Source organism: Leptospira alexanderi serovar Manhao 3 str. L 60 (genome assembly GCF_000243815.2).
In the GTDB taxonomy this organism is placed as follows: Bacteria; Spirochaetota; Leptospiria; order Leptospirales; family Leptospiraceae; genus Leptospira; species Leptospira alexanderi.
The window spans coordinates 92672-150342 of sequence record NZ_AHMT02000052.1; the positions used below are offsets into that span (position 1 = coordinate 92672).

Sequence of the window (57671 nt, forward strand, 5' to 3'; positions counted from 1 at the left end):
ATTCAACCGTTGCAGCATGTTAAATTATTATCGATTCCGGATGTTATCAATCATTTGGACGGTAGGTTTGAAGTTTTAGGTTCTTCCCCAAAATTTATTGAGGATTGGAGATGGTATAAGGATATAAATTCTAAAACAAAAGGTTATAACCAAGTTGCATTGAATTCATATTACAGGAAAAATTTAAATTTTTTGGACTATCGTTTTAGATTCATTGAACATTCTAAAGAATTTGGCATAAAGTTGGAAGAACTATGCGATGAAACCTGGACTATCATGTGTAGTATTGAAAAGAGTGAAAGTAACGAAGGATGGAACAGGTTATTTGAAAACCTTTCCAGTATTCATGATCTGATTTTACAGCTTGCACCTGAAACTGCAAAAGCGCTTAAAGAAATTACGATCTGGTTGAAAGATGGCGATCTCAATAATTCCCTACCTAATTTTTCTAATTGGTGGGGAAGAGGGCAACAATATTTAAGTTTTATCAATAATCAGTAAGCTTCTGAATAAATTTTATATTTTTATAATGTTTAATCCTAACGCGTGCTTAGTTTGAAATTTATAAAATAAATTGACTTTAAATTTGCAGAGTATTTCGTGAATGCTTGTTAAATTGATCCGAATTTTTAGACGAATATATTATGTTTCTGTGATGTTTTTGAATTTTATTTGGGCTCTTCCATTTTTGTTAATTTTGCGCATTATACGCCCCTTAATATTAATCAGGTTTTGTAGTATTTTAACTTCTCGAATCGGCCATTTTACAATTGATTCAAGTTATCATTTAGCTACCTTACCGAAGTCGTCCAGATTTCCGAAAGTATATCATTGGTTTTGGTTTAGTCCGAACGATTCTGATAGTTCTAATACTTACTGGAGTAGCTTAGTTCGAAAGCGTTTGTATGTTCGCAGTTGGGTAAGGTATTTAGATTATTTGAATTATAAAATTCCCGGCGGTCAACTTCACATTATCCCACCGCTGTTTGCTTCCAGAGATAAAGATGGATTGTTTCAAAAGGATGTTGAACGATTTTCTATTGCCCCTCGGGAAATTAATTCAGCAAAATCATGGTTACGAGAAAAGGGTTGGGTGGATGGAGAGCCGTTTATTTGTCTTTTAGTGAGAGATTCGAAATATCTTTTATCCAATCCGGTTAATGCAGCATTTGGCGCATCGAGAGGAAATTGGGCATACCATAGCTATAGAGACTCGGATATAGATGCTTATGTCAAAGGAATTAAGTATTTTTTGTCTCAGGATTACTGGGTAATTCGAATGGGAAAGTCTTGTGTAAAACCTGTTTCGATCAAACATTCAAAACTGATCGATTATCCATTTATTGAAGATCAGGAAGATCTTATGGATATTTGGCTCACTCTCAATGCGAAGCTTTTTATAAGTACTGGAACAGGTATTGATATATTGCCTAGCATATATAAGTCTCCTGCTTCACTTTATGTCAATGCGTTGCCTTTGCTAAATTTGACATCTTGGCATAAGATGATCTGGGTGCCTAAATACTTGGTTTGGAAATCTACAGGTAAATATTTGACTTTTAAGGAACATTTGGCCCATAACTATATGGAAACTCAATTTTACGAAGATGCAGGAATACAAATTGTAGATTTGGCTCCTGAAGACATTTTAGACGTTTTTCAGGAGCAAGAACGGAGACTTTCTGGATCATGGATAGAGACTGAAGATGATCTAAAAAGACAGAAAAGTTTTTGGGAGATTTTTAAGGCGTGGCCTGAATTTTCTAAATATCACAATTGGATCCATCCTGAAGCCAGGGTCGGTGCTCATTTTTTGCGAAAAATGGGAGATTCTTTTTTCGAGTAATACGAATGAATGAAAATATACTAATAAAAACCTATTCTTAGATTTTAGATTATTCAGGAAATTATATGGAAAAATTGAATAACGTTTTGGCAATTTGCTTTTATGGTAGAAGTGGCTCTGTTTTTTTTCAGAGTTTATTTGATGGCCATCCTGAATGTGTAACTATACCTGGTTCGTATATTTCTGGTTACCAGGATTGGTTTGATGATCTGACGAGTTTGGGAACGTCTGCAGTTATTGAAAATTTTTGTAAAACTTTTAGAGTATTATTTGATCCGTATTATATTTCGGATGTCCCTTTACCATGTTGCGGAAAACAACCTGGATTGGACTGTAATTTTCATAAAATGGGTGAAAGGCAGGATGAAATTATTGCAATTGATGAGAGAGAATTTAAAGATCATTTATATTCTTTTACTAAAGAAGACTTATTACAATCTTCTGTTAGCTTTTTTAAAGCCCTTCATTTTGCCTATGCTTCTTGTAAAAAAATGGACCTAACTAAAATTAAATTGATAGTTTTCGCGTTGCATTCTCCTATTTTACGTAGAGCGCAATTTTTATTGGAAATGAATACAAAAATTATACATATGATTAGGGAGCCCTTGCAGTCTGCGTTATCTCTTTATAAGCAAAATAATTCAACTCAAGGTATATCTGAAATTTTAAATATTTTATCTTTATATAGTCCTATGGAAAATTTTGAAAATGTTACATACGCAGTAAAGCTTGAGGATCTGCACACAAGTCCTGAGAAAGTGATGAAAAATGTAGCACAATTTTTGAATATATCTTGGAATAATATTCTATTAGAAAGTTCTTTTGGAGGCAAGAAATGGTGGAATCTTTCAGGTACGGATAATATAAGTGGATTTAATAATATCATTATTGGTAAAAAATATGAGAATTACGTAACTGAACGAGATAAGGATAAGTTTGCTTTTATATTCAAAAAGTTGTATGAGCTTTGGGGGTATGATCGTAAAAAACACTTATTTTTAAACATATTTTCCGATTATAAATTTGAATCTAATTTACCTTTTGGGTTAAAAGTAAAGAATAAGTTTTTGTTGATTAAATTTATATTAGTACATAGTAATTTTGTTAGATTTTTTTTTGGCAAAAAGAAACTGAAAGTATTGCGATTATTGCCTTTGGAAAACTTTAATGAGTAAAAATCTAAATGAACATAGACTTTTTGCGACAATGTACGGGTTTGTATCGGACTATGCTTACCAGATTTTTTCATTAGGTTTTTACGTATTAATTGAAGGTCTTTTTTCTTTTGTTTCTGTATTTTCAATTATGCCGATGGCTGATTATTTAATAGACCAAAAGCTGATTTCTCCGAGTAAATTTACAATTTATATTTTGGATTGTTTTAACTCTTGGGGCATATCAATTAATTTTTTATCATTTGCATTGTTTTTTATGTTTGCGAATCTTTTTAAGAATTTGAGTGATGTTTTGGTTGGCTATTATGTTCTCAAGACGAAATATTCGATTTTACGTAAGATCATTCACGGCTTGCTGAATACGTTTCTTAAGGCTAGGTGGGAATTTTTTGGTTCGACTAATCATGGGAAAATTGTTAATACTTTAAGTAAGGAGCTGTCCACTGTTGGAGATTCGATAGGTCATATTGCAACTTTTTTATCTCAATTATTGCAATTATGTATATATATTAGTATTCCTTTTTTCATGAATTTTAAGATAACTTTAATTTCTGTTTCCATTTTTATCTTATTCGGTCTTCCTATTATGTTTTTTAATAGGGTCGTGAAAAAAAATTCTCAAGGTCATCTTGAAGCCTCTAATGCTCTTACAAGTAATATTATGGAAATTATTGCTTCTGCAAAGATTATATTAGGCTATGGAAGGCGAGAGAAATCTATTAATCATTTAATTCACTCTTATGATGTAGCTGCGGGTTGGGGGTTGAAAGTAAATTTCATTAATAATTTACTAGGTAAATTATTTTTACCTATAGGGATATTTTCCATGATTATTGCATTATCTTTTTCTATGCATGAAGGAATTATTTTTTCAGAATTAACGGCAATACTATGGAGTTTGATGCGCGCGCTTCCAATGTTGGGTTCTGTTCTACAAATTGGGACAACTTTTAGTGCTTTCTTGCCAAGTTATATTCAAATGAATTCATTAAAAATGAAAGCAGAGTCTCTTGCTGAAATTGAAGGACTGAAGATTTTTCATGAATTAAAACAAGGAATAAAAATCGATAACCTTTCATTTTCGTATCCCTTGCGTCAAGATACTCTTGAGAATATTAATATCTTTATTGAAAAAGGTAAAATGACGGCAATTGTTGGAGAATCTGGCTCAGGAAAATCAACTTTGACGGATCTTGTTTTAGGTCTGCAACTGCCTCAAAGCGGAGCGATTCAGATTGATGGAATTCCACTTTCAGAATGGAAGCAGAATTCTTTTCGGGAAAAAATAGGTTACGTTCCACAAGATCCTTATCTTTTTCATATTTCTATTCGTGATAATCTACTCTGGTCAAATCCTCAGGCCACCGATGGTGAACTTTGGGCTTCTCTTCAGCTTGCTAACGCGGATGGTTTTGTAAAACTTCTTCCACAAGGGATTGATACTATAGTGGGGGATCGTGGAATGCGGTTATCAGGTGGACAAAGACAAAGGATCGCTTTAGCTCGAGCCTTGTTGCGGAAGCCAGAGCTTCTTATCTTGGATGAGGCGACAAGTTCTTTAGATGTGGAGTCTGAGCAACTCATTCAAAAATCTATCAATAATCTTTCTGCTGACAGTACTATTTTAATTATTGCTCATCGTTTATTTACTATAATTAATGCAGATAGTGTTTATTTACTGAAGTCTGGTAAAGTTGTAGAACATGGTAGTTTTCAACAGCTTGCGAATAAAAGCAATGGATTGTTTGCCGAAATGATTTTTAAACAAAGAGATATGAATCAAAATGGTTATAACGATAAATAGTCTAAAGTTAACTAACTGAGCTTTATGGAAAAAATTGCTATTCGACCAAAAGTAATTTGGATTACAGGGCTGTCAGGCGCCGGTAAATCTACTATTTCTAGAGAGTTAGTTCGGCGTATGCGTGCAGATAATGAAACCGTTATAATTTTGGATGGTGATGAGTTACGTGAAGTTTTTAACGCAAATAAAATAAATGTTAATAGTCATAAACGAGAAAATAGATTAGCTCTAGCATTCCAATACTCTCATTTATGCCGCATTTTAGTAAACCAAGGTATAACTGTAGTGATTGCCACTATCTCTTTATTAAAAGAAATTCATTTATGGAATCGCTTAAATTTGCAGGGTTATTTTGAAGTGTATATTAAAGTTCCGTTAGAAGAATTGCGTCGTCGTGATCCTAAGGGAATTTATCGCCAGTTTGATTCTGGTGAAATTACTGATGTAGCTGGTTTAGATTTATCGATTGATGAGCCAAATCATCCTGATTTTGTAATCGAGTTTGAACCAACGAAAACTATTGAAAACATTGTTACCAATTTGATGAAATCAATTAAAGAAAAGGAATATCAAAATGAAAACTGAATGGGATTATACGAAGTTGGCAGATGCATATTTGAAACGGCCAGATTATTCAGATGCAGCCGTTGATTCTATGTTAAAAATCTTTGGTCTAACTTCGGGTAAAGTCTGTGATGTTGGCGCAGGAGTCGCACATTTGACGATCATGCTTGCGGAACGAGGATTCGAAGTATCAGCTGTAGAGCCAAATGATGCTATGCGTGCTAATGGCATGAAGAGGACTCTAAATATGAAAAATGTAAATTGGTTTGAAGGAACTGGCGAACAAACTAATCAAAGTGATAAAACTTTTGATTTTGTTACTTTTGGAAGTTCATTTAATGTTTGTGATCGTTTATTAGCTTTGAAAGAAACTGCTCGAATTTTAAAACCTAAGGGATGGTTCGCATGCATGTGGAACCATCGTCGTTTTGACGATCCGATTCAAAGTCAGATTGAAGCAATTATTAAATCTTATGTTTCTCATTATGACTACGGTACTCGTCGTGAGGATCAAACTTCTATAATTCTTGATAGTGGTTTTTTTGATTCGGCAATACATTTAGATTCAATGATCGTACACGAACAAACGATTCAAGAGTGTATAGAGGCGTGGAGATCTCATGCGACCTTAGAGAGGCAGGCAGGTGCATCTTTTGCACAAATAATTTATTCTATTGAAGATTATTTAAAAAATTTAAAACAATCTAAAATACAAATACCCTATTCTACTAATATTTGGCTAGCGCAACTAAAGTAGTTTTTCTCAAGATGAGTCTTTTAACTTATTCTACAAAAGCCAGAACTCTTCTGATTTTGAAAGATATATTGAAGTCTGCTCGAATAGCTCCTCTGGTTAAATTAACCATTCAAGAATGGAAAAAAGATTCAGTTGGTTGTTTGGACTTTATATTTAAAGAATTAAAAGCTGGGCCTTGGATTGTAAGGTCTAGCTGTCATAGAGAGGATACTGTTTTAGGTTCAAATGCTGGTGCTTTTTTGTCTTTATTGAACGTAACCAAGGATGATTTACAATTTGCGATTGAAAGAGTAATATCATCTTATGGAAATTCTTTTGAAAATGATGAAATTTTGATTCAGCCTATGTTAAAAAATGTAATTCGGTCAGGAGTTGCTTTTTCACATGATCCAAATACAAATTCTCCATATAGAGTCATAACTTGGATAGAAGGTTCAGATACTTCAATAGTAACAAATGGTAGTGGAGGAAAAACTTGGCAAGGCGCTGCCTCAGCTACTATATCTCCACCAAAAGAATTGAAAGGTGTTATTGATTTATTAAATGAATTACTAAATTTATTTGGTTCATTGCCTGTTGATTGTGAATTTGCCATTACTCTTGATGAAGGAGAAGAAAACTTATGGCTATTGCAGGCGCGTCCTTTATTAATGCAAGGGCAAGTTGAGACTTCGGATGCCCAGTATAAACGCATTTTATTGATCGAAGATAAAGTAAAAAGAGGTATGCGTTCACATCCCTTTCTTATGGGTAAACATACTGTTTATGGAGTTATGCCTGACTGGAATCCTGCAGAAATTATAGGGATTCGTCCCAAGCCTCTTGCCTTGTCCCTGTATAGAGAACTCGTAACCGACTCTATATGGGCGTATCAAAGGAATAATTATGGCTATAGAAATCTAAGAAGTTTTCCTTTAATGCCCCACTTTTTTGGTTTACCATATATTGATGTAAGACTGTCGTTTAATTCTTTTATCCCAGCTGATTTAGAAGATGGGTTGGCAGGACGTTTAGTAGATCATTATATTGATAAATTGTTAGCTGAGCCTGCACTTCACGATAAAGTAGAGTTTGAAATAGTATTTTCTTGCTATACTCTCGATTTGCAACAACGTTTAAGAAGGCTTAAAGACGCTGGATTTTCAACAGAAGAGTGTAGAGTAATAGCGGATAGTTTGAGGCGTTTAACCAATCGTATTGTTCATCCAAAAAATGGCTTATGGAAATCTGATTCGGCCAAGTTAGATACACTTAATTCACGCCGAGAGCTCCTCTTTGCTTCAAATTCTGATTCATTGGAACGCATCTATTGGTTGATCGAAGATTCGAAAAGGTATGGAACATTACCTTTTGCAGGATTGGCCAGGGCTGGTTTTGTTGCTGTTCAGATGTTAAGATCTTTAGTGGCGGTTGGAATTTTCTCGGACGATGATTATGATGCATTTATGGCCAGTATATCTACTGTTAGTGGGCAATTGACACGGGATAGGGCAACGCTTGATAAAACAACTTTTCTATCTCGTTACGGACATTTAAGACCAGGAACTTACGATATTCTTTCACCTCGTTACGATGAAGCATCTGAATTGTTTTTTGATTGGAGCATAAGACCGTCCTTACCAGAATCAAATAAGCCTTTTTCTATGACCTTACCTCAAATGAGAGAAATTGTTAGAGCTTTGGCACAGCATGGGTTAGAGCCAGACGCAGTAGGGCTTTTTGATTTTTTACAAGCTGGTATTGAATTAAGAGAACTTGCTAAGTTTCATTTTACTAAAAATTTATCTGATGCTCTTTCCTTAATTGGTTCTTATGGAGAAAAACTTGGAATCTCTAGAGAGGATTTAGCGTATTGTGATATTTCTGTTTTTAAAGAATTATATGTATCAGCTATTGATTCTTTTGATTTATTGAATCGTTCTATTGAAATAGGGAAAATGCGTTATCAAGATACTTTGCATACTGCTTTACCACCATTAATTGCAAAAGTGGAAGATGTATGGTCTTTTGATTGGCCTGAAACTTTCCCTAATTTTATAACTCAGAAACAAGTGACGGCTCCAGTGATAACCGATCAAAATAAATCTAAATTGGCAGGATCTATCATATGTGTTCCTAACGCGGATCCTGGCTTTGATTGGCTTTTTGCCTATCCCATCGCGGGTTTAATTACTGCTTGGGGAGGAGCTAATTCTCATTTAGCAATTCGAGCTGGAGAGTTAGGTTTACCGGCCGTGATTGGTGCCGGTGAGGTTTTATATCGACGTTGGTCTAAGGCATCTGTACTTCATATAGATTGTGCCGGACATCGGGTAGAGGTTTTATCGTAACTTTATGGCATTGGAGGATCGATTTGTTGTTGTTGTATCTCAGCGTGTTGATTCATATAAAGAACGAGAAGAGCGTAGAGATGCATTAGATCAAAGATTGTGTTATTGGTTGCTAGAAGCTGGATTTATTCCTTATCCTATACCAAATGCTTTAAATAGTTCTGGAAAAAGCGATGCATTATTAAATTGGCTTACTTATTTAAATCCACGTGCGATTTTACTTTCAGGCGGAAATGATATAGGATTGGCAGAGGATCGTGATAATACAGAAAGATTTTTGTTAAATTATGCCAGAAAACAATCTTTACCTGTTTTAGGAATTTGTAGAGGGATGCAAATGATGGCTGTTTGTGAAGGAGTGGTTTTAAAATTATTATCTGGGCATACTAAAACTACTCATAAATTAATAAATTATGATAAATTTAGTGTATGGCCTAATGAAGTAAATAGCTATCACAATTGGGGGATATTTGATCTTCCAAAAAATTTCAAGTTAATGGCAAAGACAGAGGATAATACTATTGAAGCAATTAGACACGTTCAGCTTCCTTGGGAAGGTTGGATGTGGCATCCAGAGCGCGAAAAGAATTTTAGTCTGATTGATATCGAACGTGTTCGAAGATTGTTTAAAGGTTGATTATCATGAAGGCGATTATTTTGGCGGCTGGGCGTGGTAGTCGAATGAAAAATTTAACTGAGGATCTTCCCAAGTGTCTTTTGAAAATAAAAGGAGATACTTTGCTGAACTGGCAATTAAAAGCTCTTAAGAATACAGGAATTAAAGATATTGCGATTGTTACAGGTTATAAAAGAGAACTTTTGAAGCAGCAAGGATTGCTAGAATTCTATAATTCAAAATGGGCAGAAACGAATATGGTTTCTTCACTGGAATGTGCGAGAGATTGGTTGGAGAATGATGTGTGTATTGTCAGTTATTCTGATATTATTTATGATAATAAAGCAGTAGAATTTTTGATAAATAGTAAGGCAAATATAGCGATAACTTTTGATAAAAATTGGTTAACTTTATGGGAAAAGCGGTTTGAGGACCCATTGACAGATGCAGAAACATTCCGATTGAATCATGATGGTTCAACATTAACTGAGATTGGAAATAAGCCAACGTCGATAGCAGAGATACAGGGTCAGTATATGGGCTTATTAAGATTTACTCCTATAGGTTGGTCTGAAATAGTTCGTATTAGGTCTGAATTGTCCAATGAACAACGTAATAGGATGCATATGACAGGAACATTACAAAAAGTTATAGAAGCAGATAGGATATCTATCGAAGCTATCCCTTATTCGGACTCATGGGGAGAATATGATTCTCCTAAAGATTTAGAATAATATATTGAAAATATTTCGAATTTAAAAGATATATTAAAGTTTTACCTTTTTATGATTAAGAGCTTGAAAGCGTAGCCGTCTACTTACGTCCACTTTTATGTGACTACTCCAGATGATTTTTAAGTAAATTTTGGGACAAGATCTAAATGAATAGTACAACAATTCTACTTACTCTTAAAGGAAGGCCTTTGCATACGCTTCGCTGGATGTGGCATCATAATCGAATTCGATTGCCTTTTCCTATAGTAATAGCAGACGGGGGAAACAATCAGGAAATCGAACGTTTACTTTCTAATCCTAAAAATTTTCCGAATTTAAATTATAGATATTTTCGCTATCAAGATAATTTATTAGAAGATTACTGGTTTAAGTTGGCAGATATAATTACGAAAATAGATACACCATATGTTATGTTTTCAGATAATGATGATTTTGTTCTTCCCGATGCGGTTTGTAATGCGGAAGAATTCCTCAAGACTCACTCTGATTATATCAGTGTCGCCTCTATTAGTTTGAATTTTGCTCTAAAAGATAAAAGCCAAGACTTCGATCGCTTGTTAGTTATAGGAGATATGTATAATTTTTCTTTCCAACACGGAATAAATTATGATTCTACCAATGTGATACCACGAATTAAACAATTTCTGGATCAGCCGTATTATTTTTTCTATTCGGTGACTCGGACCGAAGCATGGATCGATATTTTTAAAGAAGTGAAAGAAATTAATTTTAAAAATTTTGATGTTTGGGAAAGGTTTATGTATCTTTCTCTTATTATTAAAGGTAGAACTATGTTTTCATGGCAACCGTCTTACCTACGTCAATTGGAAAGTTCCGAGACGCATTCATCTGTTTTACCTTGGATTCATAGACTTTTTTTTTCCGATTGGATGAATGATTTTCAATCCATGGTTTCTGCGATAATACGCCGTGCTGAAAAAGTTTCGATTGTTCCTATCTCTCTTGAGTTGGATAAAATACTTCGACAGCTTTATGTAGACTCGATGCCAAATATCATTCAAAATCATTTAACAATGACAAACGTTGATAATCCATCTTGGCTGAGAATAATGATTAAGAAAGCTAAGAATGTTGCTTTGATTCGTCGTTTTTTCGGAGCATATAAGCGAAAAAAACTTTTAAATGCTTTAGTTTCGAAAGGTTTAAATGATTTACAGTTGGAAAAAGTCAAAAATGAATTAGACGAAGTTCGTAAGACTTTAATGGATCCGGATTTACGCGCTAAACTTTTGTTATTTAAGTTGAATTCGATATAAGAAAGCTTTGGCAAATTATTCACAAACTTCATAACTAAAATGCCTCGCGAGTGCGCTTGAACTCAATGTTTCTTTCTACGAATCGAAACATAATGTTCCAATTCCTTTGGAATTTCCACTACAATCGTTTTCGCATTTGTTATGCCGAACTCACGTTGTTTAAAAATTAGATATAATTTCAGAGCAGTATGCCTTGAGGTCTCGAAAGCATAGAATGAATGCAATCTATTTAAAGAATGGATCACGTTTGAAAAACTAAAGCGCAACTCTATGGATCGCGTTGTGTGGGTTCTTATATGTTTTTAGAAAAGTTAGATTTTGGTTTTAATATCAGATTAAAAAGTTGGTTTAAAGTTACATTATGAATTGCTTTACGAAAACAAAACGCTTTTATCGATCCTATCGAATACAATCAATTCTAAAGTCGCTAAAAATAAAGAGTTTATAAAATGAAACAAACAAATTGCAGAGTTTGCAATGAACCGTTGCAAAAGATATTGGATTTGGGTCGTCAACCGTTAGGAAATGGATTTTTGACGGAAGATAAATTTAAGTATGAATATTTTTTTCAGATGGAAGTAGGTTTCTCTGAAACGAGTAAGATGCTACAGTTAATAGAGCAGCCTGAGCCGGAGAAAATGTTTCATGAAGAATATGCTTTCTTCTCCAGTACCTCTAAATATATGGAAAAACATTTTAAAGAATTCGCAGATTTGATCCTCGGATCGAAGTTTCTTTCTAAGGAAAATCCGTTTGTAGTCGAGCTTGGTTGTAATGATGGCATCATGCTTAAGAACTTTGCACAGAGACGTATCAATCACTTAGGGATTGAACCTTCTCGAAACGTGGCCGCGATTGCAAATCAAAATGGTGTAAAAACCATATCAGAATTCTTTGATGTAGATGTTGCAAAAAAAATTGTAGATCAACACGGTCAGGCGGATGCGTTCCTTGCCGCAAACGTAATGTGCCACATTCCGGATATCAAGAGTGTGGTAAAGGGAATCGCAACTCTTTTAAAACCTACCGGAATCGTAATGTTCGAAGATCCGTATTTGGGAAATGTCGTCGAAAAAATTTCCTACGATCAAATTTACGATGAGCACGTATTTTTATTTTCGGCACTTTCTATTCAATATTTATTTAATCTTTATGGTTTGGAACTAATCGATTTGCTGCCTCAAAAAACACATGGAGGTTCTATGCGTTACGTCTTGGCGCATAAAGATGCTTATCCGGTGAGTGAGGCCGTTCATGCGATTATTGAAAAGGAAAAAAACAAGGACTTGATAAACTGGAAACATTTATTAAGTTTAGAGAGGATGTTGAAAAATCCAAATCGGATCTAGTTTCGCTTCTGAAGGAAATTAAGTCACAAGGCAAACGAGTTGTAGGCTATGCTGCGACTTCAAAAAGTACAACTATATTCAATTATTGCGGTATTGGACCGGATCTGATCGATTTTATCTCTGATACGACACCGATCAAGCAGGGTAAATTTTCTCCTGGAGTTCATATTCCGGTAAAAGCATACTCGGAGTTTAAATCAGTTTATCCAGACTATGCCTTTCTTTTGGCTTGGAATCATTCAGAGGAAATTATGGCCAATGAGCAAGAGTTTATGAAATCTGGTGGTAAGTGGATTACACACGTTCCTTTTGTAAGAGTTATCAAATGATTCTTTGCGCAAATCCATTAGCACAGAATGATTCTTATAAGGATGAAATTCAAAAAGCGATTTCATCCGTTCTCGCGAGCAATCGTTATATTTTAGGTCCGGAAGTTGAAACTTTAGAGGAAGAATTCGCTTCCTTTATCGGCGTAAAACATTCCATTGGGGTTGCGAATGGAACGGATGCAATTGAGATTGCGCTTCGATCCTTAGGAATTGGACCCGGCGATGAAGTTATTACGGTTTCCCATACTGCTGTTGCGACCGTCGCAGCAATTGAAGCCGTGGGAGCAAAGCCCGTATTAGTAGACGTAGATCCTCAGTTTTTTACGTTAAATCCTTCGCAGTTGGACGAAGTATTTACGATCCATACAAAGGCAGTGATTGCGGTTCATCTTTATGGTCAATCTGCTGATTTGGATAGAATCCAATCATTCTGTCAAAAAAAAGGGATTTATTTAATTGAGGATGTTTCCCAAGCTCACGGTTCTACTTGGAAGGGAAAGAAACTGGGAAGTATTGGTCAGATTGGTTGTTTTAGTTGTTACCCTACGAAAAATTTGGGGGCGATTGGAGATGCTGGTTTGATTACTACAAATGATTCTCATCTTGCATCTAAGATGAGAATGCTCAGAGAATACGGATGGAAGGAACGGTATATTAGCGAGTTTGCGGGTCGAAATTCAAGATTAGACGAATTGCAAGCCGCTATTTTGAGAGTGAAACTTCGTAATCTAAATTCAGACAATGGAAAACGTAGGACCATAGCGACTGAATACGATCAAGGCTTGCAAGGGAAAGCCGTTAAGGTTCCTGCAAAAAATCCTAACTCGGAGCACGTATATCATCTTTATGTTATTCAGGTTGATAGAAGAGAAGAGTTGATCCTTCGTCTTAAATCGGAAAAAATTTTTCCAGGTGTACATTACCCGATTCCGATTCATTTACAACCGGCGTATTTGGGAAAAATTAAAACTGCTTCTTCGATGAAAGTGACGGAGGATTTATCAAGAACCGTACTTTCACTTCCTATGTATCCTGAATTACCTTCGGATGATGTGCAGAAGGTTATTTCTTTCGTTTCTTCAAAATAAATTTAAAATTTTTTTCATGAAAAAAAAGATAAATCAGCCTCCGAATCAACTTTTAGTTTGGACGGCGTTTTTTCAACTTGGGAAGAGGCGATTCGTTCCGCTGCTGGAGTCGACGGAGAAAAAGGTTTTTCAAATGAAAGATGGTTTGAGCGAATTTTAGATCAGTTAAATTCGTTTCGATTGGAGATCAAAGAGTTTGGGATTGCCGTTCCGCCTAGACCTACAAATTTACCAATGGTAATTTCCTTGACTAATTCAAGAACAATTGTCGATTTGGGTGGTTCCTCCGGTTGGATCTATGACTATTTGAATTCAATTACGTTCTTGAATAAGATTAAAAAGTATTCTCTATTTTAGAAGTTTCGGATGTTGTATCTAGATCCAAAAGATTCAATCACTCCAATAAGGTTCGATATTATACCGATTTTAAAGAGATTTTCCAGTGTGATCTTCTTTATACAAACAGCGTGATTCAATATTTTCCTACGAACAAATATCTATTAGAAGTTATCGATCAAGTAAAGCCTAAATTTGTTTTACTAGACGACTTATATGCTGGAGATAACGATGAATTTTTTTCAAATCAGATTAGCTATGAAAGAAAAATTCCTCATCGGTTCTTAAATTTCAAAAAATTCAGGGAAGAGGTGAGTAAAGAAGGTTATCGTTTGATTTTAAAACAACCCTTCAATACTCCGATTTTAGGTAAATACCAGCCAAAGCCGATGGATCATTTTCCGAAAAAGTATAGATTGAGATATTCTTTATCTGTAGTTTTTAAAAAAGTAACCTAATGGATCTTGGTTTATAGTTTGTTCCAAACTTTTAAAATCTAGGAACTCTTACAATCTTAAAAGTTACGAGAAACTTATACAAAAGGTTATAAATCATCTCATAAGGACAAAATTTATAGGAATTCTTACATTTTTTAGGATTTGTACGATTTTTTTAATAACATTTTTTTAAGGTTTTGAGGCAAGTTCTTAATATAACTGTAATTTATGAAATTTGAAAAAACACCAATAGAAGGTCTTCTTATTCTTTATCCAAAAGTTTATGAAGACGAAAGGGGATTTTTTTTAGAAACATACGAAAGTGAACGATATAAAGAAATAGGAATTAAAGAAGGATTTGTGCAGGACAATCATTCTCATTCAGTTAAGAATGTAATCCGAGGAATGCATTTTACAAAAAAAAGACCTCAATCTCAAATTCTAACGGTAATGAAAGGGGCCATTTTTGACGTCGTTGTGGATATTCGAAAAAACTCTTCAACTTTTGGGAAATGGTTTGGGATAGAATTGAGCGACGATAAAATTCGGCAAGTTTATATGTCGTCTGGGTTGGCGCATGGGTTTTGTACATTGTCGGACTCTGTCGATCTACATTATAAAGTCAGCGAGAAATACGATCCTAACGATGATGCTGGTTTGAATTACGCCGATCCAATTGTCGGAATCTCTTGGCCGATTCAAAATCCGATTATTTCTAAAAAAGATCAGAATCTTCCTTATTTAAAAGATCTGACCTAAATTGTTTCTGGAACAGGATTTTCAGTTTTATTAGATATTCATTATGATGGGGAAAATCAAATAATTTTCGTTCTCGACGCTATTGAGGAACATAGATTAGGAAATAGCCTTATAACCTTAAGGAATTTATTTTCTTGAATATTTGTTTCAAATACAAATAGTCTATTTGCCGAATTTGTGCCGGGTTTACTAAATCTTAGTTAATAGAGTATGGTGAATTTTGGCACGAATCCGCCTTTTCGATGCAGAATTACCGGCTGCTATATAGTTCTTAGTAATATTTTTTAAAAATACAAATAAATGTACTAATAGGGGACTAGCATAAATAGTCGTCCCTGAAAAAGGGTTAAAAATACGAATAACGTGAATAAAACGCTATCCAAAGGGAAAGAATAAAAAACAAAATCACCGGAAAGAAGCAGAAGCGCATCCAAAACCCGGTGAAAATGAAACCAGAAACAACCTCGCAACGCCAGAATCAAAGTGAACTTTTTCGAAATAGATTAGACCAGATACTCGATCATAAACATCCGTTGTATCAATTAGCGAAGAAGATAGACTGGGGAAAATTTGAGAAAGAATTTGGGAAGCACTACACAGAGAAAACGGGTCGACCTGGATTGCCGATTCGCTTGTTAGTCGGCCTGCATTACTTGAAATACGCGTATAACGTATCGGATGAAGGTGTAGTAGAAAAATATTTAGAGAATCCCTATTGGCAATATTTCTGCGGGAATGAATATTTCGAACACGATTTTCCTTGTGATCCGACGAGTTTAGTAAAATGGAGAAAACGAATCGGCAGTGAAGGCGTAGAGAAATTCTTAGAAGAGACAATCTTGTTAGGACAACGAGAAGGTCAGATAACGCATCAAGAATTTACGAGAGTGAATGTAGATACGACGGTTCAGGAGAAAGCGATCACTTTTCCAACGGATGCGAAGCTGTATCATAAAGCCAGACACACGTTAGTTGAATAAGCCGTAAAAGAAGGCATCAAACTAAGACAAAGTTATAAACGAAAGAGTAAATTAGCACTCATTAAACAATGACGTTATTCACATGCAAAACAAAGTAAACGGGCCAAGAAAGAAACGAAACGTTTAAAAACGTATTTAGCTCGAGTAAAACGCGACATAGAGCGAAAAGTAGAAAATCCTAATAAACGACTTCAATCTCTTTTAGAAATTTCCGAGAAGATTCTAACGCAAGAAAAAAATAAGTAAAGGTAAAATCTACAGCGTTCATGCTCCGGAAGTGGAATGTATCTCTAAAGGTAAAATTCATAAGAAGTATGAATTCGGTTGTAAGACAAGTTTAGTTACTACCAGTAAATCCAATTGGATTGTTGGCGTTCAAGCCTTGCACGGTAATCCGTATGACGGTCATACTTTGAAGAATGCCATCAACCAGATGGAAAAGATAACCGGCTTTCGACCTAAGGAGTGTTATGTGGATCAAGGTTACAAAGGAAACGATCATCATCCGGTCGATGTGGAAGTTCACCTTTCCAATAAAAGCAGAAAGAAAATGTCTCGTTGGCAAAGGAAATGGATGAACAGAAGAGCCGCCATTGAACCGATCATTTCTCATTTGAAACAGGGTCACAAGATGGATCGGAACTTTCTGAAAGGTCAAGAAGGAGATCGTATCAATGCCATCCTATCCGCTGCCGGTTGTAATTTCAGAAAGCTATTCCGAGCTTTCTTTTTGTTTCTGGATCAAATTGCTCTTTTTCGCGTGCGCCTTTTTCAAATTTCTCTTTGGTGCAACCATTTTAATTAGGAGATCACTTTTTCAGGGACGACTAATTATGGAAATTTCAAGTCTTTGGAAAACTTTAATTGAATCAAAGTTTCAAAAAATAGATGATCATTTTCTAAATTCCTTTAGATTGCCTGGAAATTCAAATAATCGTTTGGCAGCTTGGGATCCATTTGATCCCACAATAAGGTTTTTTAAATTTCTTTTGTTGAACGAGTACGGCCGTAAGCCGGATTCATTTTTTATAAAATATAATAAATTAGGTAACGTAAATTTAGGCAATCCGGTTTTCATTACTGTTGATAGGAAAGAATCTAAGATCGTGTCGAAAATTAATATCGATCATTTTTTTTCTGTGGAAGAATATGAGTTTCTAGAAGCGAATTTACCTTTAGAATCATGTCAAAATATTCTTGAAATAGGAGCAGGTTTTGGAAGGACTTGTCAAGGTTTGATTAAATTATTTGATGCTATCAAGTCTTACACAATTGTTGATTTGCCAGAAATGCTTTCTTTAAGTTCTTCCTATCTGAAAAAAGTTCTATCTAATGATGAATTTGAAAAGGTAAAGTTTATTTCTCCTGAAAATATTCACTTAGTAGAAAATAAAGATTTAGTAATCAATATAGATTCCTTTCAGGAAATTGCCTAGAAAAACTATCGAATATTATATGGAAAATGTAGTTTCTAATGCGAAGTATTTTTATTCTAAAAATCCGATTGGTAAATATACGCCAGAAAGTATTGGTATTAAATTGGGGAATCCTAATCAAATTCGGGAAATTTTGACACTTGGTTTATCGACCCAAATAATCGATATTTTTAATGAAAAAGAACTCAGACTTGCTCGAAGGCAACATATAGAAGCCTATAAACCATCTAAATCTTTTGTTCTTGTTAGTGAATGTCCCATGGAAATATTTCCCTATTATCATAATGTTCTCTATAAGAATAATGATAAGAATGTGCAATGAGCATTTTAATAACTGGATCCTCTGGATTGATTGGCTCAGCTTTGGCCGCAAAATTAGAATTTTTGGGGAAAAGAATTTACTGTCATTCTCGTAGCGTTACTGCGGAACCACAAAAAAATACAATTCAGTTCGATCTTACCGATCCAAACTTGGAAAAGCTGGATTTACCTGAGTTCGATGTCGTTTATCATTTGGCCGGCCAGACTAGCGTTCCGCGAGCGAAATCGGATCCTATATCTGACTTACAAATCAATGTATTTGGGCTTTTGAATCTAATTCTATGTTTAAAAAAACAAAAAAAGAAACCGATCGTGATTCTTGCAGGAACTACGACAGAAACCGGATTACATCAATCAATGCTGATTGATGAAGATGTTAGGGACGAGCCGCTCACTTTTTACGATATCAGTAAACTTTCCGCAGAACACTATCTAAAGCAATGTATCCGTGAAGGTTGGATTTTAGGCTGTTCATTACGTTTGGCTAATGTTTACGGCGGAAGTAGACCGGGTCAGGAAAAAGATAGGGGAATTTTGGATAAAGTTTTTCATCGTGCGTTAAAAGGTGAAACGATCCAAATTTATGGGGATGGGGCGTTTTTGAGAGACTATATCCACCTTGACGACGTTGTTTCTGCTTTTATAAGCGCTTCCGATCATATCGAAAATACGAATGGAAAACATTTTATTATAGGTAGTGGAAAATCTTATTCTATTAGAGAGGCCTTTGAGATTGCGGCGAATATCGCTTTCGAAATCAGCGGACTCAAAGCAAAAATTGAATATGTAGATCCGCCAATCAATGTTTCGCCGATTGACAGTCGAAGCGTTATCTATGATACAAGTTCCTTTAGATCGGCTACTGGATGGGAGCCTAATTTTTTATTGGAGTCTGGGCTTCGTCGTTCTTACACTCTTAAAAATGGAACAAATATATGATAGAGCCTAGTTTCATTCGATTCCCTTCTTTTATAGAAGAAAATGGTTTGTTAAGTGTTTACGAATCTGGTAAACAAGTCCCTTTTTTAATCCGAAGAGTATTTACAGTTACTGCAAACGTAGATGATATTCGAGGAGAACATTCCCATCGTAAATGTTCTCAGTTACTAATATGTACAAATGGGAAGATCAAAATTACTTGTGATAACGGAAGTTCCGTTACCGAATATTTACTTGAAAATATGAATGACGGTCTTTTGATTCCACCTGGAATTTGGGCGACACAGCAATATTTAGATGTTAATTCTGTCTTACTTGTCCTATGCGATAGAGGATATGAGGTTGAAGATTATATACGTAATTATGATGAATTTTTAGAATGGGTAAAGAATCAAAAATGAAGATAGTTATTACGGGAGCCTTAGGGCATATTGGTTCTTTGGTTGTTAGGGTCCTTCCGGTATCGTTTCCGGACGCGGAAATCGTAATGATTGATAATTTGATGACTCAGAGATATTGTTCTCTTTTTAATCTTCCGCAAAATGTTAATTACCGGTTCGTGGAAGGGGATGTTACTAAACTGAATTTAGAGGAAACTTTTGTAAACACGGATGTGGTCATTCATCTCGCCGCTATCACAGATGCGGCTGGAAGTTTTGACAAAGCTGACGTTGTAGAAAATAATAATTTTAATTCCACGAAAAAAGTGGCGGAAGCTTGTTTGAACACGGGGGCAAAATTGATCACATTTTCTTCGACAAGCGTTTATGGAACTCAAAACGAGTTGGTCGATGAGAACTGCTCCGAATCGGAATTGAAGCCTCAGAGCCCTTATGCCACTACTAAATTGAAAGAAGAAAAATTGGTTCGCTCTTTGTTTTTAGAGAAAAATTTAAAAGTGGTCACTTTCCGATTTGGAACTATTGTAGGAGTTTCTCCCGGTATTCGATTTCATACAGCGGTAAATAAATTTTGTTGGCAGGCAGCTTTTGGAAAACCAATTACCGTTTGGAGAACTGCGTATGATCAAATGCGACCTTATTTAGAAATCAATGATGCTTGTAATACGATTGTCGAGTTTATTAAAAAAGATATTTTCGATGGAGAGATTTATAATATTTTGACTGTTAATGCCACGGTGAGGCATATTGTTGAATTGATTCAAAAGTACGTGCCTTCTTTAAAAATTGAATTTGTAGAAAATAAAATTATGAATCAATTGAGTTATGAAGTAAGTAATCGAAAAGCGCTTGATAGGATCAATATTTCTTTAGCCGAAAATTTAGAACAGAGTATTAAATTGGAGCTGGACCTACTCAATGCCATTTGAAATGGCGGGATTTTATGTTCGATTGCGGTTTCAACTAAAAAGGTATAGATTTATAAAGATCTTTTAATATTCTAAACATTAAAAGGTTCTTTGCCATCTGAGCATTATTTGGAAATTTTTTAGTATGAAAATGGCATACCTTTTGAGGTTTGTTTTGTGATAATATTTTTGCAGATAAATGCCGCTCTGATTGTGCGGTCTAAATTCCATTCGGAATTATTGATTAATATAAGAGGTAGATGATGACGAAAATTAATATTGGGTGCGGCGGTCGGCCATTAGTAGATTATATAAATATCGATCAAGATTCTCTTAATGATATTCGATTAAGATATCCCAATAAGGTTTTTGAGGATAGTATAGTAATTGAAAATCATAATATATTTAATCTTCCTTATTCCGATAATTCTATTGACGAGGTTAGAGCCGATGGATTGTTAGAGCATCTATCTTTTAAAGATGAACCTAGATTGCTATATGAGATTAAAAGAATATTAAAAAAAGATGGTATTTTTGAATTTAGCGTTCCTGATTTTGAGGAAGTGTGTAGGATTTGGTTGAGTCTGGAGGACGATTGGAAGGATTTTTTCAGCGATTCAGAAGAAGATATAAAAAATAGTCACTGGTTTGGGACATATACCTACGAATATAAAAATCGTTGGGGATATATTATTGCGACCATTTACGGTAGCCAAAACGGTGAGGGACAATATCATAGAAATTGTTATTCTAAGAAAAAAATTCAAAAAATGATGGCATTTTTAGGATTTAATATTATTAAACTGGAATCTTTTCTTTGGAAATCCGATCGCGATCCGATGATACGATGTGTTGTCGAGAAGGCGTGAATTACTAAATTTTTAAAGTTTACACGTTTAAAGTTGTTATAGTAGAACTCATACAAAAGCCGAACGGTTATTTCGCATCTATGTTTGAAATGCAGACAGGAACCGGTCTTAGAAAGTGATTGATCAAAAGATACTCGGTTTGATTCCGGCACGGGGGGGATCTAAAGGGATTCCTAGAAAGAATATAAAATTCATTGCGGGAAAACCTTTGATTGTTTGGACAATTGAAGCCGCTTTGAAGTCGAAATATTTGGCTTCAATTGTCGTTTCCACTGACGATTCTGAAATTGCAGAGGTAGCAAAACAGACAGGCGCTTCTGTTCCATTTCTTAGGCCGTCCGAATTGGCGACGGATTATTCTTCCGGAATCGATCCGGTTCTACACGCGTTGGACAATCTACCCGAGTTCGATTATATAATGCTTTTACAACCTACGTCGCCGCTTCGGACAAGTATGGACATAGACGATTGTATCGAATTTGCCATGAAAAGAAAGACGAACAGCGTCGTTTCTGTTTGTGAAACGCAGGAAAATCCGTTCTGGATGTTTTGTTTAGATGACTCATTAAGAATGACTAAGCTATTGAACGTAGAAGATGTAAAACGTAGACAAGATAGTCCTAAAATATTTTCACTGAATGGATCAATTTACTTGTCAGAAGTAAATTATTTTCGTGAAAAGAAAAAATTCATCACCGAAGATACTCTTGCTTATTTAATGAGTAAGGAGAGTTCAATCGATATTGACGATATGATGGATTGGAAATTGGCAGAGATTTTACTGATGGACAAAACATAGATATGATTTTAGTAACTGGTGCCGATGGTTTTATCGGTTCACATCTTGTAGAAGCTCTAGTTAAAAACGGGAAGAAAGTAAGAGCTTTCGTTCTTTATAATTCCTTCAATTCTTGGGGATGGTTGGATCAATGTTCGGAGGATATCAAGGGCAAATTTGAAGTTTTTTCAGGGGATATCAGAATGGGGCGTATAAAAGTTTCCTCAAAGATGAACAGTAATGCTTTAATACTATATAAATATTAGAGTTGTTGAAAAATTCCATGATTCAGATTAACAAAACTGCTTCAAACGTCCATTTCAATGAAGTAGAAACGGATAGAGAATCAATTTTTCAACAACTCTATTTTTAATGTACAAAGTAATTTTAAAATTAATGAAACTTTTAACAATCCTATCCATTTAAGGATATAACATAATTCTGTTGAACGTTTAGATGTATAAAGATCGGAGATAAAGTCATAAATAACAAATAATGAAAGAAGAAAAAATGAATTATTCTATTTTTGCGGATAGAGCTGGAGTTAATTTTGATGGAAAGAGTCGCTCCGTAATTTGTGTACAAGGTTTGGGATTTGTGGGAGCTGCGATGGCCGTTGCAATTTCGCAAGCAAGGTCAGAAAGTGGAGGTTTAGCCTTTAATGTTTTGGGAGTAGACTTACCGAATCAACAAGGTCAAAAAATTATAGATAGCTTGAATCGAGGCGAATTTCCAATATCAACAACTGATAGCGAGTTGTTGGCCGCTACTGCTTCAGCCAACAAAAATGGTAATTTGGTAGCTACTTCTGATATTTCGGCATATACGATTGCAGATGTAGTTATAATTGATGTTAATCTTGATTTAAGTCAACCTGATGCTGAAGGTGATCCAACAGTCAATTTTGAAAGTTTTTTAAAAGCAATTGATATAGTAGGAAATAGTATTCGTCCCAATTGTTTGGTTCTTCTTGAAACAACCGTCCCACCTGGTACTTGTAAAAATATAGTTGCCCCTCGTTTATCGGAGTGTTTTAAAAGGAGAGGTTTGCCAGTAGATGCTTTTTTGCTCGCTCACTCCTATGAAAGGGTAATGCCGGGAGATCAATATCTAAAATCTATCATAAACTTTTGGAGAGTTTATTCTGGATATACGAAAGAAGCTGCTAATGAATGTGAGAAATTTCTAAAACAGATTATTAATACTGCAGATTATGCTTTGACTCGTTTAGATAATACAACTGCTTCTGAGACCGCAAAAGTGTTAGAAAACAGCTATCGAGCGATGAACATAGCATTTATTGAAGAGTGGGGTCGTTTTGCGGAGGGTGTAGGAGTCGATCTTTTTCAAGTGTTAAATGCAATACGTGTTAGGCCTACTCATAATAATATTCGCCAACCTGGATTTGGTGTAGGTGGTTATTGTTTAACTAAAGATCCATTATTTGCTCGTTCGGCTGCTAAACATATATTTAATAGACCTGATATTGATTTTCCATTTTCGAAGGAGGCAGTTCGAATCAATAATATCATGCCTTTGGTAAGTGTTCGAAAATTAGAATCTATGTTAAAGGGTGAGATTAAAAATAAGAAAGTAATTTTGTTTGGAGTCAGCTATCGACCTGATGTAAGCGATACCCGTTATTCTCCTTCCGAAATATTTGCTAAAGATTTAGTAAGTAAGAAAGCTCAATTAGTTTATCATGATCCTCTCGTCGATTTTTGGGAAGAGATGCAAGTAGCGCCTAATAAAATGTTACCTAATACAGATGGAGTAGATGCAATTGTATTTGCGGTGGGGCATAAAGAATATAAAAATATTGATTTTACTTCTTGGTTGGGTAAGAATCGACCGGTAATACTCGATGCAAATAACGTATTGGCAAATGCTCAAATCGATGAATTGAAAAAATTAGGCCATACTATTGGTGCAATAGGAAGAGGGGATTTATAAAATGCAGAAAGTATTGATTACTGGCGGTGCAGGTTTTATTGGGGGCCACTTAGCAAATGTTTTGGCCGAAAAAAAATTTGAACTCGTATTGCTTGATAATTTTACTCGAGGTGTTGATGATGATTTTTTGAAAAAGTTGGTGAAATCAGATAACGTTAGAATATTAAATAGAAATTTACTTCTCGCAGAAGGTTTTAACGACTTAAGTTTTGATTTCGATTATATTTTTCACTTTGCAGCGATTATTGGAGTGAAACATGTTTTAGAAAAACCTTATTCTGTTTTAAATGACAATGTTGTTTTACTCAATAATACGATCAATTTTGCTAGAAAACAAAAATTTCTCAAACGATTCTTTTTTACCTCTAGTTCGGAAATAATGGCAGGATCTTTATTACACTTAGATATGCCTCTTCCTACCCCGGAGGATTTTCCTATTGCATTGACGGATTTAAAGAGCCCTAGAACTTCTTATATGCTATCTAAAATATATGGGGAAGCATTATGCATTCATTCGGGTTTACCTTACACTTTAGTTCGTCCTCATAATATATATGGTCCAAGAATGGGATTGGCTCATGTAATTCCTGAGTTATCTAAAAAAGTTTATGAATCGGTTGACGGAAGCAATATACAAGTTGCCTCGTTGAATCATAGCCGTGCTATGTGTTATGTCGATGATGCGGTTGAAATATTGATAAAATTGATGAATTCTGAAAATTCTGTTAATGGCGTTTTTAATCTAGGCAATCAAGAAACAGAAATTAAAATAAGTGAACTTGCAGAAATTATAATAAATCTATTTGGTAAAAAGTTATACATTACACCTGGAAATGAAATTGTAGATTCGCCTTCTAGACGTTGTCCTGACATGTCTAAAACTATTGCAATGACAGGATACACTCCCAAGGTTGGACTTATAGAAGGAATAGAAAAAACAGTTCACTGGTATGTGCAAAATGTCTTTAATCATGATGGAATTTCAGCCTCATGATTCCTCTTGCAATACCCGATCTTTCCGGTAATGAATCGAACTATTTACAAGAGTGTATACAAACAACGTTTGTATCTTCAGTAGGTCCCTTTGTCACTAAATTTGAAGATATGGTTGCAAGTGCTTCGGGTTGTTTGTATTCAGTGGCAACTTCCGCGGGTACAACGGGCTTGCATGTTGCACTTACGGCTTTTGGAGTTAGTAAAAATGATTTAGTTATACTTCCTACATTTACTTTTATAGGGAGTGCAAACTCTATATCACATTGTGGCGCAGAACCTTGGTTGATGGATATTGATTTAAGTTCCCTGACTTTAAATCCTGAGCAGCTAAGGATAGCGCTTAAAAAACAAACGGTAAAATCAGATAAAGGATTAATTCATATTCCTACAGGAAAAAGAGTCGCTGCTGTCATGCCAGTGCATGTATTAGGAATTCCAGCGGATATGGATCCTATAATTCAAATATCAAAGGAATTTGGTTTACCAATAATAGCAGATGGAGCAGCAGCTTTAGGAGCTTATTATAAAGGCAAATCAATTGGTGCGGTAGGTTCCGACTTGACTGTTTTTTCGTTTAATGGGAATAAAACTGTGACGGCTGGCGGTGGTGGTGCAGTAAGTGGAAATGATGAAGGGTTGTTAAATTTAGTAAGGCATTTAACTACTACGGCTAGAATTAGTTCTGATTATGACCATGACAGAGTCGGTTTTAATTATAGATTAACAAATATTCAAGCGGCCGTCGGGTGCGCACAATTGGAAAGATTAGAAAAATTTGTAACAGCTAAAAGAAAAATTCAGAAAGTATATAATGAAAATTTATTAAACATTAAAGGTGTTTCGGCGCTTCCGGAGCCTAAATATGGACAGTCCGCTTCTTGGTTTTCTGGAATTATTGTCGATACAAATCAATTAGGGCCGTTAAAAGAAATTAGAGAGAAATTAAGAAGGTTAAACATAGATGCTCGTCCTTTTTGGAAGCCAATACATAAACAATTGCCCTATGCAAATGCTTCGAGAGAGGATTTATCAAATACAGATAAAATCTGGGACAAGTTATTAATACTTCCTTGTTCGACTAATTTGACAGAAGACGACCAAAATACGGTAATTAAAGCTGTGCAAGAGGTTTTATGTTGAAGCGCAAGGTTTGTGTTGTGACAGGGACAAGGGCGGAGTATGGTCTTCTTTATTGGTTAATGAAAGAGATAGAAGCGGACTCAGATTTAGAATTACAGATTATAGTAACTGGTATGCACCTTTCAACTGAATTTGGACTTACTTATAGACAAATTGAACAAGATGGATTTAAAATTAATACGAAAGTGGAAATGCTTCTTTCTTCAGATACGGCGGTTGGAATTACAAAATCAATGGGCCTGGGAATTATAGGTTTTGCAGAGGCATTTGAAAATTTAAGGCCGGATATTTTAATTTTGCTAGGTGATAGATTTGAATTACTCGCCGCGGCTCAAGCTGCAATGGTTGCGAAAATTCCTATTGGACATATAAGTGGAGGCGAGTTGACAGAAGCCGCTTTTGATGAAGGGATTCGACATGCAATTACGAAGTTGTCACATTTACATTTTGTAGCCGCTGAACCTTATAGGAAACGAGTTATCCAAATGGGAGAACAACCAGATTGTGTATTTAATTTTGGAGCACCTGGATTAGATCATTTAAGCAAAATGAATTGGATGGAGAAAGAAGAACTTTCTTTTGAACTTGGAATTGAATTGAAGGCACTTATTTTTTTAGTTACATATCACCCTGTGACTTTAGAAGATAATAAACCTACTGAAGCGATGAGTGAATTATTAAATGCGCTTGAAGAATTTTCGGAAGCTACAATAATATTCACATACCCAAATGCTGATACAGGTGGTAGAGAATTAATTCATCAAATTGATTCCTTTGTTTCAAAAAATTTAAAAAATACCAGGGCATTTGTTTCTTTGGGACAGAGAAAGTATTTAAGTCTTATGCGGCTTGCAAGTGTTATAATAGGAAATTCTTCTAGCGGCCTAACTGAAGCACCAGCTCTTAAAAAAGCTACTGTAAATATAGGAGATCGTCAAAAAGGAAGATTAAAAGCTGCTTCTATTATTGATTGTATAGAGAAGAAGGAATTTATTGTCAGTGGAATCAAAAAAGCTTTATCGATTGAGCACGAAGAAATAGTAAGAAAAAGTACTTCTCTTTATGGCTATGGTAATGTGAGCGTGGAAATTAAAGAGAAGTTAAAAACTTTTCCCTTACGCATCAAAAAGCCTTTTTTTGATTTAGAACATAGGTATTAAAATGAGCAGAGTATTTATTATCGCAGAGGCAGGAATCAATCACAATGGGGATTTAAATATGGCTAAGCAGCTAATTGATGTAGCTGCTAGTTCAGGTGCGGATGCTGTTAAATTTCAAACATTTATAGCTGAACAAGTAATAAGTCGTAATGCTCCAAAGGCTGAATATCAAACTCGAGAAACTGGAGCATCCGAAAGTCAATTAGAGATGATTAAAAAACTTGAGTTTAATAACAAGGATCATGAAGTTTTGATCCAATATGCTCGATCTAAAGAAATTGAATTTCTATCTACACCGTTTGATTTAATCAGTTTGAATTTACTTATAAAATATGGGTTGCAGACAATTAAGATTCCATCAGGAGAGATAACTAATCTCAACTTTTTATTAAAAATTAGTCAAGTTGCGAAGAAAATTATACTTTCAACAGGTATGAGTACGTTGTCTGATATAGAATTGGCTTTAGGAGTGATAGCATTTGGTTTTCTTTCGAAAATAGACGTCGTTCCAAAGCTGGAAGATTTTGAAAAGGCATTTTGTTCTAAAGTTGGCAGGCAGGCTTTAAAGGAAAGAGTTACGATTTTACATTGTACTACAGAATATCCAGCCCCTTATAATGAAGTAAATCTGAATGCGATGGACACAATCGCTCAAGCTTATGGGCTACCTGTGGGCTATTCTGATCATACTCGAGGTATTCACATTTCTCTCGCTGCTGTTGCCCGAGGAGCCAAAGTAATTGAAAAACATTTTACGCTGAACCGAAACTTACCTGGCCCGGATCACAGTGCCTCGCTTGAGCCTAATGAATTAGATTCTCTCATTCGCCAAATTAGAGATATAGAAACAGCCATTGGCGATGCTGTTAAACGACCAACGGAATCCGAATGGAAGAATCGTATTGTAGCTCGAAGAAGCCTTGTCGCTTCAAAACCAATCTCTAAGGGTGAACTATTTACGGAGGAAAATTTATCCTGTAAACGCCCAGGAAATGGAATTAGTCCTCTAAAATATTGGGAATATCTGGATACCCATTCTGAATATTCTTATGAAATTGATGATCTTATCAGATGAATTATAGATTTAGAATTTATCCTAAAACTACTTCTACAAACTGATATGTGACGAAAAAACAGATCCTTTAGTATTCAAAACGAGGAAAGGTGAGGTAAAAATCGAAGACGGAAATATTCTCCCAGCTTATGGAACAGACGGAGAAACGTGCGTTTTCGGGATCATTTTAATATGCGTTGTGCTATATTATAAAAGTACAAATGAGAAGAATGTTTTTTTAATAAATAAAATTTACAAATAAACCAGGAGATGTTGTGGAACAACTTACATTTTCAGAAGTAGAAAGAGGATTATTTAGATTATCTTTCAAGTCTTTACCGTTATGGACTGGATTAAAGCAAAAACCTGCAGATTATATATCTTTTCCTTTTCAGATAGAATCTAAAATCGGCTATCCGATTTATCAATCGAATGAAGAAATTATATTAGAAAAGATATTAAAATCTTATGAATCGGATGATTATAGTTACATTACGCCTCCACCGGGTTCAAATGAATGGTCAAATGCCTTAGGATTGAGAAATTTTAACTTTATTGAAGAAGTTATAGGAGATAAAAAAGTTAAGTCTATACTAGAAATAGGGGCAGGTTCTACTTGGTTAGCAGAGAAAATATTCGAAAAATTTTCTCCAAAATCTTATTGTATAGTTGATCCTTCGTTAGATATCAAGGATAAGAAAATAATAGAAATTGTTAAAGATTTTTATCCAACTAGTAAATTAAATCATAAAAAATTTGATGTAATACTTGGATTTAATGTGTTAGAACACGTAAAAGATCCTGTTGGCTTTTTAAAAAATATTTATTCGAATTTATCAGACGAAGGAATCGTTATACTTACACTCCCAAATTGTACTAACCAATTTGAAAAAGGTGACTTAAATGTTTTAATTCATGAGCATATGACTTATTTCACCGAAAAAAGTATGCTATGCTCAATTAGTGAAGCAGGTTTCGAAATATATTCGGTCTCAACTAAGAATGATTTATTTAAACTATCTTTAAAAAAAAGGAAAACAGTTGATACTGAATCTATTTCTTTATTAAACGAAATAAAGGCATTAGAAAACGCTTATTTACAGTATCTCAGTTTTTTTAATTATTTTCGAAATTTAATATTACAATTTGCGGAACAAGATAAAAAAATAGCGTTTCATGGTGCGACACATGGGTTGAATTCTTTTTTGCACTTAACTGGATTAGGCGATTGTCCTTCAATTCGATTATATGACGGTGATAAAAGTAAAGTTGGTATGTTTTTACCTGCGTGTCAACACGCTGTATTATCTCCAGAATCAGAAAGTTACGAAAATAATGATTTAATTGTTGTATCAGCTATGTCATTTTTCTCTGAGATTAAGAAATTCGCATTGAAACATAAAAATTTTAATGAAAGACAAATTATTGAGTTTTGCGGAGTGAATTGAAATTTACGGTTCAAAGTTTAGGATTTGAATAGCTTACTATTACTAAATATTTCTGTAATAGGGTTTTCGGGAATTCTGCGCTTAAAAGGTGGATTTGTTCCAAAATTCACGATGTTTTATGCAGGACTTAGTAATTAGGCCGATTAGTCCGAACTTGCAATTTTATGAATTTGTCATTCGTATTATAGCTCTTTTCTTTTGTAATTTATATGAAAGTCCTCGTTATAAGTGATATTCATGGGAATTTACCTGCTTTAGAATACGTCTTAAAGCAGGAGCGATACGTTGATTTAATTATTTCTTTGGGTGATGTTGTAAACTATGGTCCTTGGAGTAATGAATGCGTTGATTTATTAAATACGTTGAAAAATATAGTTTTGATTTCAGGAAATCATGAAGAGGCTTTTTTTTGTGGGGAATATCTTGGAACTAATATAGTAGCCAAAACTTTCTTTGAAGTATGCTACCCAACATTTAATCGTAAAGAAGTAATTGGAAATTATATTAAATCCTACTTTTTTAGTGGCAATAACTTTGTCCATACTGTAAATGATACTTACATCTATCCTGATTCTGATGTACATATTGAAAAAAACACTTTTATCGGTCATTCTCATCGATTATTTTTAAAGATTATAAATAATTATAGGTTAGTCAATGTCGGAAGTGTTGGCCAAAATAGAGTAAATATTGATGAGCTTAATTATGTAATTTGGAATGTTGAAGACGATTCTATTGAGTTAAAAAGGAAAGAATTTTTAGCTGATCAATTAATTGATGAAATGAAACTTAGACGATATCCTGAACTTTGTATTCAATATATTTTATCTAAACGTAGACAATAATGGCAAGAAAAATCAATATAGCCGTCACTGGAACTGGTAGTTTGATTGGTCAGGCCATTATTAAATCTATTTTACGTTCTGATTTAAATGGCAAGGTCAATATTATAGGCTTTGATTATTTTCAGAATACAGTTGCTTCCTTTTGGTTAAATGAAAATTATATTCTGCCGGATATTTTAAAGTCGCATGTCGATGAACAAGAATGGTTAAATGTGGTTTTAGAGATTATTAAAGAAAATGCAATTAAAATGTTGTTCATAGGGATTGATTTCGAACTTCCACTTTTTGCTAAATATAAAAGAATTATAGAAAATGAAACAAGTGTAATTATAATGGTTAGTTCCGCAAAAGTTATAGAAGTTGCTGACGATAAATATCTGACTTATGAGTTTTTAAAAAAAAGTAGACTTTCATATCCAGAATCATTTTTGCCAAATGAAGTGGATGTTGATATATTGAATTATCCAATTATAGTGAAACCTAGAAAAGGTGCTAGGAGTGTAGGGGTTATTAAAGTAAATGATAAAATTCAGTTACTAGACGTTCTTAAAAATGCGAATCAAGTGATTATTCAGGAATGTATAGGAAAAGACGAAGAGGAATTTACTTGCGGTACTATTTTTTTGGATGAACAATTGAAAAAGGTTATTGTCCTAAAAAGAAGTTTGAAAGAGGGTAATACTTTTATTTCTAACTATAAAAAGGATTTTCCTAAAATTATAGCAGAGTATTTAAAAGATGTGGTAAACCAACTAAGACCCTTTGGAGCCTGTAATTTTCAGTTAAGAATAGATGCAAAAGGTATGCCGAAAATATTTGAGATTAATTCTCGGCATTCAGGGACAACTTACATTCGCTCTTTGTTTGGTTTTAGGGAAGTTGAATATATTATTAATTTTTTACTTTTTAATAAAGAAATTGAATTCGAAATGAAAGAAGGGACGGTAGTAAGATATTATGACGAATTTTTTGTTCGGACATAAATAATCATGAGAATTTTAATTACAGGTATTAATGGTTTTATAGGGAGGGCATTGTATAATCATCTATCTAAATGTCATGATATAATAGGAATTTATAATAGTGGTGAGCCTTTATCGGAAAATTGCTATAAAGCTGATTTGACTAGAGAGGTTGATACAAATAGTATTCTTAAAAAAATAAAGAAAGATTCAGTGGATATTATTATACATCTGGCATCGCAAATGGCGAGCATTAATAACCTTAATGATCTTTCCATTTTGCATGCTAACTCTGCAATTTCAAAAAATCTTGCTCTTTTGGCAAAAAATTGCAAAGTGAAGCACTTAATTAATTTTTCTAGTTCTTCTGTTTATCCAAATGTTGATGGAATTTTCGATGAAAATTCTATTCCTAATCCTGCTTTAAATACAGACTGTATATATGGATTATCAAAACTTAATGGTGAAATAATTTTAAATTATTTTTTATCAAAGAACCAAATTTCAATAACCCATTTGAGAGTAGCAATGGTGCATGGCGTAGGGATGGATCCTCACCGACTTATTCCGACCCTGGAGAGGGAAATAGTTGAGCATAATTCAGTGACTTTGTATGGTAAAGGCGAGCGTTTTCTGAATTTAATAAGAATTGAGAAATTAATTGAATATATTGCACTTTTTATCGAGTTGCCTTCAGGCGGAGTTATAAATGTTTCTGAAGAATGTATAACAGTACTTGATTTAGCCAAAAGAATAATCCAAAAAAAGGGTAACTCTTTTACAAAAATTATATTAAAAGTAGAAGGAAATCTAAGTAAGTTCGTTTTAGATGTTAGAAAATTAGAAGATATTTTACTTTATTCTAAAAAGCGAATGGAAGCTATCTCGAAAATAAATATCTGATAAATTCTTTTTGTTTGTACTATGTTTTAGGTTTTCAAAGATGACTAACAAAGGTCATTCATAGTGGATATGGCGACGTTTATCAGAAAGTAAAATGTAGACTTCAAGATGATATTAACTATAGGCGCACTATAATCGACGGAAAGACCAGTGGGCATTGATATGAAATAAAAAACTTTCAACTTGAGTGAAAAGTTATGTCATTCAAGCTTAAGGTTGCTTATGTAAAATGAAAGCTGCTATCGGACAATAAAGATGTGTCAGCTCTTACCTTGTTGGTTTATACAATACATGAAAAACTGGAAAAACATTCTTATTGGCTCTAATTTAAGCCTAGAGGAGGCGATTAAAATCTTAGACAAAGAAGCGTTGCGCATTATTTTAATCGTTGATGAAAATAATAAACTTTTAGGTACACTAACCGACGGTGACATTCGGCGTGCATTGCTGCAAAATAAAGAACTTTCCATTTCAGTGAATGAAGTTATGTCATCCAAACCTAAGGTGGCTTATACTAATTGGACTAAAGAGCGTATGCTTCTAGAAATGGAAAAGTATGAACTTTTGCATTTGCCAATCGTAGATGAGCAAGGCATTTTGGTAGGATTAGAAACGGTTCATGGTCTTTTAGAAAAACCTAAATTTGATAATCCCGTTTTTCTAATGGCTGGAGGATTTGGAACTCGATTGTATCCATTGACTAATCATTGTCCTAAACCAATGTTGAAAGTTGGAAATAAACCAATATTAGAATTGATTTTAGAGGGGTTTGTAGCCGCCGGTTTTCATCGTTTTTTTATTTCCACTCATTTTATGCCGGATGTAATCAGGGATCATTTTCAAGACGGGAAACGTTGGAATGTAAGTATTGAATACGTTCATGAAGAAAAACCCTTAGGCACAGGTGGTGCTCTCGGATTACTACCGCACGATCAAATTGATCAACCTATGTTCATGATGAATGGGGATTTATTGACTAATCTCAATTATCTTTCCTTATTGGAATTTCATGAAAAAGAAGGCGGGGTTGCTACGATTTGTGTTCGAGAATTTGATTATCAAGTCCCCTATGGTGTTGTGCAATCGAATGGCCATCATGTAGTCGAAATTATTGAAAAGCCTATACAACGTTTCAATGTCAATGCGGGTATCTATCTATTAAATCCTGATTTCGTAAAATCGGTCAAAAAAGGGCAAATGATAGATATGCCAAATCTCATAGAGAAAGAACTGAAATCTTCTAAACAAATAAACATTTTTCCAATTCACGAATATTGGCTAGATATTGGGAGAATGGAAGAGTTCGAACGTGCTCAAGGAGACTGGGTAGAATTATTTAATGAATGATTCTATTTGAGGGATACCAATTATACTGGCAGACGCTAGTAAAAGCTATTAAAAATTCTCTCTGATAGGAAAGCTTTTTTATTATCGTATAAATGAAGTTATTTATATTTCTATTATATAATAAAATTATTATGCTGAGTGGTGGATTTAGAATTTGTTGAGAAAACTTGAATTTCTTTTAGAGAAAGATTAACTGCCTATCAAATTTTATCATTTTGGAAATGAGTTCTGCTATGCACAAGATGATATTGAATACTCTCTTCGATTTTCAAATTACTGAAATGATTTTAGGTCATAAAAGGAAGAAAAATAATTTTAAATGAAAACGATTCTTAGAAGGTTCCTTTTCATTTGGAATGCGCAAAAAATTTGGGTGAAACCAAAACAAGCGCCCGTTCTCATATTTGATAGATGCGGATCTGATAATTTCTTTTTTTATCTTGATGAGCGATACGTTTCGATTCTTGACGTAAGGGGTGAAAGTTTTAATTTTTACATTCTTTTAAAATGCCTTTTAACCTTTCGAGTTTCTAGAAAATATTATTATGCTTTTTATATAAATTCGGTGCATCCGAAAGTTGTGATGACTTTTATTGATAATAATTGGCCGTTTTATAGACTAAAAAAAATGTGTCCGACTATTACGACAGTTCTTGTACAAAACGGATTGAGAGCAAATTTGGATGAACAGTTTGGTTCGAAAATTTCTAAGGATTCTCTAGTCGATTTTATGTTTCTGTTTAACAAAAATATCGGTGCAATCTATTCTAAGAATCTGAAAGGAAACGTTATTACATTTGGTAGTTTTTTGAATAATTACCATTCAATTTCAAATCAAAATAAAAAGAAGTCTATTCTTTTTGTTTCTCAATATCGGCCTAGAAATAACTCGGGCATTTTTCTTTTTGTAAACGGTAGATCGATTTCTTACGATGAAGTTTATTCGGCAGAAAGCTTTTTATTAGATAAGTTAAGCGCTTATTGCGGTCGGAGCGGTTTTCGATTTATAGTTAAGGCTTCTAATTCTGAAGACGTCGAAGATCAATATAAGTTTTTCAAAGAAAGAATTGGGAATGAAAATTTTGATTTTTTGACTAAAGATAACATTGTGAATATATATAACGCGATTGATCAAGCACAGGTCATCGTGGGTGTTGACTCCACTCTAGTTTACGAATCCATAGCAAGAGGAAATAGAACGGCTTTTTTCACTTTAAGAAGCGCTTTTGACCCTTCTCGGAAATTTGCGTGGCCGGCAGATTATCCTGAAAGTGGCCCTTTTTGGACCAATAAAATGGATGTATCCGAATTTGAACGAGTTATGGATTATATAACACAAGTGAGTGATGAAGATTGGGAAGCGACTCGCCTAAAATACGTAAAAGATTTAATGGAATACGATCCAGGCAATTCTCAGTTTATATCTTTAATGAAAGAGTTAAATGTTCCTTTAGAAGAGAATATATAACGGTAAATAAATCCGATTTCCTTTATGATCATCGATAAAAATATTTCTCAGTACGTTGTTTTTTGGGAGGATAGCATCAAAAATGCTCTCAAAAAAATTGAAGCCAATAAGTCTAAAACCATTTTTGCTGTTTCGGAAGGAAACAAATTGATGGGGGTTATCACAGACGGAGATTTCCGTAGATGGTTATTGAATGATGATGTAGCGGATCGAAGTTTAGACCAGGAGGTGAAAAATATTGTTAATACAAGTTTTAAGTATTTATACATCACTGAAAGTTCTAAAAGAATCCGAAGCACATTCAATAATAGAATTTCTATCATTCCACTTATTAATGAAAACGGAGTTTTGGAGGCGATTGCAAAGGAAACTTCTGAGGAAATTTTAGTAGAAGGGATTTCTTTGAGCCATGGATCGCCAGCTTTTGTAATTGCGGAAATAGGTAACAATCATAACGGAAGTTTTGAATTGGCAAAAAAATTAGTTCGAGAGGCTAAACTTGCAGGAGCTGATTGTGCTAAGTTTCAAATGCGAAATTTAAATGCTTTATATAGGAATTCCGGAAATGCGAATGACGTGGAAGAAGATTTAGGCTCTCAGTACACTCTCGATTTATTAAATAAATTTCAGCTTTCTGACGATGAGCTATTTCGTATTTTTGATTATTGTCGCGAAGAATCTTTGATACCTTTATGTACTCCTTGGGATGAAGAAAGTTTTTTTAAATTAGAGAAATACGGAATCTCAGCATACAAAATCGCTTCAGCAGATTTTACGAATCATGAATTGGTTCGTTTAGTTGCAAAGTCAGGCAAGCCGGTTATTTGTTCTACCGGCATGTCGACCGAGGATGAAATTATAGATTCTATTCATGTTTTACAAGATTTAGGAGCTCAATATATTTTATTGCATTGTAATTCTACTTATCCTGCACCTTTTAAGGATCTAAATCTCAGATATCTTCAACATTTAAAGAATATAGGAAATTGTTTGGTCGGATATTCGGGGCATGAGCGAGGGTATTTGGTTGCCTTAGCGGCAGTATCTTTAGGTGCTAAAGTGATTGAGAAACATTTCACGTTGGATAGGGAAATGGAAGGGAACGATCACAAGGTTAGTCTTTTGCCAAGTGAGTTTAGGGAAATGGTGGATGGGATTCGACAAATAGAAGAATCTTTAGGTAACGGAAATTTTCGCCAAATAACTCAAGGAGAATTGATGAACCGTGAAACCTTAGGTAAAAGTTTATTAATCAATAGAGACTTAAAATTTGGAGAGATCATAACTTCAGATATGGTAGATATTAGAAGTCCAGGTAAAGGATTACCTCCTTATTTGAAGGAAAAATTAATTGGAAAATCAGCCAAAAGAAATTTTAAAAAAGGAGATTTCTTTTATAAATCAGATATAGTAGATGACGTTATTGAATTTAAAAAGAAATTTATATTTTCACGTCCCTGGGGTTTACCCGTTCGCTATCATGATTTGGAACAAATCTTATCTAAGGTTGAAATGGATTTAGTGGAATTTCATTTTAGTTATAAAGATTTGAACGTTGAAATATCGGAGTATATTAAAAAACCATTAAATATTGATTTTGTCGTTCATTGCCCCGAACTTTTTGAAAATGATCATTTGCTGGATCTTTGTACAGAAGATGAAGATTATAGAAGAAGGTCTTTGAGGGAAATTCAGAAAGTAATTGATATTACTAGGAGATTGAAGGATTTTTTTCCGAATTCAAATAAAAAGCCTTTCATCGTTACAAATGTCGGAGGTTTTTCTTTGGATAAACCTTTAGATATGACTATTCGTGGGAAATTATATGAAAATCTAGTACGATCTCTAAATGATTTAGATTCGGAGGGAGTAGAAATTATTCCACAAACAATGCCTCCTTTTCCTTGGCTTTTTGGCGGACAAAGATATCATAATCTTTTTTTATCTGCGGAAGAAATTGTCGAATTTTGCGAGCGGTACTCTGTTCGAATTTGCCTTGATATTTCTCATTCCAAATTAGCTTGTAATCACTATCACTGGCCGTTTAGTAAATTTGTAGAACAAGTTTCCCCATATGTTGCACACTTACATATTGTAGATGCAAAAGGGGTGGATGGCGAAGGGCTCCAAATAGGAGAAGGAGAAATAGATTTTCATATGCTTTCTAACATACTTAAAGAAAAAGCTCCTAAAGCATCGTTTATACCTGAAATTTGGCAAGGACATAAAAATAACGGAGAAGGCTTTCTTATTTCTCTCACTCGTTTGGAAAAGTTTCATTTATAGAAATAATTTTAGAGGTTTTTAAAGTGGATTTTAAAATTAAATGGTCAGGTAGGTCAATTGATTATACCCAAGAAGAGATCGATACCGTTGTAGAAGTTATGAAAACTGCAGATCCGCAAACCCAAGGCAAATACTTGCAACAATTCGAAATTGATTTTTCAAACTATCTGGGTGGTCAACCTTGTTTTGGAGTGACCAATGCTACGCACGCTTTGGAGTTAATTGCGGATTTAGTAGGTTTAAAGTCAGACGATGAAGTAATTATTCCTGGTCATACTTATTGTGCATCCGCCATTCCTTTTGGAAGAACAGGAGCTACGTTGGTATGGGCTGATATTGATCCTGAAACTTTTTTAGTCTCGTTTGAATCAATCCAAAAGTTAGTCACAAATAAAACGAAAGCTATTGTGGTAGTACATTTATATGGGATGATAATTCCAGATATAGCGGAAATTGCTAAGTTTGCAAAATCTAAAAATATTCTATTAATTGAAGATTGTGCGCAATCATTAGGTGCAGTATTAAACGGAAAGTCTTGCGGCACTTTTGGAGATTTTGCTGCATTTAGTTTTCATGGTCAAAAAAATATTACAACGATGGGCGAAGGTGGAATTCTTACTTTAAAGAATGCTTCTCTCGTTGGCAAAGTTCCCGGCTTAAGACATAATGGGCACGCGCCCTTTTCAAATAAGACTGATTATTGGAAACCGGCTATGTCTAATGTGGATTTAGATTTAGATGGAATTTGGCCTCATAATTTTAGTCTAACGGAAGTTCAGGCTGCTTTAGGATCCGTTTTATTAAAACGAATTGCTTTATTAACGGAAGAAAGGAGAAAAAGAGCGCAGAGATTTATAAATTCATTTAGTGAATTTGAGGAATTATTTTTTCAAAAACAAAACGATTTCAAAGCTCATAGTTATCATCTTTTAGTAGCTAAATACAAAACTGCAAATAATGGGAAAAGTAGAGACGATTTAATTTCTATTTTGAGTAAAAAATATAAGATTCAAGTTATTGTTCAATACTATCCTTTGTACAGATATGATTTATTTAAAAAGATGGGACATGCTAAAGCGATTTGCCCGGCGAGTGATGATTTTTTTGATAATATGATTTCCTTTCCGTTTCATATTTGGATGAGTGAAAATGATTTTGATTATATGATTGCATCGGTAAAACAGGCTCTAATAGAATTGCGGAATTGATTTGTATGAATTTAGCAGTAATTCCGGCCAGGGGTGGTAGTAAGGGACTGCCGGGAAAAAATATAAAGAACTTATGTGGTAAACCTCTAATCGCTTGGTCTATTGAAGCGGCAAAAAGAGCCAAAAGAATTGATAGATTTATTGTTTCAACTGACAGCGAAGAAATTGCGGCCGTAGCAAAAGAATGGGGGTGTCCAGTTTTGAAAAGACCTGATGAGTTGGCGACTGATGAAACGAAGACCATTTCCGTGCTTAGCCAAGTCTCAAAAGAAATTCCAGAAGCTGTAAATTTTATTCTTTTACAACCTACTTCACCAATTAGGGATGTAGGTTTAATTGATGAATGTTTGGATATATATGAACAAGGGAATTATTCGAATCTTGCTACTGGATATTGGTGCAAATATCAAGAGTTTGGAAAACATAATAACATGCGTCGTCAAGACTATAAAGGTTTTTTTTATGACGATGGCAACGTATATATTTTATCAAAAAAACTGGTTTCAGAAGGTCTATGGTTTGGGAATCATATTTGTCGCCATGTTATTTCAAAACATCAAAATTTTGAAATAGATGACGAAATTGATTTTGTAATACTGGAAGCTTTATTAAACAAATACGGAACAATTAATTAATGTTTTGTTCCGGAACTTTAAAATAATCAATAGATCTTAAAATTATATTACATAGATAAGGATAATTAAATGGCCTCTCTTAGAATTTTTAAACAAGTGCCGCGTTTGCTTTTCGGCGTAAATACAATTGATCGAATAAATGAGTTATTACCTAAAAAAGATGATGAAGATTATTACATTTTTATAATAGATGACGTTCATAAAAATGGAACTGTACTCAATCGATTAAGGCGTGCAAGTGAAGATATAATTGAATGGTTTCCAGCAAGCGTAAAGGAGCCTTCAACATTGCAGATCGATACTTTAAGAGATAAGTTTATTCAAACCCGAAATTATAAATTACCGAAAGCGATCGTGGGCGTAGGGGGCGGAAGCACGATGGATGTGGCGAAAGCTGTGTCTGTAATGATGTGTAACGAAGGTTCTGCTTCACAATATCAAGGTTGGGATCTTGTTCCAAAGCCTGGAATTTTTAAGATAGGAATTCCAACCGTAGCAGGTTCTGGAGCCGAGGCTAGCCGCACGGCTGTTTTAATGGGTAAAGAACGTAAGTTTGGGATTAATAGTGATCATAGTATGTTCGATGCAATTATATTAGATAGTTCTTTAATAAAAAATGTCCCAATTGCCCAAAGATTTTATTCGGGTATGGATTGTTATATTCACTGTGTAGAGAGTTTACAAGGAACAATGATTAACGAACTTGCCAAAGGTAATGCAAGCAAGGCATTAGAGCTTTGTGAGAAAGTTTTTTTATCAGATGGCGATGACGATATGTTGCTTACAGCTTCCTATATGGGAGGGGTGTCCATCGTGAATTCTGAAGTTGGCGTTTGTCATGCTTTATCCTACGGACTTAGTCTTGAATTGGGGTATAGGCATGGTTTTGCGAATTGTGTCGCATTCAATGTTTTAGAAGAATACTACGGTCCTTGGGTAGATCGCTTTCGAGAAATGCTAAAAATTCACAAAATCGAATTACCAAAAAATGTTTGTAAATCACTCGATAGAGCGGCAATGGACCGTATGGTGAATATGACTCTCAAAATGGAAAGACCTCTTACGAATGCACTTGGGGAGAATTGGAAAGATAAAATGACACCAGCGAAAATTATTGGTTTATACGAGAGAATGTAAATGGAAAATTATAAAAAAGAATCCGATGCAATCAAAACCTTAACGCGGATAAAGGGACCTGAGTTCGAAGAATATAGAAAAAGATGGGACCTGGTAAATAATTTTGAATTGGAAACTGAGTTTCCGATGTTTCTCCATATCGAAACCAGTTTTAAATGTAATTTTAGATGTCCTATGTGTGTCCAGGGTGTACCCGAATTAAAAGAAAAATTCGGTTATAAAGAAAAGATGACTACGGAAAGTATTACTAAAATTCTATTAGAAGGTAAAAAATACAATACGCCTTCAGTGTCATTTCAAGGGGATAATGAACCATTTTTGAATAAAGAAATTACTGATTGGTTCAGACTTGCTATTGAGTTTGGCTATCTTGATGTAATGGTGAATACAAACGGATCTCTTGTAACTGAGGAACTTGCTGAAAAAATTATCAAATCTGGTTTAACAAGAATTAGATTTAGTTTGGATGCGATCAATGAAGATACGTATAAGAAAATTAGGATTGGAGGAAAGTTCGAACAAGTGATGAAGAATATAGATAATTTTCTTCGTATTCGTAAAGAATTAAACTCTGAACTTCCTATTGTAGGCGTAAATTTCGTTCGAATGAAGGAGAATGAAAATGAAATAGATAAATTTATTAAATACTGGAATGATAAAGTTGATTTCGTAGTAATCCAGGACTTTATGACACCGGATGTAGAAGGGGATTTTGAAAATCTTGCCGGGAAAGAAAAAGTAAATCACTATAATTTTAGATGTAATCAACCATGGCAAAGATTATATATTCGTGGGAATGGTGACGTGACTCCTTGTTGTGCTATGTTTAGTAGCTATTTAAAATTGGGAGATATGACAAAATTAAACCTAGTAGATTTATGGAATAGTAAAGAGGCAAAGGATTTACGAAAAATTCATAAAGAGGGTCGATATCATGAAAACCCTATTTGTTTAAAATGCTCTAAAATGTCGGGTTGATTCAAAAGAAGTATATTCGTAAAGGGAATTTCTATAAAAGTCGCAGCTTTTAAAAATCATATCGTGGAAAACTTAGAAAGGGTTTATAGTTTGCTATCATAACTAGAATGGCGATTTTTAGAATCTTTTGATAGTTATTAGAGTTGTTGAAAAATTAATTCTCCATTTATTTTTGTTTCACTAAAATGAACGATTGAAGCAGTTTTGTTAATCCCACAATTGAATTTTTCAACAACTCTATTGTAAGAACCTGTTTCTCACCATTTAGCGAGGGCTCGCAACGTTAAAAATGATGAGGAACAGGTTCTTGCAGTTTACCTTTTTTGATAAAGTAAACCTGAGTTTTGGGACGTGCTGTAAGTTCTAAAAACCGTATTGTAAAATAGATTGTACTGAAGATGTTGCTTACAAAGGGTGTATTATATTAATGGAATGTTATTTATGTAAATCTGTATCAAGCACGAAGAGAGAAGGCCGTGTTCGAGACAATCCGAAATTGGAGATTTTGGAGTGTAACGAATGTGGGCTTGTGTATTTATCAAGTTTAAATCATATCACTGAACATCATTATGAAAATTCTGGTATGCATGGTTCTGAAGTTGTATCTGTGCCAGATTGGTTGCGAGAATCCGATGCGGATGATGAAAGAAGATATAATTTTCTTAGATCAAAGTTAATAAATAAGAGGCTTTTAGATTTTGGCTGTGGCGCGGGGGGGTTTCTTTTGAAGACTTTAAAAGAAACTTCGCTTTCCGAAGGTGTTGAGTTAGAATTAAGGCTTCAAGATTATTATAGGGAAAAAGAATTAAAGGTATGGACAAATTTAGAAAAAGTAATAAATGCAAATAGAAAATTTGATATCATTACTGCATTTCATGTAATTGAACATTTAACAGATCCAAGAAAAACCATATTACAGTTGGCTTCTATACTCTCCGATCATGGAGAACTGATTATTGAAGTGCCTAGTTCCAATGACGCTTTGCTTGTTCTTTATAAATCGGACGCCTTTTCTAAGTTTACTTATTGGAGCCAGCATTTATTTTTATTTAATAATGATACCTTGGCAAAACTTATTAAGCAACTGGATTTGAAGTTGAATTGGATTAAGCAAATTCAAAGATATCCTTTGTCTAATCATCTTTATTGGCTTTCTAAAGGAAAACCTGGTGGGCATATAAATTGGTCCTTTCTTGAAAATAAAGAACTTCACCGGGCTTATGAATCTCAACTTGCTTCGCTCGGTCTGTGCGATACCCTCATTGTAAGTGCTTCTGTAAATAAATCTTAGAAGATATATTATTCGCGATTTTTATAAAATTTGTTTATAGTGCGTCTAAAACTTAATTTTACTTTATTCGAAAAATTAAACTGCAAGATTCTATACCGATAGTGGACAAGTTCTAATAGGTTTAAGAGCAGTTTTAAGGTTATAAAAAATTCAAAGGAGAATTCATTGTTTGTGGGATCTTTTTCTAATTAATTCCCACTAAAAAGAATATAGCAGAGTCAATGAAAATATTATCAATTTATTGGGGAATTTGTTCTAGTGCGTCTTTGTTTATAGATGGAAAAGTTGTCGCTTCGGTTCATGAGGAAAGATTTACGCGATTTAAAAATGACGATTCATTCCCGGTGCATTCTATCAAATATTGTTTGGAATCAGCGAAAATTAGTTCATCGGAATTAGATGGTGCGGCGATAGCCAGTTTTAGTAGTCCTATTGATGATATAATGTTATTTAAAAGCCAATGGACGATTGATGATTATTTAAAGGAGCAGCATTTGAGGTGGAAGCCGTTTTTAGTGAATGGTGAAAAAGTTCTCAAGTCTGTTTTGGAAACATTTCCTGAAAAGAAAAAGGCCCAAATAAGTTCAGATAGTGATTATTTTAAGGATCTTGAGAATTTACCTTTTGAAGAAAGGCAAAACAAGTATGATATTGATAGAGAGCAAATTCTTGCTGAGTTTTTATCGATTGATAAAGCGAAAGTAAGAAGAATAGAGCATCATAGATGCCATGCAGCTTACTCTTACTATGCATCGAAATATCGTAATAAACCGGTTTTAGCCTTAACCGTTGACGGTTGGGGAGACGGAAAAAACGCAACGATAGGTATTTTTGATGAAAAAGGTAAATATTCTCGAGTTTATGAAAGTGATCAATGTGCTATCGGTAGAATTTATCGTTATATGACTTTGATGCTAGGCATGAAGCCAAACGAACATGAATTTAAAGTAATGGGTTTAGCTCCTTACGGTAAGGAAACTCACGCCAAAAAAGCATTAGATATTTTGAGAAATACATTATATGTAGACGGAGAAGAATTTAAGTGGAAAGAGAAACCTAGAGATAGTTATTTCTGGTTCAAGGAGCGTTTTGAAGGTGTTCGATTTGATAACATTGCATTTGCTTTGCAAAAATGGACAGAAGAATTACTGGTTGAATGGATCAAGAATGTAATTAATAAATATAAAATACATGATATCGTGATAAGTGGCGGAGTCGCAATGAATATTAAGGCGATGGGTAAGATTGCGGATTTACCTGAGGTTAAGAGTCTTTTTATTGGAGGTTCTGCAAGTGATGAATCAATGGCTATAAGTTCTGGTATTTGCTTAGCGGAAGATTTGACTAATGAATTGTCTATGCAATGGAATTCAAATACTGTTGAGCCATTAACACGCTTATATCTAGGACCTTCGGCCCCCTTAAAAGAAGAGGAGAGAGCAGTAGGTAGCCTTGATAAAATGAAGTTTGAGATTATTGAAAACCCAGAAAGTCGACATATTGCAAAAGTACTTTTTGAAGGAAAAATTTTAGCAAGAGCGGCTGGAAGAATGGAATTTGGTCAACGGGCTTTAGGGAATCGTTCTATTTTAGCCGACCCAATTCATTTAAAAATAAAAGAAAAAATCAACTCAGCAATTAAAAGTAGGGATTTTTGGATGCCGTTTGCGCCAGTGGTTATGGATACTTTTGTCGAACGATATCTTATTAATCCGAAAGGTTTAGAATCGCCTCATATGACACTTAGTTTTGATACTACGGAGGAAGGTTATGATGCAATGAGCGCTGCATGCCATCCAGCTGATAGAACTGCCAGGGCACAAATACTTAAGGAGCAAGATAATCCAGAATTATATTCTCTCCTAAAAGCATTTCAACATTTAACAGGAAGAGGTGCTCTTTTAAATACTTCTTTTAATCTCCATGGGTTTCCGATAGTTAATTCTCCACAGGAAGCGATAGATGTTTTGGTGAATTCGGGTTTAGACGGGTTAATTTTAAATCATTTTTTAATTTTAAAAAAATAGAAAAGAGATTTAAATCATAAATAAGTTGTTTTTAAGAGCTTAGTGTTCCAAGATATTCTTGTGATTGATTTATTGAAAGTTGCTTTAAAAGCCATTTTATAGTATTACCTAGTCGTTCCTTGATGAAAAGAAGTCTTGTTACCACTGCTTTGGAAGAAACCTGGCCGGGTTTTGATGTTCCTATCTTGTTTTTAGGGGAATGGTGCAAAATCTACAACAGACGCAACATTTGGGAACGATTCGATTCAATAACGTTTCCTTATCATTGGGATGATCGGGAAAAATTTCAGAAAGATTATTTCAAGCTGCAAAGTTTATATGAGGATATTCTTTTACCAAGTGTTAGCCAAAATTTAAATCGAATTCATAATACCGATCGAAGCTTGGAATTTTGGAGGATTTTGGTTGGTCCTTGGTTGGGACTATTCATTCACATAGTATACGACCGTTTCGAATCAATACGTATTTTAAAAGAATCCAGTGACTTCGTTTTACCGCCAAGATTTGTGTACAACGAAGCGGATATCATTCCGAATGGAATGATGGAATTCTATAATTTTTTTGCAAATGATTATTGGAACCAATGGCTCTTTGGTTCTATTTTAGATTTCTTTTTTCAAAGAGATGATACACAATGTTTATTCATTCAGCCGTCTTCGGTTTATCATTCTAGAATATTTCAAAAATCTAAATCTTTTAAGGAAAGATGTAAGGATTATCTTTCTGAATTTCGTGTGAGAAAAAATGAAGCTTTTATTATTGCGGATTATTTTCCTTTAAGATATTCCATTCTTTGGCAATTTAAGCTTAAGCAATTTCCAAGAAAAAGAAGAAATAAGACGCTTGAAGTTTTTGAATTTGATAGGAAAATTCGAAATGATTGGCATCTTCCGCAATTTTCAGATGATAGTTTTTATTCTTTTATAAAGTCCATCTTACCTTTTCAAATCCCCAAAGCATATATAGAAGGATTTGAAAAGGTAAAAGATATTACAAATTCAAAAGAATGGCCTACAAACCCTAAATTTATTTTTACAAGTAATAGTCATGTTGGAGACGATATTTTTAAATTTTGGGCGGCAACAAAAAAAGAAAAAGGAGTTCCATTAATAATATCCCAGCATGGAGGATATTATGGAATAGGAAACATTTCTTTTTTAGAAGATCATGAAAAAAAGATTTCAAATCGCTATCTTACCTGGGGTTGGCATGACGAAGAATATGCAAATGTGATTCCTAATTTTTCTATTAAGATTGCTAATAAAAAAGATATTTGCTATAGCTCTAAGGGTTACGGATTACTTGTGGAACATTGTATGCCTCGTTATAGCTATTGGATACAAAATACGCCTGTGTCAGGCCAAATACTGAGATATTTTGATGATCAATACTCATTTATTAAGCATTTAACTCCAAAAGTAAGATCAAAGTTTTTAATTAAATTATATCCTGATGATTATGATTGGAATCAAAAGGAACGATGGGAAAGTTTATATCTCACTTTGGCGTATGATAGTGGTCAAAAGTCGTTTGAAAGTGTAATGAGAAAAAGTAGGATCTGCGTTACAACCTATAACGCAACTACGTATTTGGAATCTTTGGGGTTAAATATGCCTACTTTAATTTTTTGGAATCCTACTTATTGGGAATTAAGAAAAAGTGCGTTACCTTATTTTCAAATGCTAAAAGATGCGAGTATATTGTTCGAAAGTCCGATCACTGCTGCCACATATTTAAATGAAATATGGGATAATATTGATGATTGGTGGCAAGAAAAGGAAAGACAAAGAATAAGAGGTATTTTTATAGAGAAATATTGTAGAAAAGTTATAAATCCTCTTCGTGTTTTAAATTTAAACTTGGGTCTACGAAAAAATAATCAGTTTTAATACTGAGCATAAATAGTATATAAGAAATCTTTTATCTTTACTTTGAATTTTAATTTCTTAAGGAAATTTTTGAAATAATGTTAGTATTTAATTTGTATGTCGCTAGTTTTCTAAATGCGGTTCAACGTATAGATCTAATAAATTTACGGCTTTCTTGAAGACCATGGGCGTTCTTAAATATGAAGAAATTCTTAAGCTTTATAAAGGTTTATTAGAATAAAATTGATATTACGAAAATAGTCTATGGCTATAATCTTGAATGCAATAATTTCCATCTAATCTAAGTTTCATGTATATTATAAAATTTTTTAACGAGCTGGATTTTTTGAGTCATTGTTTAGATAGAATTAAAGAAATTTCTGAAACCAAAATTCAAAGTAATAATTGTTTTCATATAGTACTTACAGGGGGAGAAACTGCGAAATTACTCTATTCTGAATTGAAGTTTATGAAAACAGATTGGTCAAAATGGTTTTTTTATTTCGGTGATGAAAGATGTGTTCCGAAAGATCATACTGATTCTAATTGGCTGATGGCTGAAAGAGTTTTATTTAAATTTATACCAGTGAATGAAAGACAAATTTTTAGGATACCAGGTCACCTTGGAGCTGAACGAGGAGCCTTGGAGTATTCAAAATCTATTAAATCTATTTCTTCATTCGATTTAGTTCTTCTGGGTTTAGGAGAAGATGGTCATATTGCGAGTTTATTTCCAGAAATGGATTTGTCAAAAGAGGAAGATGCAATTGCTATTTACGATTCTCCGAAACCTCCAATCGAAAGAGTGAGTTTATCTTTGAAGAAAATCAATTCGTCAGAATTTGTGTTTATCATAGCAAAAGGAAAAAAGAAAAGAGAAATCATCGAAAGAATTAAGATGGGTGAGGCCTTACCCGCTACATCTCTTTCTCCTGTAAAATCAGTGGAACTCTATTATTTTTATGACTGATTGCCTATATTGCACGTTATAAAGGACTTTTAAATGACAAAGATCATTAAAGACTGTATTGCCAAAACCGTTTCTTTTATTATTTTTCTATTAAGAAAAACATCGATTGGGAGATTCGTTTTAGAAGTTCTTATTCATAAGTTAATGAATCATGTGGAAGAAGTAAATCATAAAGGAAGAATGTTTTTTACAACGCCGAATGATTTGAATCGATTTAGAGCACGTACGTTTTCAATAAAAGAACCCGAAACGTTGGAGTGGATTGATCAAATTTCCGAAAACTCAGTTTTTTGGGATATCGGGGCTAATGTAGGCTTATATTCGATATATGCTGCAAAGCAGAAAAATGCTAGAGTATTTTCATTTGAGCCTTCCGTTTTTAATTTAGAATTGCTTGTAAGAAATATATTTCTGAATCAGTTATCGGATCGTGTGACAATTGTTCCCTTACCTTTATCGGATCAACTTTCCATTAATAAACTTCGAATGACAAGTATGGACTGGGGTGGAGCGCTTTCTTCTTTTGGAGCCGAGTTCGGTCACGATGGTAAACCTATGGACCAGGTTTTTGAATATAGTCTTATAGGCTTATCTATGGAAGATGTCGTAAATCGATTCAATTTGCCAAATCCGGATTATATCAAAATGGACGTAGATGGAATTGAACATATCATTTTAAAAGGTGGTAAAAATGTTCTGAAAAACGTGAAAGAAATACTTGTGGAGATCAATGAAAATTTTACGGAACAATTCGATATTAGTAGATCCGTCTTAGAGCGCGCCGGTCTTGTTCTTAAAAATAAAGCAGACTCGACGGTATTCAATAGTGGGTCATTTCAAAATACCTACAACCAAATTTGGATACGAAAATAATGATTTTCTAAATCCTGAAAAGGCAAATAAAGTTATGAATCTATTAGATAAGGTAAAAAGTTTTTCAAAATCATTTCAACAGAAATCGATCAAAGTGATTCACCATTTGCTTTATCGATTTGCTGTTCTATTAGAAAAATAATATATATGAATTTTGTAAAAGACAAACTTAAGTCCGGAAAGTTTACGATCGGATCCTGGATGCAGATTCCGAATCCGTCCGTCGCCGAAATTTTAGCAAGTGCCGGTTTTGATTGGATTGCACTAGATCTGGAACACGGTGCGTTTAGTCTGCATCTTCTACCCGATATCTTTAGAGCGATTCGGATCGTAGGAAGCTTGCCCTTTGCGAGAGTCGCTCAAAATCATCCGAAAGATATCAAACAGGCTTTGGATGCGGGAGCGGCAGGGATCATTGTCCCCATGATAGAGACGGCCGAACAGACGAGAAACTTTCTATCCTGGAGCAGTTATCCACCGAACGGAACTCGAGGTGTGGGGTATTCGAACGCGAATTTGTTCGGCAAACACTTTGATTCTTATTCCAGAATTATTAATTCCGATCTAGTTCGTATTATTCAAATCGAAAGCATAAAAGCATTGGATGAAATTGATTCTATTCTTTCTGTAAAGGGCATTGATGCTATGATGATCGGGCCGTATGATTTATCCGGTTCGATGGGGCTAACCGGGCAATTTGATCATCCCGATTTTTTAAAGGCTGTTCAGGATTTGCAAAAAGCCGCCGAAAGAAATCAAATTCCGTTAGGAACGCATGTGATCCAGGCCGATTTTCAGAAGGTCAGGGACGAGATTCGAAGTGGAAAAAAATTTATCGCATATTCAACCGACGCGATCATGTTAAACACTCAAGCTAATTTGAATTTTAAAGAATTAGATAATTTGAATTCATAAATTAAGGAATATTGAAATAGAGATCAATATGAGAACGATAGCGATATTGCCTGCAAGAATGGCTTCTTCCAGGTTTCCTAATAAACCATTGGTAAAAATTTCCGGATTGGAAATGATCGAACACGTTCGAAGAAGAGTAGAAATGTCCTCATCTATTCATGAGGTGATCGTAGCGACTTGTGACGATAGTATCAAACAAAGGGTGGAGTTTTTCGGTGGCAAAGCGGTCATGACTTCCGACGTACATCGTGGTTGTATCGATCGGGTTGCGGAAGCCGCCCTTTATGTAAAGGGAGATATCATTATTGTGGTGCAGGGGGATGAGCCTTTGATTCTTCCTTCCATGTTGGACGATTTGGTAAAGCCGATGCTGGAAGATCAATCGATTTACTGTACTAATCTTGTGACAAAAATCGTAGACGAAGAAGAGTTTCAAAGTCCGAACGCTCCTAAGGTCGTGGTGAATAAAAATTGGGATCTTCTTTACGCTTCGAGAGAGCCAATTCCATCTCGAAAAAAATATCCAAATGAAGATTACTTAAAATTAAAACAACTGGGTGTTATCGCATTTCGAAATGATTTTTTAAAAACTTTCGCTGAATTAGCTCCAACCCCACTGGAAATCATCGAATCGGTGGATATGAATCGAGCTGTTGAGCATGGGTATAAGGTGCGAATGGTTCTCACGGAAGGTACTATGATCGGAGTAGACGTTCCGGATGATGTTTCTAGAGTAGAATTGGCTTTCAAAACAGATTTATTGCTATCAAAATATTTGTAATAATCATGGAAAAACTCAAAGTCGGAATCGCAGGATACGGGGTCGTTGGAAAACGCAGACATCAATTTATAAAACAAAATTCTAATCTGATTGTTACAGCCATTTGTGATAAGAGCTTTCAGGATGGTGTAAATGCATTAGAAAATTTAAAAGTGTATCAAAGGTTTTATGATTTAATTCAAAAGGAGGACTTAGATATTCTCTTCGTATGCTTAACCAATGATGTCGCCGCAGAAGCGACTATCCTTGGTCTAAAAAAAAGTTTACACGTTTTCTGCGAAAAACCGCCCGGGAGAAATCTGCGAGAAATTGAAGAAGTTCGCGAAGTCGAAAAACAATCTCCAGCCTTAAAGTTAAAATACGGTTTTAATCATAGATATCACGATTCGATTAGAGAAGCATTGAAAATTGTCACTTCCGGTAAAATGGGAAAAGTGATCAATATTCGTGGTATTTATGGAAAGTCGGTAATTGTAAACGTTGCCGACGGATGGAGAGCAAATCGAGAAATTGCGGGGGGTGGAATTCTCTTAGACCAAGGGATTCATATGGTGGATTTGATTCGTCTTTTTGCAGGTGAGATGGAAGAAGTCAAAAGTTATATTTCTAATAGTTACTGGAATTTAAACGTGGAAGACAATGCGTTTGCTTTAATGAAGTCTGAATCTGGTGTGATTGTTCAGTTTCAATCTACTGCGACAGAATGGCGGCATCGATTCAACCTGCAAATCAATATGGGAGAAGGAAGTCTTGTGCTCGCGGGAATTTTATCCGGATCAAAATCATACGGGCAAGAAACGCTTACGATTTATCCGAAGGATTTGGAATCGGGCGGGAATCCTAGAATTGAGATGATCAATTATTTGGAAGATAATTCGTGGAGAGATGAAATCAACGAATTTACTGATCATATCCTCAAAAACGAATCCGTAAAAACTGGTTCTAGCTTGGATGCGTATCAGACTATGAAATTGGTATATCAAATTTATTATGCGGATCCGGTTTGGCGTGAGAAGTTCTCCGTCTCTAACCCGGACAGAAAATAGTTTGGGTTTTATTAAAATATCAAGATGCAAATTTCGTATAAAGAAAAAGTAATTCTAGTAACTGGAGGAAGTAGGGGAATCGGAAGGCAGCTTGCGACTGAATTTTTGGAATTAGGTGGAAGGGTTATGATTACCGGCACTTCGACTGAGTTAAGTGAAGAACTTCTGCATCCTAACTTAACTTACTATTCCGTGGATTTTCAAAACAGAGATGCTTTGAAAAGGTTTATCGGTTATTTGGAGGGTTTGGAAAAAATTGATGTATGTGTTAATAATGCGGGAATCAATCGAATTAATTATATCGAGAACACCTTGGAACAAGACTGGGACGATATGCAAAGCGTGAATGTGAATGCACCTTTTTTTATTACAAGATCCGTTTCTCGAATTATGAAAAAAAACTTATATGGAAGAATTGTTAATATTGCTTCAATTTTCGGTTCAGTAAGTAGGGAAAAAAGGAGCATTTATACGATGACTAAATATGCGGTTCGCGGTCTAACTGTGTCTAGCTCTAATGAATTAGCAAAGTATAATGTACTGGTAAACACGGTTTCACCCGGATTTGTCTTGACTGACTTGACTAAAAAAAATTTAAGTGAATCGGAAATTAAACAGATAGAATTACAAATTCCCATTGGTAGGTTGGCTAGACCGGAAGAAATGGCGAAAGTAGTTTTATTTTTAGCCAGCGATTACAATACTTATTTAACCGGACAGAATATTATTGTCGATGGTGGGTTTGTCAATGTTTGACGCAATCCGAATCAAATCGTCTCAGAAGGATTACGAAGTTCTATTTACGGAAAGCATTTTTGATATCTTGGAAGGTTTGATTCAAGAAGGGGCGTTCCTTGTCGTAGATAGTAAAATCCATTCTATTTATTTTAAGAATCGAATTGCACCGGGAATACTCGGAAAAAAACTTTTTTTAATCAATGCAGAGGAAAAAAATAAAAATATCGAATCTTCGCAAAAGTTGATCGAGAGTTTAGTAGCAAATGGAGTAAAGCGAAATAGTAAAATTGTCTCTGTTGGGGGCGGAATCACACAGGATATCGTTTGTTTTACTGCGTCGATCCTTTTTCGGGGAGTTCCTTGGATTTTCATTCCAACCACTTTACTCGCCCAGGCGGATAGTTGTATTGGTGGAAAGTCTTCTATCAATTTTCAAAATATAAAGAACCTTATAGGGACATTTTATCCTCCGGATAAAATTTATATAGATCCTACATTTCTAAATTCACTTACGGAAGATGATATCAAATCTGGTATCGGTGAAATGTATCACTATTATTTGCATAGTGCTTCCGCATTGACTAAAGATTTACATTTGAAGCGAAGTGAAGTTTTTTCGAATCGGACGGCACTTGTGAAGTTCATCCGTGAAAGTCTCTCCATAAAAAAACGAATCATTGAAATCGATGAATTTGATTGTGGAGAACGACGTAAATTCAATTATGGACATACATTTGGCCATGCGATTGAAGCACTGACGAATTACGAAATCAACCATGGTCAAGCCGTTACAGTCGGAATGGATCTCGCTAATTTTCTTTCTAGCAAATTGGGTTTAATGAGTGAAAAAGAGTATCAATCGCTGAAAATTCTATTAAAAGCAAATTTTCCCGATTTTCGTTTTTCCGATTTTTCAATCAATGAGTATTGTAATCTTCTTCAAAAAGACAAAAAAAACGTAAATTCCAACCTGGCGTGTATCTTGAGCAAAGGTATTGGAAAATTGGAAGTTTACGAATTGGAATTGAATTCTAAAAATCGAGACTTGATTTCGGATTACTTTGCTATTGAGTATTTTCGTTAATTCGGTTCTGGCGATACGAGGATAAGTGAAAAATAACTCGTTTGTAAGATATTTCGAATCTGTATTCCGTTGGTCCTGTTTGAAAATATTCTCACATCGTAAAATTGATCGAATTTCGAATTTTTTCGTAATGTCCCCTCGAATGAATCGAGATGAAAGAGGCTATGGGTATTGTTAGTACATTCGTAAAGTATAGTTTTTTTAATTTACTACCTTATTTACTTTCGGAAATATACTTCCATCAAAGTAAATTCGAGAACTTGTTTTAAAATGAAAGAAAACGAAATACGTCCCAAAGAACTACTTACTCGGTATTTGAATCTTGTCGAGTCGGATTCGAAAAAACTGGATAAAACTCGATTCTTAACAGTTCTTTGTCCGGCTTGCGGATCCGATCAATATAGAAAACATATTCAAAAAAATAACTATAGTTACGTTTTATGTGAAGGATGTGGTAGTTTGTTTTGTAACCCTAGACCTTCCGAGAAAATTTTGGATGACTTTTACAAAACGGCGGAGTCCTCCCGGTTTTGGTCGGATGTATTTTTTCCAACCGTGGCCGAGTCCAGAAGAGAGAAGTTATTTAAACCAAAAGCTGAAAGAATATTCGAATATTTTAAAAAAGAAAATTTCGAGCCTACAAAAATTTGCGACGTAGGTTCCGGATACGGTATTTTTTTAGAAGAAGTTCGTCGTTTTTTTGTAAATTCTGAGATTTTCGGAATCGAACCCTCTCCTGAGATGGCTAAAATTTCCTCAAAAAAAGGGATTCAAACGTTGAACGCGACTGCCGAAGATTCTGCTGAATGGTCGGGTAGATTCGATTTAGTGATTTCCTCGGAAGTGGTCGAGCACGTTTTTTCAGTTTCGAAATTTATAAGTTCAATTTTTAATTTAGTAAAACCGAACGGTTATTGTCTTTTAACCGGGCTTGGTTATGAGGGTTTTGATATTCTTACCCTTCAGGGGCGATCGAACAGTATTTTTCCCCCACATCATCTGAATTTTATGAGTATCCGTGGCTTTGAAATCGCTTTTAAGAATGCCGGTTTTTCGAAAGTGGAAGTGTTCACTCCAGGAGAGTTGGATGTGGATATTGTATTGAACAGTGGTTTTGAAAACGAATTCATTCGAGTATTAAAAGAAAGGGGAATCGAAGCGATTTCTGAATTTCAGTCTTTTCTTAAAAAGCACAAACTAAGCTCGCATATTTGGATTTTCGCAAGAAAGTGAACGTATATTTAATTTTTTAAATATTAAAATAATAAATTATTATGAAATCTTACAAGATATTTATATCCACATATCCTTTCGGATATTATAACCCCGAACCGATGGAAATCCTGAATCAATCAGGTTGGGAGATCGTTACCAATCCCTTAAAACGAAAACTTACCCCCCTAGAGGTTTCAGAATTTGCAAAAGAGGTTGATGGAATTATCGCAGGCACTGAGGATTTGACTCCTCTCATTCATAAAAATCGGAATTTAAAAATCATTTCCAGAGTCGGGATCGGTTTGGATTCGGTTCCTTTGAATCTTTGCAAAGAAAGAGATATCGCGGTGGCGTACACCCCAGATGCGGTAACCATGGCAGTAGTGGAATTGACGATTGGCCTCATGATTTCCTCCACGCGAAAAGTATTTCTCGCTCATCAAGAATTAAAAATAGGAGGTTGGTCCAGATTTACTGGAAAACGTCTGGGTGAATCCACGATTGGTATTGTCGGTGTCGGAAGAGTCGGTTTGAATGTGATTCGAATTTTGTCGGAATTTAAGCCGAAGTTGATTTTAATCAACGATCTTAAGGATAAAAAAAAGGAAGTTTCCGAAATATTGGATTCCAAAAACATTCCCTATCAATTCACGGAGAAAGAGGAGATTTATTCCTGTTCGGATATTGTTTCTTTACACATCCCCCTCTCTCACAAAACCAAAAACTTAATCGGAAAAAGAGAATTCGATCTTTTTTCAAAGGATTCCTTTTTGATCAATACCGCGAGAGGTGGTATCGTAAACGAAAACGACTTATACGACGTTTTAAAATCCAATCGAATCGCCGGTGCGGCGATCGACGTTTTCGAACAGGAACCATATAAGGGAAATTTAATAGAGTTGGATAATATCATTCTCACCGAACATATGGGATCTTGTTCCTATGATTGCAGGCTTTTGATGGAAAAAGGTGCCGCCGAGGAAATCATCCGTTTTTTTCGGGGAGAGACTTTGTTAAATCCTGTCCCCGAAGAAGAGTATCAAAATCAGATTGTCTAAATTCACTTTCAATCAGGAATCCATTTTAATTTGGGATCATGCGGGGAACAATGCGCCCGAATTTTCGGGTAGTATTTATCTTTGGAAAAATTATTCCGAGAACATTTCGGCAAATCACTTTTCAATTCCGAAATATGTGGATCAAAATCGATTTCGTCTGAGAGATAAGTATAATTCTCTTTTGTATCGCTTAGGGGAGGTTCAACTTAAAAATAAAAGAATCATAGATTGGCTGGAGATTCGACCGAATTTTAGCTTTTGGTGGATGACATTGATTGTGGAAAGCAATTATGGCAAATCCACTTTTATGGCTAGTGTGATTAAATTGTTGGCCTTAGAGGAAATTCTATATCACAAAAAGGTTTCTGAAATTTTTCTGAATTCTTCTGATTCAAATATGCATAAAGTGGTTCATAAGTTTTGCAAGGAAAAGGGGATTCAATTCTTTTCTTTTTCCGAGAAAAACTCGAAGACCAATAATGGGGAGTGGAATCTACGGCAAGGATACGATAATCTGCCTTATTTTTTAAAAGCAAGTATTACTTTTTTACGTTATATTAATTTGGTGTGGGGTTTACGAAAACAGAAAGTTCCTAAAGAAAAAATGCAAGATTCAAATTTCGTTATTTTTGATTATTTCTTTCATTTACGATTGGATTCGAAAAATCTCAAGTTATTCAGGTCGAATTATTGGACAGATTTAATTGACGTTTTGCGAAACGCAAAGGCCAGGATATTTTGGTCGCACATATTTGTTCGCCATAGCCTAATTCCGAATTCACAAGAAGGCGTTTCTGTATTAGAGAGTTTTAATCAAAATGAAACTGAAATTCACAGTTTTTTGGAAGGATATATTGATTTTAGAGTATTACTAAAAACTTTTTGGGATTATTTAAGAATCAATTGGATTCGATTGTTCATTCGAAATTTTAGATTTTTTTGTAGAACTGAGATTTTATCTTTTGACCTTTGGCCGATTCTTAGAAGTGATTTTTTAGATTCTTTGAGCGGATCAATGTCAGTTCAAAATCTATTTTTACTCAACCTTATTGAAAAAAATTTAGAGAATATTTCCGGTCCTAAAAAAGGAATATACCTCCAAGAAAATCAGGCTTGGGAAAGTGCACTGATTTATATCTGGAAGTCCAGGAATATTGGATCTTTGATCGGCGTGCCTCACGCGACTGTGCGATTTTGGGATCTAAGATATTTTTCCGATTATAGAAACTACGACTCGAATTGTAAGAACTCGATGCCTTTACCTGATAAAGTTGCATTGAATGGGAATGCGTCTTTAAATGCATATAAAGAAGGAAAGTATCCACAAGATAGAATTACAGAAGTGGAAGCTTTACGCTATTTAGAAATTGAAAAAGATACAAGGAATATAAAGAAAGATAAGAACAGAAATATATCAAATGTAAAAGTTCTGATTCTTACGGATTACTTACCCAAAGTAACACGACTACAATTGCGGATGTTGATGGACGCGTTACCACTTTTGAATCTTGAATTCGAGTTTATTTTAAAGCCACATCCTGCGTGTCCAGTTTACGAAAGAGAGTTTCCCTTTCTCCAATTAAAGGTCTTTCAAGAGCCGATAGTAAATTTACTGAAAGATGCCGATATAGTTTATACGAGTAATATTACTTCAGCGGCGGTTGATGCTTATTGTTTTGGAGTTCCCGTAATTTCAGTGTTAGATGGTAGTTCGTTAAATATGAGTCCGTTGTTGGGAATGGACCATGTAACTTTTGTTTCAACTCATCAGGAACTATCCAGAGCTTTACAAAAAGACTTTGGCATTTCCGTAAAAAAAAGAAAGGCCTTTTTTTGTTTAGATCCAAATTTAACCAAATGGAAAAAACTTTTAAGAATCGAGTAAGGTTGGAAAAATGAAAACAGTAATACTTTGTGGTGGTTTGGGAACTCGTCTGAGTGAAGAGACTACGATAAAGCCGAAGCCGATGGTTGAAATTGCTGGGAAACCGATTCTTTGGCATATCATGAAAATTTACGAGCACTATGGGTTTGGTGATTTTGTACTCGCACTTGGTTATAAAGGAGAAGTGATCAAAGATTATTTTTTGAATTATCATGCGAGAATGAGCGATCTTACCGTAAGTTTAAAATCCGGAACTGTGGATTATTCTAATCCAACGGCGGAAGACTGGAAAGTTCAATTGATCGAAACTGGGGCTTTGACGATGACTGGGGGAAGGTTGCTACGATTGAAAAATCATTTGAAGGAA

Annotated in this window: 47 protein-coding genes and 5 pseudogenes (2 of these 52 running past the window's edge); all 52 read left to right on the top strand. The window is 34.6% G+C overall.

Annotated features, from left to right (window positions below):
- On the top strand, positions 1-501 hold the 3' portion of the coding sequence (locus tag LEP1GSC062_RS16545) for a class I SAM-dependent methyltransferase (RefSeq protein ID WP_010578394.1). It extends 618 nt beyond the left edge of the window; only the last 501 of its 1119 coding nucleotides appear in the window; its start codon lies off the left edge, out of view; its stop codon occupies positions 499-501.
- A gap of 436 nt (positions 502-937) precedes the next feature.
- On the top strand, positions 938-1846 hold the full coding sequence (locus LEP1GSC062_RS16550; protein ID WP_244265121.1) for a TIGR04372 family glycosyltransferase: 909 nt from the start codon (positions 938-940) through the stop codon (positions 1844-1846).
- 65 nt (positions 1847-1911) lie between these two features.
- The gene (locus tag LEP1GSC062_RS16555; protein ID WP_020984865.1) at positions 1912-3021 is read left to right on the top strand and encodes a sulfotransferase domain-containing protein; all 1110 of its coding nucleotides are present in this window, start codon (positions 1912-1914) and stop codon (positions 3019-3021) included.
- Positions 3014-4825, top strand: coding sequence for an ABC transporter ATP-binding protein (locus tag LEP1GSC062_RS16560; protein WP_010578390.1), 1812 nt, complete (start codon positions 3014-3016; stop codon positions 4823-4825). The genes LEP1GSC062_RS16555 and LEP1GSC062_RS16560 overlap by 8 nt, the downstream gene beginning before the upstream one ends.
- A gap of 24 nt (positions 4826-4849) precedes the next feature.
- Complete coding sequence (locus LEP1GSC062_RS16565) at positions 4850-5410, top strand: adenylyl-sulfate kinase (RefSeq protein WP_010578389.1); 561 nt, start codon at positions 4850-4852, stop codon at positions 5408-5410.
- Positions 5400-6146 carry a class I SAM-dependent methyltransferase gene (locus LEP1GSC062_RS16570; protein WP_020984992.1) on the top strand — a complete coding sequence of 249 codons (747 nt, stop codon included), beginning with the start codon at positions 5400-5402 and terminating at the stop codon, positions 6144-6146. The genes LEP1GSC062_RS16565 and LEP1GSC062_RS16570 overlap by 11 nt, the downstream gene beginning before the upstream one ends.
- Positions 6147-6157: 11 nt before the next feature.
- The gene (locus LEP1GSC062_RS16575) at positions 6158-8476 is read left to right on the top strand and encodes a PEP-utilizing enzyme (RefSeq protein ID WP_039942515.1); all 2319 of its coding nucleotides are present in this window, start codon (positions 6158-6160) and stop codon (positions 8474-8476) included.
- 4 nt (positions 8477-8480) lie between these two features.
- Positions 8481-9113 carry a gamma-glutamyl-gamma-aminobutyrate hydrolase gene (locus tag LEP1GSC062_RS16580; protein WP_010578386.1) on the top strand — a complete coding sequence of 211 codons (633 nt, stop codon included), beginning with the start codon at positions 8481-8483 and terminating at the stop codon, positions 9111-9113.
- A 5-nt stretch (positions 9114-9118) separates the two neighbouring features.
- Positions 9119-9826 (top strand): phosphocholine cytidylyltransferase family protein, encoded by a 708-nt coding sequence (locus LEP1GSC062_RS16585; protein WP_039942517.1) that lies wholly within the window; start codon positions 9119-9121, stop codon positions 9824-9826.
- 146 nt (positions 9827-9972) lie between these two features.
- Entirely contained in the window at positions 9973-11103 is a 1131-nt protein-coding gene (locus LEP1GSC062_RS16590) for a TIGR00180 family glycosyltransferase (protein WP_020984822.1), read from the top strand.
- Between the two features lie 449 nt (positions 11104-11552).
- Positions 11553-12781, top strand: a pseudogene (locus LEP1GSC062_RS16595) (class I SAM-dependent methyltransferase).
- Positions 12778-13869, top strand: a complete 1092-nt coding sequence (locus LEP1GSC062_RS16600; RefSeq protein ID WP_020984867.1) for a DegT/DnrJ/EryC1/StrS family aminotransferase — start codon at positions 12778-12780, stop codon at positions 13867-13869. The pseudogene LEP1GSC062_RS16595 and the gene LEP1GSC062_RS16600 overlap by 4 nt, the downstream one beginning before the upstream one ends.
- Positions 13870-13885: 16 nt before the next feature.
- Positions 13886-14663, top strand: a pseudogene (locus LEP1GSC062_RS25940) (methyltransferase, TIGR04325 family).
- Positions 14664-14870: 207 nt separating this feature from the next.
- A complete protein-coding gene (rfbC, locus tag LEP1GSC062_RS16610) occupies positions 14871-15401 on the top strand; it encodes a dTDP-4-dehydrorhamnose 3,5-epimerase (protein ID WP_010578378.1) in 531 nt (176 codons plus the stop codon).
- Positions 15402-15847: 446 nt separating this feature from the next.
- Positions 15848-17186 (top strand): annotated as a pseudogene (locus LEP1GSC062_RS22260) (IS5 family transposase).
- 28 nt (positions 17187-17214) lie between these two features.
- Positions 17215-18139, top strand: a pseudogene (locus tag LEP1GSC062_RS16625) (putative sugar O-methyltransferase).
- Positions 18136-19077: an NAD-dependent epimerase/dehydratase family protein gene (locus LEP1GSC062_RS16630; RefSeq protein WP_010578375.1), complete on the top strand. Its 942-nt coding sequence runs from the start codon at positions 18136-18138 to the stop codon at positions 19075-19077. The pseudogene LEP1GSC062_RS16625 and the gene LEP1GSC062_RS16630 overlap by 4 nt, the downstream one beginning before the upstream one ends.
- Complete coding sequence (locus LEP1GSC062_RS16635; protein WP_010578374.1) at positions 19074-19478, top strand: sugar 3,4-ketoisomerase; 405 nt, start codon at positions 19074-19076, stop codon at positions 19476-19478. Before LEP1GSC062_RS16630 ends, LEP1GSC062_RS16635 begins: the two co-directional genes overlap by 4 nt.
- Positions 19475-20407: an SDR family oxidoreductase gene (locus LEP1GSC062_RS16640; RefSeq protein WP_020984848.1), complete on the top strand. Its 933-nt coding sequence runs from the start codon at positions 19475-19477 to the stop codon at positions 20405-20407. The genes LEP1GSC062_RS16635 and LEP1GSC062_RS16640 overlap by 4 nt, the downstream gene beginning before the upstream one ends.
- Positions 20408-20649: 242 nt before the next feature.
- On the top strand, positions 20650-21255 hold the full coding sequence (locus tag LEP1GSC062_RS16645; RefSeq protein ID WP_039942519.1) for a class I SAM-dependent methyltransferase: 606 nt from the start codon (positions 20650-20652) through the stop codon (positions 21253-21255).
- Positions 21256-21370: 115 nt separating this feature from the next.
- Positions 21371-22054 carry an acylneuraminate cytidylyltransferase family protein gene (locus tag LEP1GSC062_RS16650; RefSeq protein WP_010578372.1) on the top strand — a complete coding sequence of 228 codons (684 nt, stop codon included), beginning with the start codon at positions 21371-21373 and terminating at the stop codon, positions 22052-22054.
- A gap of 2 nt (positions 22055-22056) precedes the next feature.
- Positions 22057-22236, top strand: a pseudogene (locus tag LEP1GSC062_RS16655) (GDP-mannose 4,6-dehydratase); the annotation flags it as partial.
- 292 nt (positions 22237-22528) lie between these two features.
- Positions 22529-23986 carry a nucleotide sugar dehydrogenase gene (locus LEP1GSC062_RS16660; RefSeq protein ID WP_039942440.1) on the top strand — a complete coding sequence of 486 codons (1458 nt, stop codon included), beginning with the start codon at positions 22529-22531 and terminating at the stop codon, positions 23984-23986.
- A gap of 1 nt (position 23987) precedes the next feature.
- Positions 23988-24980 (top strand): NAD-dependent epimerase/dehydratase family protein, encoded by a 993-nt coding sequence (locus tag LEP1GSC062_RS16665; RefSeq protein WP_020985000.1) that lies wholly within the window; start codon positions 23988-23990, stop codon positions 24978-24980.
- Entirely contained in the window at positions 24977-26122 is a 1146-nt protein-coding gene (locus LEP1GSC062_RS16670) for a DegT/DnrJ/EryC1/StrS family aminotransferase (RefSeq protein ID WP_020984843.1), read from the top strand. Before LEP1GSC062_RS16665 ends, LEP1GSC062_RS16670 begins: the two co-directional genes overlap by 4 nt.
- On the top strand, positions 26119-27282 hold the full coding sequence (gene neuC / locus LEP1GSC062_RS16675; RefSeq protein ID WP_208855149.1) for a UDP-N-acetylglucosamine 2-epimerase: 1164 nt from the start codon (positions 26119-26121) through the stop codon (positions 27280-27282). Before LEP1GSC062_RS16670 ends, neuC begins: the two co-directional genes overlap by 4 nt.
- A gap of 1 nt (position 27283) precedes the next feature.
- Complete coding sequence (neuB, locus tag LEP1GSC062_RS16680) at positions 27284-28357, top strand: N-acetylneuraminate synthase (protein ID WP_010578367.1); 1074 nt, start codon at positions 27284-27286, stop codon at positions 28355-28357.
- A 254-nt stretch (positions 28358-28611) separates the two neighbouring features.
- On the top strand, positions 28612-29784 hold the full coding sequence (locus LEP1GSC062_RS16685) for a class I SAM-dependent methyltransferase (RefSeq protein WP_020984998.1): 1173 nt from the start codon (positions 28612-28614) through the stop codon (positions 29782-29784).
- 209 nt (positions 29785-29993) lie between these two features.
- Positions 29994-30629 (top strand): metallophosphoesterase family protein, encoded by a 636-nt coding sequence (locus tag LEP1GSC062_RS16690; RefSeq protein WP_010578364.1) that lies wholly within the window; start codon positions 29994-29996, stop codon positions 30627-30629.
- Entirely contained in the window at positions 30629-31612 is a 984-nt protein-coding gene (locus tag LEP1GSC062_RS16695) for an ATP-grasp domain-containing protein (RefSeq protein ID WP_010578363.1), read from the top strand. Before LEP1GSC062_RS16690 ends, LEP1GSC062_RS16695 begins: the two co-directional genes overlap by 1 nt.
- Before the next feature lie 6 nt (positions 31613-31618).
- Positions 31619-32494, top strand: a complete 876-nt coding sequence (locus LEP1GSC062_RS16700; RefSeq protein WP_010578362.1) for an NAD-dependent epimerase/dehydratase family protein — start codon at positions 31619-31621, stop codon at positions 32492-32494.
- A 291-nt stretch (positions 32495-32785) separates the two neighbouring features.
- Positions 32786-33841: a nucleotidyltransferase family protein gene (locus LEP1GSC062_RS16705; protein ID WP_020984894.1), complete on the top strand. Its 1056-nt coding sequence runs from the start codon at positions 32786-32788 to the stop codon at positions 33839-33841.
- A 319-nt stretch (positions 33842-34160) separates the two neighbouring features.
- Positions 34161-35309 carry an LA_1612 family putative O-antigen biosynthesis protein gene (locus LEP1GSC062_RS16710; protein WP_020984877.1) on the top strand — a complete coding sequence of 383 codons (1149 nt, stop codon included), beginning with the start codon at positions 34161-34163 and terminating at the stop codon, positions 35307-35309.
- A gap of 24 nt (positions 35310-35333) precedes the next feature.
- A complete protein-coding gene (locus tag LEP1GSC062_RS16715) occupies positions 35334-37595 on the top strand; it encodes an N-acetylneuraminate synthase family protein (RefSeq protein WP_010578359.1) in 2262 nt (753 codons plus the stop codon).
- Between the two features lie 23 nt (positions 37596-37618).
- The gene (locus LEP1GSC062_RS16720) at positions 37619-38803 is read left to right on the top strand and encodes a DegT/DnrJ/EryC1/StrS aminotransferase family protein (RefSeq protein WP_010578358.1); all 1185 of its coding nucleotides are present in this window, start codon (positions 37619-37621) and stop codon (positions 38801-38803) included.
- 5 nt (positions 38804-38808) lie between these two features.
- Positions 38809-39438, top strand: a complete 630-nt coding sequence (locus tag LEP1GSC062_RS16725; RefSeq protein WP_010578357.1) for an acylneuraminate cytidylyltransferase family protein — start codon at positions 38809-38811, stop codon at positions 39436-39438.
- Positions 39439-39507: 69 nt separating this feature from the next.
- The gene (locus tag LEP1GSC062_RS16730) at positions 39508-40575 is read left to right on the top strand and encodes an iron-containing alcohol dehydrogenase family protein (protein WP_020984892.1); all 1068 of its coding nucleotides are present in this window, start codon (positions 39508-39510) and stop codon (positions 40573-40575) included.
- On the top strand, positions 40576-41553 hold the full coding sequence (locus tag LEP1GSC062_RS16735; RefSeq protein WP_010578356.1) for a radical SAM/SPASM domain-containing protein: 978 nt from the start codon (positions 40576-40578) through the stop codon (positions 41551-41553). It abuts the gene before it with no gap.
- 427 nt (positions 41554-41980) lie between these two features.
- Entirely contained in the window at positions 41981-42844 is an 864-nt protein-coding gene (locus tag LEP1GSC062_RS16740; RefSeq protein WP_020984941.1) for a class I SAM-dependent methyltransferase, read from the top strand.
- Between the two features lie 221 nt (positions 42845-43065).
- Positions 43066-44871, top strand: a complete 1806-nt coding sequence (locus LEP1GSC062_RS16745; protein ID WP_020984911.1) for a carbamoyltransferase C-terminal domain-containing protein — start codon at positions 43066-43068, stop codon at positions 44869-44871.
- 122 nt (positions 44872-44993) lie between these two features.
- Positions 44994-46760 carry an LIC12162 family transferase gene (locus LEP1GSC062_RS16750; protein ID WP_020984832.1) on the top strand — a complete coding sequence of 589 codons (1767 nt, stop codon included), beginning with the start codon at positions 44994-44996 and terminating at the stop codon, positions 46758-46760.
- Positions 46761-47049: 289 nt separating this feature from the next.
- The gene (pgl, locus tag LEP1GSC062_RS16755) at positions 47050-47709 is read left to right on the top strand and encodes a 6-phosphogluconolactonase (protein ID WP_020984958.1); all 660 of its coding nucleotides are present in this window, start codon (positions 47050-47052) and stop codon (positions 47707-47709) included.
- 33 nt (positions 47710-47742) lie between these two features.
- A complete protein-coding gene (locus LEP1GSC062_RS16760; RefSeq protein ID WP_010578352.1) occupies positions 47743-48582 on the top strand; it encodes an FkbM family methyltransferase in 840 nt (279 codons plus the stop codon).
- 147 nt (positions 48583-48729) lie between these two features.
- The gene (locus LEP1GSC062_RS16765; protein ID WP_010578351.1) at positions 48730-49497 is read left to right on the top strand and encodes an HpcH/HpaI aldolase family protein; all 768 of its coding nucleotides are present in this window, start codon (positions 48730-48732) and stop codon (positions 49495-49497) included.
- Positions 49498-49525: 28 nt separating this feature from the next.
- On the top strand, positions 49526-50278 hold the full coding sequence (gene kdsB / locus LEP1GSC062_RS16770) for a 3-deoxy-manno-octulosonate cytidylyltransferase (RefSeq protein WP_010578350.1): 753 nt from the start codon (positions 49526-49528) through the stop codon (positions 50276-50278).
- 5 nt (positions 50279-50283) lie between these two features.
- On the top strand, positions 50284-51324 hold the full coding sequence (locus LEP1GSC062_RS16775; protein ID WP_020984884.1) for a Gfo/Idh/MocA family protein: 1041 nt from the start codon (positions 50284-50286) through the stop codon (positions 51322-51324).
- Between the two features lie 24 nt (positions 51325-51348).
- On the top strand, positions 51349-52080 hold the full coding sequence (locus LEP1GSC062_RS16780) for an SDR family NAD(P)-dependent oxidoreductase (protein WP_020984929.1): 732 nt from the start codon (positions 51349-51351) through the stop codon (positions 52078-52080).
- Complete coding sequence (locus LEP1GSC062_RS16785) at positions 52073-53146, top strand: AroB-related putative sugar phosphate phospholyase (cyclizing) (protein WP_020985009.1); 1074 nt, start codon at positions 52073-52075, stop codon at positions 53144-53146. The genes LEP1GSC062_RS16780 and LEP1GSC062_RS16785 overlap by 8 nt, the downstream gene beginning before the upstream one ends.
- A gap of 270 nt (positions 53147-53416) precedes the next feature.
- Complete coding sequence (locus tag LEP1GSC062_RS16790; RefSeq protein WP_020984850.1) at positions 53417-54379, top strand: methyltransferase domain-containing protein; 963 nt, start codon at positions 53417-53419, stop codon at positions 54377-54379.
- A 41-nt stretch (positions 54380-54420) separates the two neighbouring features.
- Complete coding sequence (locus LEP1GSC062_RS16795) at positions 54421-55419, top strand: phosphoglycerate dehydrogenase (protein WP_010578346.1); 999 nt, start codon at positions 54421-54423, stop codon at positions 55417-55419.
- A complete protein-coding gene (locus tag LEP1GSC062_RS16800; RefSeq protein ID WP_010578345.1) occupies positions 55412-57304 on the top strand; it encodes a TIGR04326 family surface carbohydrate biosynthesis protein in 1893 nt (630 codons plus the stop codon). Before LEP1GSC062_RS16795 ends, LEP1GSC062_RS16800 begins: the two co-directional genes overlap by 8 nt.
- A 10-nt stretch (positions 57305-57314) precedes the next feature.
- Positions 57315-57671: the 5' end (the start) of a glucose-1-phosphate cytidylyltransferase gene (gene rfbF, locus LEP1GSC062_RS16805; protein WP_010578344.1), read on the top strand. It continues 408 nt past the right edge of the window; only the first 357 of its 765 coding nucleotides appear in the window; the start codon lies at positions 57315-57317; its stop codon lies beyond the right edge, outside the window.

Coding starts and splice junctions, on each gene's coding strand:
- kdsB (WP_010578350.1), top strand. CDS start 49,526: ATGAGAACGATAGCGATATTGCCTGCAAGAATGGCTTCTTCCAGGTTT.
- pgl (WP_020984958.1), top strand. CDS start 47,050: ATGTATATTATAAAATTTTTTAACGAGCTGGATTTTTTGAGTCATTGT.
- LEP1GSC062_RS16780 (WP_020984929.1), top strand. CDS start 51,349: ATGCAAATTTCGTATAAAGAAAAAGTAATTCTAGTAACTGGAGGAAGT.
- LEP1GSC062_RS16670 (WP_020984843.1), top strand. CDS start 24,977: ATGATTCCTCTTGCAATACCCGATCTTTCCGGTAATGAATCGAACTAT.
- LEP1GSC062_RS16555 (WP_020984865.1), top strand. CDS start 1,912: ATGGAAAAATTGAATAACGTTTTGGCAATTTGCTTTTATGGTAGAAGT.
- LEP1GSC062_RS16695 (WP_010578363.1), top strand. CDS start 30,629: ATGGCAAGAAAAATCAATATAGCCGTCACTGGAACTGGTAGTTTGATT.
- LEP1GSC062_RS16740 (WP_020984941.1), top strand. CDS start 41,981: ATGGAATGTTATTTATGTAAATCTGTATCAAGCACGAAGAGAGAAGGC.
- LEP1GSC062_RS16700 (WP_010578362.1), top strand. CDS start 31,619: ATGAGAATTTTAATTACAGGTATTAATGGTTTTATAGGGAGGGCATTG.
- LEP1GSC062_RS16630 (WP_010578375.1), top strand. CDS start 18,136: ATGAGCATTTTAATAACTGGATCCTCTGGATTGATTGGCTCAGCTTTG.
- LEP1GSC062_RS16760 (WP_010578352.1), top strand. CDS start 47,743: ATGACAAAGATCATTAAAGACTGTATTGCCAAAACCGTTTCTTTTATT.
- LEP1GSC062_RS16725 (WP_010578357.1), top strand. CDS start 38,809: ATGAATTTAGCAGTAATTCCGGCCAGGGGTGGTAGTAAGGGACTGCCG.
- LEP1GSC062_RS16735 (WP_010578356.1), top strand. CDS start 40,576: ATGGAAAATTATAAAAAAGAATCCGATGCAATCAAAACCTTAACGCGG.
- LEP1GSC062_RS16705 (WP_020984894.1), top strand. CDS start 32,786: ATGAAAAACTGGAAAAACATTCTTATTGGCTCTAATTTAAGCCTAGAG.
- LEP1GSC062_RS16785 (WP_020985009.1), top strand. CDS start 52,073: ATGTTTGACGCAATCCGAATCAAATCGTCTCAGAAGGATTACGAAGTT.
- LEP1GSC062_RS16635 (WP_010578374.1), top strand. CDS start 19,074: ATGATAGAGCCTAGTTTCATTCGATTCCCTTCTTTTATAGAAGAAAAT.
- LEP1GSC062_RS16570 (WP_020984992.1), top strand. CDS start 5,400: ATGAAAACTGAATGGGATTATACGAAGTTGGCAGATGCATATTTGAAA.
- LEP1GSC062_RS16560 (WP_010578390.1), top strand. CDS start 3,014: ATGAGTAAAAATCTAAATGAACATAGACTTTTTGCGACAATGTACGGG.
- LEP1GSC062_RS16765 (WP_010578351.1), top strand. CDS start 48,730: ATGAATTTTGTAAAAGACAAACTTAAGTCCGGAAAGTTTACGATCGGA.
- LEP1GSC062_RS16690 (WP_010578364.1), top strand. CDS start 29,994: ATGAAAGTCCTCGTTATAAGTGATATTCATGGGAATTTACCTGCTTTA.
- LEP1GSC062_RS16710 (WP_020984877.1), top strand. CDS start 34,161: ATGAAAACGATTCTTAGAAGGTTCCTTTTCATTTGGAATGCGCAAAAA.
- LEP1GSC062_RS16575 (WP_039942515.1), top strand. CDS start 6,158: ATGAGTCTTTTAACTTATTCTACAAAAGCCAGAACTCTTCTGATTTTG.
- LEP1GSC062_RS16565 (WP_010578389.1), top strand. CDS start 4,850: ATGGAAAAAATTGCTATTCGACCAAAAGTAATTTGGATTACAGGGCTG.
- LEP1GSC062_RS16580 (WP_010578386.1), top strand. CDS start 8,481: ATGGCATTGGAGGATCGATTTGTTGTTGTTGTATCTCAGCGTGTTGAT.
- neuB (WP_010578367.1), top strand. CDS start 27,284: ATGAGCAGAGTATTTATTATCGCAGAGGCAGGAATCAATCACAATGGG.
- LEP1GSC062_RS16775 (WP_020984884.1), top strand. CDS start 50,284: ATGGAAAAACTCAAAGTCGGAATCGCAGGATACGGGGTCGTTGGAAAA.
- LEP1GSC062_RS16590 (WP_020984822.1), top strand. CDS start 9,973: ATGAATAGTACAACAATTCTACTTACTCTTAAAGGAAGGCCTTTGCAT.
- LEP1GSC062_RS16600 (WP_020984867.1), top strand. CDS start 12,778: ATGATTCTTTGCGCAAATCCATTAGCACAGAATGATTCTTATAAGGAT.
- LEP1GSC062_RS16660 (WP_039942440.1), top strand. CDS start 22,529: ATGAAAGAAGAAAAAATGAATTATTCTATTTTTGCGGATAGAGCTGGA.
- LEP1GSC062_RS16585 (WP_039942517.1), top strand. CDS start 9,119: ATGAAGGCGATTATTTTGGCGGCTGGGCGTGGTAGTCGAATGAAAAAT.
- LEP1GSC062_RS16795 (WP_010578346.1), top strand. CDS start 54,421: ATGAAATCTTACAAGATATTTATATCCACATATCCTTTCGGATATTAT.
- LEP1GSC062_RS16645 (WP_039942519.1), top strand. CDS start 20,650: ATGACGAAAATTAATATTGGGTGCGGCGGTCGGCCATTAGTAGATTAT.
- LEP1GSC062_RS16745 (WP_020984911.1), top strand. CDS start 43,066: ATGAAAATATTATCAATTTATTGGGGAATTTGTTCTAGTGCGTCTTTG.
- LEP1GSC062_RS16715 (WP_010578359.1), top strand. CDS start 35,334: ATGATCATCGATAAAAATATTTCTCAGTACGTTGTTTTTTGGGAGGAT.
- rfbC (WP_010578378.1), top strand. CDS start 14,871: ATGAAATTTGAAAAAACACCAATAGAAGGTCTTCTTATTCTTTATCCA.
- LEP1GSC062_RS16640 (WP_020984848.1), top strand. CDS start 19,475: ATGAAGATAGTTATTACGGGAGCCTTAGGGCATATTGGTTCTTTGGTT.
- LEP1GSC062_RS16665 (WP_020985000.1), top strand. CDS start 23,988: ATGCAGAAAGTATTGATTACTGGCGGTGCAGGTTTTATTGGGGGCCAC.
- LEP1GSC062_RS16730 (WP_020984892.1), top strand. CDS start 39,508: ATGGCCTCTCTTAGAATTTTTAAACAAGTGCCGCGTTTGCTTTTCGGC.
- LEP1GSC062_RS16750 (WP_020984832.1), top strand. CDS start 44,994: ATGAAAAGAAGTCTTGTTACCACTGCTTTGGAAGAAACCTGGCCGGGT.
- LEP1GSC062_RS16790 (WP_020984850.1), top strand. CDS start 53,417: ATGAAAGAAAACGAAATACGTCCCAAAGAACTACTTACTCGGTATTTG.